This window comes from Bradyrhizobium sp. CCBAU 11357 (assembly GCF_028128865.1).
Taxonomy (GTDB): domain Bacteria; phylum Pseudomonadota; class Alphaproteobacteria; order Rhizobiales; family Xanthobacteraceae; genus Bradyrhizobium.
Genome location: NZ_LBJW01000091.1, coordinates 1 through 57,671, shown reverse-complemented (window position 1 = coordinate 57,671; position 57,671 = coordinate 1). Strand labels below are relative to the sequence as shown.

General features: G+C 58.7%; 37 protein-coding genes and 10 pseudogenes (1 of these 47 running past the window's edge). 30 read left to right on the top strand and 17 right to left on the bottom strand.

Translation table 11 applies throughout. The annotated features are described in order from the left end of the window. Window positions 1-62, bottom strand: partial view of an HNH endonuclease signature motif containing protein gene (locus XI05_RS12565; RefSeq protein WP_271501914.1) — the start only. Its footprint begins 253 nt before the window's first position; only the first 62 of its 315 coding nucleotides appear in the window; the start codon lies at window positions 60-62; its stop codon lies beyond the left edge, outside the window. 22 nt (window positions 63-84) lie between these two features. Here XI05_RS12565 and XI05_RS12560 point away from each other — a divergent pair, with 22 nt between their 5' ends. Both XI05_RS12560 and XI05_RS12555 read left to right on the top strand, forming a co-directional pair. Next, window positions 85-351 (top strand): hypothetical protein, encoded by a 267-nt coding sequence (locus XI05_RS12560; protein WP_271501912.1) that lies wholly within the window; start codon window positions 85-87, stop codon window positions 349-351. A gap of 38 nt (window positions 352-389) precedes the next feature. After that, a complete protein-coding gene (locus tag XI05_RS12555) occupies window positions 390-596 on the top strand; it encodes a hypothetical protein (protein WP_271501910.1) in 207 nt (68 codons plus the stop codon). An 11-nt stretch (window positions 597-607) separates the two neighbouring features. Here XI05_RS12555 and XI05_RS12550 read toward each other — a convergent pair whose 3' ends face one another. Next, on the bottom strand, window positions 608-898 hold the full coding sequence (locus XI05_RS12550) for a hypothetical protein (RefSeq protein WP_271501908.1): 291 nt from the start codon (window positions 896-898) through the stop codon (window positions 608-610). A gap of 741 nt (window positions 899-1,639) precedes the next feature. Here XI05_RS12550 and XI05_RS12545 point away from each other — a divergent pair. Beyond that, window positions 1,640-2,197 carry a DUF3892 domain-containing protein gene (locus XI05_RS12545; RefSeq protein WP_271501950.1) on the top strand — a complete coding sequence of 186 codons (558 nt, stop codon included), beginning with the start codon at window positions 1,640-1,642 and terminating at the stop codon, window positions 2,195-2,197. A 103-nt stretch (window positions 2,198-2,300) separates the two neighbouring features. Here the strand turns inward: XI05_RS12545 and XI05_RS12540 are convergent, their stop codons facing one another. Next, the gene (locus XI05_RS12540; protein ID WP_271501906.1) at window positions 2,301-2,546 is read right to left on the bottom strand and encodes a hypothetical protein; all 246 of its coding nucleotides are present in this window, start codon (window positions 2,544-2,546) and stop codon (window positions 2,301-2,303) included. Window positions 2,547-2,983: 437 nt separating this feature from the next. On the opposite strand from XI05_RS12540, the gene XI05_RS12535 reads away from it, so the two are divergent. Continuing rightward, window positions 2,984-3,910: a hypothetical protein gene (locus XI05_RS12535; protein ID WP_271501904.1), complete on the top strand. Its 927-nt coding sequence runs from the start codon at window positions 2,984-2,986 to the stop codon at window positions 3,908-3,910. An 893-nt stretch (window positions 3,911-4,803) separates the two neighbouring features. Here XI05_RS12535 and XI05_RS39765 read toward each other — a convergent pair. From XI05_RS39765 to XI05_RS12525, 3 genes and pseudogenes are all read right to left on the bottom strand, one after another. Beyond that, on the bottom strand, window positions 4,804-4,950 hold the full coding sequence (locus XI05_RS39765; protein WP_442869265.1) for an IS3 family transposase: 147 nt from the start codon (window positions 4,948-4,950) through the stop codon (window positions 4,804-4,806). Next, window positions 4,922-5,197 (bottom strand): hypothetical protein, encoded by a 276-nt coding sequence (locus tag XI05_RS12530; protein ID WP_271501902.1) that lies wholly within the window; start codon window positions 5,195-5,197, stop codon window positions 4,922-4,924. Before XI05_RS12530 ends, XI05_RS39765 begins: the two co-directional genes overlap by 29 nt. A 252-nt stretch (window positions 5,198-5,449) precedes the next feature. Continuing rightward, a pseudogene (locus tag XI05_RS12525) lies at window positions 5,450-6,540 on the bottom strand (IS3 family transposase). Between the two features lie 626 nt (window positions 6,541-7,166). On the opposite strand from XI05_RS12525, the gene XI05_RS12520 reads away from it, so the two are divergent. Next, on the top strand, window positions 7,167-7,424 hold the full coding sequence (locus XI05_RS12520; protein WP_246708969.1) for a hypothetical protein: 258 nt from the start codon (window positions 7,167-7,169) through the stop codon (window positions 7,422-7,424). A gap of 1,855 nt (window positions 7,425-9,279) precedes the next feature. On the opposite strand, the pseudogene XI05_RS12515 reads toward XI05_RS12520, so the two are convergent. Further along, window positions 9,280-10,007: pseudogene (locus XI05_RS12515) on the bottom strand (IS3 family transposase); the annotation flags it as partial. Window positions 10,008-10,370: 363 nt separating this feature from the next. Between XI05_RS12515 and XI05_RS12510 the strand changes: the two are divergent. The 4 genes and pseudogenes from XI05_RS12510 to XI05_RS12495 form a co-directional block, all read left to right on the top strand. Further along, window positions 10,371-10,532: pseudogene (locus XI05_RS12510) on the top strand (carbamoyltransferase C-terminal domain-containing protein); the annotation flags it as partial. A gap of 987 nt (window positions 10,533-11,519) precedes the next feature. Next, window positions 11,520-12,557 carry a cytochrome-c peroxidase gene (locus XI05_RS12505; RefSeq protein WP_271501900.1) on the top strand — a complete coding sequence of 346 codons (1,038 nt, stop codon included), beginning with the start codon at window positions 11,520-11,522 and terminating at the stop codon, window positions 12,555-12,557. Window positions 12,558-12,760: 203 nt separating this feature from the next. After that, window positions 12,761-12,952, top strand: a pseudogene (locus XI05_RS12500) (helix-turn-helix domain-containing protein); the annotation flags it as partial. Window positions 12,953-13,275: 323 nt separating this feature from the next. After that, window positions 13,276-13,452 carry a hypothetical protein gene (locus tag XI05_RS12495; protein ID WP_271501899.1) on the top strand — a complete coding sequence of 59 codons (177 nt, stop codon included), beginning with the start codon at window positions 13,276-13,278 and terminating at the stop codon, window positions 13,450-13,452. A gap of 1,842 nt (window positions 13,453-15,294) precedes the next feature. Here XI05_RS12495 and XI05_RS12490 read toward each other — a convergent pair. Continuing rightward, window positions 15,295-15,658: pseudogene (locus XI05_RS12490) on the bottom strand (transposase); the annotation flags it as partial. Between the two features lie 486 nt (window positions 15,659-16,144). Between XI05_RS12490 and XI05_RS12485 the strand changes: the two are divergent. Further along, the gene (locus XI05_RS12485) at window positions 16,145-16,546 is read left to right on the top strand and encodes a hypothetical protein (RefSeq protein ID WP_172788337.1); all 402 of its coding nucleotides are present in this window, start codon (window positions 16,145-16,147) and stop codon (window positions 16,544-16,546) included. Between the two features lie 2,863 nt (window positions 16,547-19,409). On the opposite strand, the gene XI05_RS12480 is transcribed toward XI05_RS12485, so the two are convergent. From XI05_RS12480 to XI05_RS12470, 3 genes are all read right to left on the bottom strand, one after another. Continuing rightward, complete coding sequence (locus XI05_RS12480; protein ID WP_271501898.1) at window positions 19,410-19,727, bottom strand: GNAT family N-acetyltransferase; 318 nt, start codon at window positions 19,725-19,727, stop codon at window positions 19,410-19,412. 1,361 nt (window positions 19,728-21,088) lie between these two features. Further along, a complete protein-coding gene (locus tag XI05_RS12475; protein ID WP_271501897.1) occupies window positions 21,089-21,298 on the bottom strand; it encodes an oleate hydratase in 210 nt (69 codons plus the stop codon). 152 nt (window positions 21,299-21,450) lie between these two features. Next, the gene (locus tag XI05_RS12470; RefSeq protein ID WP_172788334.1) at window positions 21,451-22,209 is read right to left on the bottom strand and encodes a glucose 1-dehydrogenase; all 759 of its coding nucleotides are present in this window, start codon (window positions 22,207-22,209) and stop codon (window positions 21,451-21,453) included. Window positions 22,210-24,900: 2,691 nt separating this feature from the next. On the opposite strand from XI05_RS12470, the pseudogene XI05_RS12465 reads away from it, so the two are divergent. Beyond that, window positions 24,901-25,156, top strand: a pseudogene (locus XI05_RS12465) (IS3 family transposase); the annotation flags it as partial. Window positions 25,157-25,244: 88 nt separating this feature from the next. Here the strand turns inward: XI05_RS12465 and XI05_RS12460 are convergent. Continuing rightward, window positions 25,245-25,733, bottom strand: a pseudogene (locus XI05_RS12460) (ATP-binding protein); the annotation flags it as partial. 136 nt (window positions 25,734-25,869) lie between these two features. After that, entirely contained in the window at window positions 25,870-26,472 is a 603-nt protein-coding gene (locus XI05_RS12455; RefSeq protein ID WP_271501895.1) for a Mu transposase domain-containing protein, read from the bottom strand. A 933-nt stretch (window positions 26,473-27,405) separates the two neighbouring features. On the opposite strand from XI05_RS12455, the gene XI05_RS12450 reads away from it, so the two are divergent. From XI05_RS12450 to XI05_RS12425, 6 genes are all read left to right on the top strand, one after another. Next, on the top strand, window positions 27,406-28,809 hold the full coding sequence (locus XI05_RS12450; RefSeq protein ID WP_271501894.1) for a GGDEF domain-containing protein: 1,404 nt from the start codon (window positions 27,406-27,408) through the stop codon (window positions 28,807-28,809). 468 nt (window positions 28,810-29,277) lie between these two features. Beyond that, window positions 29,278-31,083, top strand: a complete 1,806-nt coding sequence (locus XI05_RS12445; protein WP_271501893.1) for a putative bifunctional diguanylate cyclase/phosphodiesterase — start codon at window positions 29,278-29,280, stop codon at window positions 31,081-31,083. Between the two features lie 1,165 nt (window positions 31,084-32,248). Then, entirely contained in the window at window positions 32,249-33,454 is a 1,206-nt protein-coding gene (locus tag XI05_RS12440; RefSeq protein ID WP_271501891.1) for an HlyD family secretion protein, read from the top strand. Beyond that, complete coding sequence (locus XI05_RS12435) at window positions 33,454-35,424, top strand: glycosyltransferase family 2 protein (RefSeq protein WP_271501888.1); 1,971 nt, start codon at window positions 33,454-33,456, stop codon at window positions 35,422-35,424. The genes XI05_RS12440 and XI05_RS12435 overlap by 1 nt, the downstream gene beginning before the upstream one ends. A 79-nt stretch (window positions 35,425-35,503) precedes the next feature. Further along, entirely contained in the window at window positions 35,504-36,547 is a 1,044-nt protein-coding gene (locus tag XI05_RS12430; RefSeq protein WP_271501887.1) for a cache domain-containing protein, read from the top strand. A gap of 368 nt (window positions 36,548-36,915) precedes the next feature. After that, a complete protein-coding gene (locus tag XI05_RS12425) occupies window positions 36,916-38,190 on the top strand; it encodes an IS4 family transposase (RefSeq protein WP_271501886.1) in 1,275 nt (424 codons plus the stop codon). Between the two features lie 386 nt (window positions 38,191-38,576). Here XI05_RS12425 and XI05_RS12420 read toward each other — a convergent pair whose 3' ends face one another. Next, entirely contained in the window at window positions 38,577-38,768 is a 192-nt protein-coding gene (locus tag XI05_RS12420; protein WP_271501885.1) for a hypothetical protein, read from the bottom strand. Between the two features lie 493 nt (window positions 38,769-39,261). On the opposite strand from XI05_RS12420, the pseudogene XI05_RS12415 reads away from it, so the two are divergent. Next, window positions 39,262-40,129 (top strand): annotated as a pseudogene (locus tag XI05_RS12415) (IS3 family transposase); the annotation flags it as partial. A gap of 749 nt (window positions 40,130-40,878) precedes the next feature. Here the strand turns inward: XI05_RS12415 and XI05_RS12410 are convergent. Then, window positions 40,879-41,162 (bottom strand): annotated as a pseudogene (locus tag XI05_RS12410) (integrase core domain-containing protein); the annotation flags it as partial. A 797-nt stretch (window positions 41,163-41,959) separates the two neighbouring features. Between XI05_RS12410 and XI05_RS12405 the strand changes: the two are divergent. Next, a complete protein-coding gene (locus XI05_RS12405) occupies window positions 41,960-43,606 on the top strand; it encodes an extracellular catalytic domain type 2 short-chain-length polyhydroxyalkanoate depolymerase (protein ID WP_271501884.1) in 1,647 nt (548 codons plus the stop codon). A 553-nt stretch (window positions 43,607-44,159) separates the two neighbouring features. Continuing rightward, window positions 44,160-44,651, top strand: coding sequence for a hypothetical protein (locus tag XI05_RS12400; RefSeq protein ID WP_271501883.1), 492 nt, complete (start codon window positions 44,160-44,162; stop codon window positions 44,649-44,651). 1,297 nt (window positions 44,652-45,948) lie between these two features. Here the strand turns inward: XI05_RS12400 and XI05_RS39760 are convergent. Then, complete coding sequence (locus tag XI05_RS39760; RefSeq protein ID WP_442869264.1) at window positions 45,949-46,203, bottom strand: transposase; 255 nt, start codon at window positions 46,201-46,203, stop codon at window positions 45,949-45,951. Between the two features lie 62 nt (window positions 46,204-46,265). Between XI05_RS39760 and XI05_RS12395 the strand changes: the two genes are divergently transcribed. The 5 genes and pseudogenes from XI05_RS12395 (at window position 46,266) to XI05_RS12375 (ending at window position 51,608) form a co-directional block, all read left to right on the top strand. After that, the gene (locus XI05_RS12395; protein ID WP_271501882.1) at window positions 46,266-47,825 is read left to right on the top strand and encodes an oleate hydratase; all 1,560 of its coding nucleotides are present in this window, start codon (window positions 46,266-46,268) and stop codon (window positions 47,823-47,825) included. A 53-nt stretch (window positions 47,826-47,878) separates the two neighbouring features. Beyond that, the gene (locus XI05_RS12390; RefSeq protein ID WP_271501881.1) at window positions 47,879-48,037 is read left to right on the top strand and encodes a hypothetical protein; all 159 of its coding nucleotides are present in this window, start codon (window positions 47,879-47,881) and stop codon (window positions 48,035-48,037) included. Window positions 48,038-48,310: 273 nt separating this feature from the next. Next, window positions 48,311-48,654: pseudogene (locus XI05_RS12385) on the top strand (IS701 family transposase); the annotation flags it as partial. A 1,325-nt stretch (window positions 48,655-49,979) separates the two neighbouring features. Continuing rightward, window positions 49,980-50,756: an acetoacetate decarboxylase family protein gene (locus XI05_RS12380; RefSeq protein WP_271501880.1), complete on the top strand. Its 777-nt coding sequence runs from the start codon at window positions 49,980-49,982 to the stop codon at window positions 50,754-50,756. A 489-nt stretch (window positions 50,757-51,245) separates the two neighbouring features. Then, window positions 51,246-51,608 carry a hypothetical protein gene (locus XI05_RS12375; protein ID WP_172788213.1) on the top strand — a complete coding sequence of 121 codons (363 nt, stop codon included), beginning with the start codon at window positions 51,246-51,248 and terminating at the stop codon, window positions 51,606-51,608. 116 nt (window positions 51,609-51,724) lie between these two features. Here the strand turns inward: XI05_RS12375 and XI05_RS12370 are convergent, their stop codons facing one another. After that, complete coding sequence (locus tag XI05_RS12370) at window positions 51,725-52,396, bottom strand: cytochrome P450 (RefSeq protein ID WP_271501879.1); 672 nt, start codon at window positions 52,394-52,396, stop codon at window positions 51,725-51,727. A 999-nt stretch (window positions 52,397-53,395) separates the two neighbouring features. On the opposite strand from XI05_RS12370, the gene XI05_RS12365 reads away from it, so the two are divergent. From XI05_RS12365 to XI05_RS12345, 5 genes are all read left to right on the top strand, one after another. Next, the gene (locus XI05_RS12365) at window positions 53,396-54,064 is read left to right on the top strand and encodes a nucleotide-binding protein (protein ID WP_271501878.1); all 669 of its coding nucleotides are present in this window, start codon (window positions 53,396-53,398) and stop codon (window positions 54,062-54,064) included. Between the two features lie 13 nt (window positions 54,065-54,077). Continuing rightward, complete coding sequence (locus XI05_RS12360) at window positions 54,078-55,064, top strand: hypothetical protein (RefSeq protein WP_271501877.1); 987 nt, start codon at window positions 54,078-54,080, stop codon at window positions 55,062-55,064. Between the two features lie 256 nt (window positions 55,065-55,320). Then, the gene (locus tag XI05_RS12355; protein ID WP_271501876.1) at window positions 55,321-55,926 is read left to right on the top strand and encodes a hypothetical protein; all 606 of its coding nucleotides are present in this window, start codon (window positions 55,321-55,323) and stop codon (window positions 55,924-55,926) included. A 134-nt stretch (window positions 55,927-56,060) separates the two neighbouring features. Then, window positions 56,061-56,222, top strand: a complete 162-nt coding sequence (locus XI05_RS12350; RefSeq protein WP_271501875.1) for a hypothetical protein — start codon at window positions 56,061-56,063, stop codon at window positions 56,220-56,222. Window positions 56,223-57,025: 803 nt separating this feature from the next. Further along, window positions 57,026-57,160 (top strand): transposase DNA-binding-containing protein, encoded by a 135-nt coding sequence (locus tag XI05_RS12345; protein WP_271501874.1) that lies wholly within the window; start codon window positions 57,026-57,028, stop codon window positions 57,158-57,160. The last annotated feature ends 511 nt before the right edge of the window (window positions 57,161-57,671 follow it).

The following is a 57,671-nucleotide window of genomic DNA, read 5'->3' as shown; positions in this document are numbered from 1 at the left end:
ATGACGGCGTCCGCCTTGGTGCGCCATTGCTCTGATCGCAGATAGGCGTCGTAATCCGTCATTCGCCGCGTCAAACATTATAGCTTGCTGTTGCTGCTTTGCGAGCGTTCTCTTCGCGAGGTTGCAGTCGGCAAACCGCTCGGTGTCGCTCTGAAACTCGAGTCCGAACTTGGTTGCGTACCCAAGCTCTTCGAACCGAGATTTCTTGTGATGCAGCTCGGTGTAGAACTCGCGCTCGCCCTTGTCGTTGAACAGCCGACGCCGATGCACCACAAACCCCGGTCGACCATGTTGTCCCAGTGCTTCGATCCGTGGATGTGCTCCAGCTCCGGCGGATCGCTGCGCCTGTAGCCATCTCCTGCCTTGGCCGGATGCGCGAGGATCTGCACATGGCAGTCGAGGTCGACGGCGAAATTGTACAGCTCGCGCAGGCACCGGCCGATATAGTCGGTCTCGCTTTCGCGCGGCTCGCGGCTCGCTTCGAGCCGATTCCAGGGATCGATCTGCAGGAATCCGGACGCTGTGGCGATGCACAGCAGCCTCCGCCTGCGACAACAGCCATTGGAGATCAGGCCACCGGTCGGGATGGGCCATAAACAGATAGTGCTCATTGATCCAGCGGTCCGCATCGGCTGTCGGTCATCACCCACAAGGTGCCAGCCGCGAGCTTGCAGCGGTGTCCCCAACTGTTGAACCCCGGGGGCCAGATCGTCATCGGCGGCGGATCCGACAGCTCGCTCATCCGGTACAGGCCGCTCGTCGGCCACGGCAACGGGCCATAGAGCACCAACTCGCGCACCGCCTGCGCGCCATCGCTGCGCAGATGATCGTTGGCGTCCTTTGAACTTGCGGGCCAGTTGACGAAATAGAACCGCGCGATGCCGAACAGTTGGGCCATGGCCGCGCGCAGCTTCAAACCGGCGCTGTCTTGATCGCCGCACCAGATGATCCGCTTAGGCCCACGAGCCCGGGTGCGGGTTCGCCCAAACGGCGTCGGAAGCGATGGTGGCCAGCCCGTCCTCGAAGTCCGAGGCTGGCCGCCTCTACTCCCGAGAGAGTCGGGCGACACTCACCTCGTCCCCTCTAGAAGCGCGCGTATGCGTGCAGCGATCCGCCGCGCGTCCTTCGGCCTAAGATTGGGCGTCACGCTATCGAGTATGCCCAACACTGCCTGAGCCTCCTCGGCATCAAATGTCGCGACTTGGCGATCTGCCAGGCTCAAAAACCGATCGGCGACCCGGGCCTGATTGGCTGCAAGCACCTCAAGCGCTTGCGACCGTAGGGCCGTGATCTGCCGCTCGAATATATACATCGGTTGGCCCCCGGCTGAAGTTTAGCGGCCACGTGGCTCGGCGCCCGTCTGGAGAAAAAAGCGTTGTCCCGATCCCGCGCCGCTAACTCCACCGCCAGCCTCAAAACAGCGGACGAAGCTGACGGTGGGATACATTCATCGAAAAAAGCCGTGCCACAACTACCAGAACCGGTTGTCGCATCATAGCCGCGCGTCGCTGGGAGTGCGGGCGGGACTCGGCGCGGAGAAGGATGCGAGACACCTACTAGGATTGGTCGGCCACTAACCAACGCCCGAGGTCTAAACTGAGGCTCTTTTTTCTTGCAGTGAGGCTCTTTTTTCTTGCAGATGGGAGAGACCCCAGTGACCAGCCGCATACGAATTCAATGCATCAACAAGACTGACAGGCAGAACCCTCACGAGCGAATCAAAAACGTTGTCGGAGTAAATTCGGACGGGTCCAGGTGGAAGCAATCCGTCGATGCCACGATCAAAGAAATCGAAAACGGTGTATGGGAGTTCTATGTCGAAGAAGAACACAAGGCCAATGTGATCGTGGCCGTCCACAACGGGCACAAGTACATCAAGACGAGGGGGGCAGGCGGCGGCGGACAGAACGACGTAGGCGGGCGGCAGCTTCTTGCCTATGGCCTTGGCCCCGGCCGCCGTGACAACGAAGACGCGCATCGAGCCGAAATCGTGTTTGGGGTTGCGGACCATGTAGCCCTTGCCGACAAGGCGCTGTGCGACACCGATGTCTTCGCCGTTATCATCAGCGGCGACGAAGTTGCGGCTGATCGAGTTGCCGTGTTCGAGCCCGAGCACGCGGCGCGTGATCATCTTTTCCTGATGCGTGAGCAGGTATTCGGTCACGGCGCTCCCCTTCAGCTGAACAAGGCGTTCTGATCCGAGTGCATTGCCTGCGGCGCGGAGCGAAGCGGTTTTGCGGGGGTGGGCTGCGGGAGATCGACGGCGGTCAGGCTGTCCTTGTGGCGAAGGACGTGAGCCGTCATGCCGCTGACGTTCTTCCGGCGGTCGTGCCGATCTTGACGAGTTCCGAGACGCGCGGACGGATCGCCAGGACGCTTTCCTTCAGTTGCTTGGCGATCTCGTCAGCCGTCAGGCGGTAGCCGTTGAGCATCAGTTCGATGATCGCGATGCGGAGCATCGCTGCCCGGCTGACAATCTTCTTGGCGGCGTCACTCGAAGCGCCACCGCCCTTCGATCCCGGCGTGTTGAGATACTTTTGAGACATACACAAAGCTCTCCCGTTCGCCCTGAAAGGGCGTTGTTCAGATCAGCGATGTGCGCTGTGGATTTCTCGTCCCCGTCCGGCATGAATCACGCTGGTCCCGCCGGAATCAATGGATAGTCGACGGATTATCCGTCACGCAAGAGTTTTGATAGGCATCTTGACGGACGGCCGCTGGCCCATCGTTAGCGAGCCGGAAAGAGCACGCCGATCTCGCGCATGGAAATCGCCAACTCCATATTATCCTTTGGGGCCGGTTTGGGTTATGCGCGCAAACGTCCGCAAAACTAAACCCCTGCTTTCGATAGGGCCTGCGAGACCATTGGAGGGTATCTCCTATATATAAGATAGAAATATATAGTCGTAATATATTCTGATGAAGATATGTGTGTAGGGGATTACGTCTATGTATAGGAGCGAAACCCCGGAATCGTCAGTTGATGTTTTGCTGGATGATGGATGAGTCTGTCACTTCGACGGATGGAAGTGGATATTATCCGATGCGCAGGAAGGTCATGTCGGAGTGGGACGCCAAGGCGGCGTTCCTCAAGGTGCCGGACGATGGTTGGTCCTTCGTTGGCTTCGCCAGCGCCTTGCCGTGCCATCCTAGTGAGGCAGAGGCCATCGCGCGGTATCTGCACCGGAAGAAGCTGATCTGGCTCTCGATGCGCGCTGGATACGGCAGAGTGTTCCCGGCGGCGATGCGTTCCGGTCGAGGTCGCCCGAGGGCAAGGGGAGTCGAGCAGCCGCCGTTGATTGATCCGGAACTGGCTGGCTTCCTCACTCAGGCGCATCCCACGTTCCTGAAGATCAGGCTCTTGCTCGGCCGCGATCCCGGCGGGGCATGGAACGAGCATCAGGCGCTCAAGGCCGAGATCAAGTTCGCCATCGCGGTCGAGGCGACGAACCTGATGAACCTCTGCCGGACGTTCGCCAAGGAACACCCCGCCATTCCCGTTGCGGCGCTCCGTGATGCACTCTGGCTCGATAGGCCGCACACCATGCCCATCGTCGCGCAGACGCAGCCCGATCTTGCCCCGGCTGGCTCAGAGCAGTTCGCCGAGCAGCCGAAGGGGAAGCGGCGGCTCTCGAAGAACCTGACCGACGAAGAGCGGATGATCTCATACATCGAAGCCGCCGGCGCATCCGGCATTGCCGCCTACGAGATCGCCAACAAGGGCAAGATCGCTCGCGACCGGGTCGCCATCATCGGCGAGCTGTTCGAGAACATGGGCACCATTCGGTCGGCTGTGGTCCGCACGTCGGATCGTGGACGCAAGGGGACGCGATACTTCATGCGGAAGTACGGCCAGCCGGTGATCGGCGAGGGCGGCAGGCTACTTTACTGTCGCGACTTGGCGATCTGACAGGCGCAGAGCCTGATCGGCCGCGCGCGCCTGATTGGTTGCAAGCACCGCACGCGCTTGCGACCGCAGGGATGTGATGTGCCGATCAAAGCTCAACGAGCGAAGGTTTGAAGGGTTGATTGTCACCGCCCATGCGGACCCATAGTAGAAGTTAGCGGCACGTGACTCGGCGCTTTGTCGGAAGCGCTGTCCCTGCCACGCACCGCTAACTTCACCACGGTCAGCCTCAAGCAGCGGAAGAAGCTGACGGGGTGTGGTATCATTCGGCGAACGCCCTAGCACAACTACCAGGACTGATCGTTATCCCTTGTTCATCAGTATCGGTCCTGAAGTCGCGCGAGCGCGGCTCGTCACTTTGACGGCAGGCGATGTCCTACCGCGCTCACACGGCGGGGGAAATTAGCGGAGACGTGACCCTGAACGCCTTCCGCTGAGCAAGGAAAGCGCTGTCCCTATCACGTGCCGCTAACTTCAGTAGTCAGCCTCGGCGTCAAGAGGCCAACCACCCGGCTTTCCCGTGAGGGCTGTCACACCACGGGATAAAGCGGATTATAGCGGGAGAGGGGTCGTGGGGGGACCTACCAAGGTTAGTGCTTGCCGGTGCCCACGTGAAATCTCACAGTCTTCATCGCTCTAGGCGGCGCAGAGTCGGCGCTCTAGGGCCGAGCGGAAATCTCACGATCAGACCCGACATTACCGCGTATGACCCCGGAGCAGAAGTCGCAAAGTACGAGGCCGAAACTCTTCTACTAAGAGGATCGAGGAAACAATGCCTTTGTACCACTACACGTCCGCCGCAGGTTTACATGGCATCATGGCCAGTAGATCGCTGTGGACCTCGCACTACCGATATGTGATGTCGGCCGCCCACACCTGGTTTGGCCGGTCGATCGTCAAGTTGCGCGACAAATAGGATAGATCTTGTGGCCCGGCGCCGGCATCGTCGTGTTCGGCCTTGGTCCCAGCGCCGCGATGCCCATCTTGCGCATCAACCGCTGCACGCGCTTGCGATTAACGGCATGGCCCCGGGCGCGCAGCATTGCGATCACCCGCCGAGCCGAGGAACGGCCAATTCATGAACAGTTCATCGCCCCGCAGCATCAGCGCCGAATCGTCATCGTCGCTGGGGGCAGAGCGCGGCCGATAAACGCTTGAGCGCGCGACGCCGAGCAGCTGGAACTGCTGACGCACCGACAGCTCTCCATGATTGCGGTCGACGAGCACGCGGTGATCCGGGGCGCTCATGGTCCGGGGCTCTTCGCTAAACACCCCCGCCGGAATGATCAACTGGCCGATCCTGGCGTGCAGCTTCTCAATCTCGCGCTCGCGCGGCTGCGTCGTCGCCGTTGCTCTCGAACGCCCCGCGCTGCCTAATCCAGACGCTGCTTCTTCCAGGCGTAACTCTGGTTCGGGTGCAGCTGATATCGCTGCGCCAGATCCGCCACCGTCGCGTGCTCCCGCCAGGCAACTTGTGGGCTAGACTCAACTCGCTGAGGCGAGGGCAGTCAGTGAGCTGCTGCCGGTTTGATGGACACCAGGTTAAGCTAATCCCACCTTCTCGAACTCAACCGGGCTAAGACAGCCGATGGTCGAGTGCCTGCGGATCGTGTTGTAAAAACTTTCGATGTAGTCGAACACATCGGCTCGTGCCTCGTCTCTGGTTCGGTAGATCTTGTCGGCGGTCCGTTCGATCTTGAGCGACGAGAAGAAGCTCTCCATCGCTGCGTTGTCCCAGACGTTGCCGGAACGGCTCATGCTGCAGAGAATGCCGTGGTCGGCCATCAAACGCTGGAACTGCTCGCTGGTGTACTGACTGCCCTGGTCGGAGTGGTGCAACAGGGCGTCCGGCTAGCCGCGTCGCCAGACGGCCATCAGCAGGGCATCGGTTACCAACTGAGCTGTCATGGCGGCGCTCATCGACCAACCCACCACCCGGCGTGAGAACAGGTCGATCACCGCTGCGACGTAGAGCCAGCCCTCGGCCGTCCAGAGATACCTAAAGTCGGCGATCCACTTCTGGTTCGACCGCGAACTGCCGGTCAAGGAGGTTCGCCGGCACGGTCTCGAGCTGTCGAACGCCGCTGTCCTTCGGCAAGCGCCGGCGGCGCGGCGCCCGCAAGCCTTGCAGGCGCATCAGCCGTTCGATTTGGTGCAGGCCACAGTCCGCCCCATCGGCGAGCAGATCACGCCACACCCGGCGCGCACCATAGGTGCGGTCGCTCGCCATGAAGCTGGCCTTCACCTTGCCGCCGAGCTCTTCGTCGCTGCGGGATCTGGCGCTGGGCGAACGATTCAGCCAGGCATGGAAGCCCGACCGCGACACCCCCAGCGCATCGCATAGCCATGCCACCGGCCAGATCGCCCGGTGCTTCACGATGAAGACGAACTTCATGTCGCTTCCTTCGCGAGAAGGCTGCGGCCTTTTTTAGGATATCCCGCTCGGCCTTCAACTTGGCGACCTCACGGCGCAACCGCTCGATCTCCTGCTGCTCCGGCTTCATCTGCCCGTGGCCGGGAAAGGCCTGCACCTGATCGGAGCCGAACTCTTTCACCCATTTGCGCAGAAAGTTCTCATGAACATCCAGGTCGCGTCCGGCCTGCGCCACCGACACCCCACGCTCCCTAACCAGTTAGACCGCCTCGATCTTGAACTCGCGACTGAACTTCCGTCTCTTCATCGCCCACCTCCGGCTTCATGAAACACCTAATCTCGGTGTCCATCAAACCGGCAGCAGCTCACAGCTTTGCACTCCCGGGTAGGCTGGCCACCAAATTAGTGGGGAGTGATAGGGACAGCTGCTCTTCTGCAATGGGCGCGCCGAGTCGCATCGCTTCTAACTCCACTGGCACAGCGGGCGCGGTAGGGACAGCGTAGGTAAGCATTGTCGACGCCGGGCCGCGCCCGCGCTCCTTCCTGTTGTTGTCGCACTTGCGACGGCAAACAATAACTGTTGAGCTGGGGAGTCACTACAGCTGTGATCTGGCTATCTCCCAGGTGCTCGGGACATCGGCAGAGATCCCTGCTATGATCACATCAGCGGCGCGGTCGTATTGGTAGTGTTTAGCGCCGGTGCAAAGATCGCGCGGCACGTGGTTGTGTCTTGCTTTCGACCTTAATCCCCACAGCGACTGACTTCGTGACGCGCGCCTTACCTACATACTCTTGTAGTTGACCAGTTCGTGCTCTCTTGGCTGAATCGCTGTCGGGACGCACCGTATGCCAGTCGCGAGCCCAATCTCCGGATGGAGTGTAGCCATGACGAATGAGCCGGATGTCGGACGTATTGCTCAGATCGAACTGAATGAAACGGCCGCGATCTGTATTGAGCAGATGGATGACGAAATCACGCTCGTCATTGCAAGCATTGTCGGCGTTCACTTCCAAGTGACAGTGGAGCAGGCGCTTGAGCTATCTCGGGCTCTCGCTGTTTCCGCGGAGAAAGCGCGTCAGTCGCTGCTTTCAACGAGGTATCATTGCGCGTTGCCACCCCACGGCGTTGATCGATCCTGTTGAAAGATCCGCTCGACCTGGTTGCGAGCTCTCAGGAGACGATCTCCAAGGGGGCCATGGAGCGGAAAACGGGGTAGTTCTTTGAATGAAGACGTCAAACGTGTCGTAATTAACGACTTCGATAACGCGCTATTCGACTGAGTTGACTTATGGCATTCACCGCATGTTGGCGACCGTCGACGAAATTAGGCGGCATCAGCTTCGATGACCTGAAGCCCGAAACTAACACCTCGTGCAGCAACCCCGCTTCGGGCTCAAGTGACCAAGAACGTCCATTGGTCATGTCCTTTGTCGCAGGAGCAAAGATACCGAGTCAACAACAACAGTTCGTTCTTGACGCTCGTCAAGCAAGGCAGTGCGAAGGTCGTGAAGCTCGTCAAGGTACTCGGCAATCGAACGCTGCGTCTCCTGCCATTCGAGATGGCGGCAGTGGTGAAACGACCATTAGCGCCATCAACCGCGCGGGGGAAATGGGGCCTCTGGCGTTATGTCATCACTGAATCTCCGTCTTGACCAACCAAATCAGGTAGGCTCGCGACGAGCGGCTTTGGCGCTATAGTTCTTGCCGGTCCCTGGAGCTTGACGGCACCCCAGGGAAGGAGCGGTGGTCAGGCGGCAAGTCTGGCCATCAAGCTTAGCCGCGCGTGGCATGGACAGCGCTTCGTTATGCGACGTCCAAGGCGCCGAGTCATGTCGCGGCCAGCTCTCCGGCAGCGCGGGCGGGGTAGGGACAGCGTCGGCGCGGGAGTTATCTCGATCCTTAGCTGTGGCCGCGGAGAATGCGGAACACTTCCGTGCGTCAGCCAAGACGTAGCGGCCGATGTCCTTCAGCGTAGCCTGATAGTGTTCGTCGTCTCCGATTGCCATTTTTCGCCCACTGCCAGGATTATGTGGATTGTCGCCTATCTGGGCAACGTCCTTGCCTCCGACCTGGACGAGCAGGTGTTCGGTGACGGGATGGCCACCGTTGGCGGTGCCGTGTCCCGCAGGCTTTAGGACGACTGAACTGGACGTGCCAACCGAGGCGACAAAATAGAAGCGCCGTCGGGCGGCACCCAATGGGACTTCACAGTCGCGGGGGTGGGCGGCAACAGGCCGAGCGGCTATCGGGCAGCCGGCGTCACGGGTGCTGTCCTAATTAGGACACCCGCAGAGGGAATTAGGACAGCGCAGTCGCTTCCCAGTTTCCTTGAAGGTGCATGTGACCCACGCACTTTCATTTGAAGCGCTATCTGCATACCGGAAAGCTCTTCCTCGAACCTATCAGACCCAAACAGGTGAGCGCCTTCCCCCCTCTAGAAGCTGGCTTATGCGTGCAGCGATCGTCCGCGCCTCCTTCGGGCCGGGGTTGAGTGTCACGCAATCAAGTTATGCCTAATACTGCCTGAGCCTCCTCGGAATTAAATGTCGCGGTTTGGCGATCTGCCGGGCTCAGAGACCGATCGGCCGCGCGGACCTGATTGGCTGCAAGCACCTCAAGCGCTTGCGACCGTAGGGCTGTGATGTGCCGCTCGAATACGTGCACTGTTCGTCCCTGTGGTTGAAGTTAGCGGGCAAGTGACTCGGCACCTGATTGCAGACAAGCGCTGTCCCTACCACGTGCCGCCAACTTCAACCTTGCCAGCCTCGCCGGGAGAAGCTGTGAGCGAATATTCGCTCTGACGAATGCCTAGCGCAACTATCAAGACAAGTGGCGGCGACTTTGGTGATCAGCCTTGGATTTCAGGCGGTGCGGGCACGACTCGGCGTCGATCGGTTGCCCTGGAGCGGACGCTGTCCCTGCCACGCGCCGCTAACCCCCAAACGGCCAGCCCCAAAGCATCGGAAGAAGTGATCTTTCCCCGAAAAAGTGGACGGGTTAAGCGGCTTTTAGCTCCACTTCGATCGGGGCGACATATCCGATGGCGGAGTGGAGTCTTGTTCGGTTGTAGAAACCCTCGATCAAGGCGAAGATATCGCGCTGGGCCTCGGCACGGGTGTTGTAGTCGCGATGATGGACCAGCTCGGTTTTCAAGGTATGGAAGAAGCTCTCCATCGGGGGCATTGTCGTAGCAATCGGCCTTGCGGCTCAATGATGCCATGATGCCGACGCCGGTGAGGACGTTGCGATAGGCGTGTGAGGCATACTGCAACGATCGGAGTGGTGGATCAATCCGCTCTGCGGCCGTTGCTGCTGGATGGTGATAGTCAGTGCCGCGGATGCGAGTTCGACCTGCAATGATCCCGCATCGCCCAGCCGACGATCTTTCGGCTGAACAGATCCATGACGGCCGCCAAGTATAGCCAGCCCTCCGCGGTTGGACTGTAGGTGATATCGACGAGCCAGACCCGGTTCGGGGCGGGAGCGGTGAGGTCAGGCGCGATCAGGTTCGGTGCGATCGGGAGGTCGTGACGACTGTCGGTGGTGCGCCGGCGCGGCGGTACCATGATGGCTCGAATGCAGTGCCGGCGCATCATCCGCTCGATCCGGCCACGGCTGGCGCCACGTCCCTGGTTGCGCAGGACGGCATGGACGCGAGGACTGCCGTAACGCCCGCTGCTGTCTTGATGGACTTGCCGGATCGCGACCAGGAGACTGGCATTGGATCGAGCGCCCACTCAAAGCCAACTCAACGGCCTGGCGCTTGTACTCTTCGGTAAATGACCGACGTTGACGTTCCATTCGACACCTCCGGGCTCAATGAGCCTACTAAAGGTGTCCACTCATTCGGAGGAGGTTCAAAGCTGACCGGGAAGGTCATCCCCCGCAGAGTGAGCGTATCTACGGGCATTTTCCCGTGATTTATAAGTGGTGCGAGCCCGAGGGGGAGTCTACCGGCCGGGGAGGGAGGCTGAATCACGTGTCGCGTCTCGATTGCTTGCTCCCGTTCCAAAGTGGCGATGATTGCAGTGAGACGGTCATAATCGCCAGAGCGGAACGGCTCGTTTCGCGCCAAGACGTGCGACCAGCGATCAAAATGGGCGCCGCGGATGTCGCGACAAAATCCCGCCGTTGTACACCTAGACGGACCGGCTCGATTGCAGACTATCTCCCGAACGTCTCTGCAGAAAGTGGCGGCGCTTCTTGCCAAATATGAAAAGCTCACCGGCATTCCGCTTCTTTGCAACACGCTTTTTTGGATGTCGCCGCAGCGTGCCACCGGCGGCAAGGACGGAGGCCGCGCCTATTCGTGTCATGAGTACCAACGCCTCGTCAACTGAACGGCCCCATATTCCCATTCGAACTTCTGCTTCGCGCCCGAGTACAGCCGAATCGTCTCTCAAGCAGCGATGCTGCGCCTTCGAAGAGCGCAGTGGACCAGTGCCGAAAAATGTACCTCGTGGTTCTCCCCGCAATCTTGGTCTGGCCATCGAAGAAGGACCGCCAGGTCGACGCAGGCGTTTTGCTACCGTGGTGGTCACCAACAACCGGCTGCCTAGTGGCGCTCGCGTGCAGCTCCCTCTCTCCCGCCAGTACCAGCTTGCTTCGCTGACTCGTCGTATGGCGGCCAGTTGAGCTCTACGGCGGCAGCGGGTTGATCATTTCAATTCGCTTTGCTTTAGATATGAAAAACCTCTTTCCGCTCTTCGGATAAGGCACGCAGTCGGATGCTGCTAGTCACATAAAATGGTGCACGGCGCCCTCGACGCGCCGCCCATCCGGCAGACAGTCAGCTAAGTTCATCGAGCTCAGCGCCGGGCCTCATCTCGGCGCGACAGCCTGGCAGCCCCTTTCAGGCCCCATGGGACCAAAGCCGGTTGGGGAGGGACTGACGGCGCACGCCTGTGGCATCGATTCGAATCCAATTGGAGCGGGTTTTTACCTGAGCTCCCGGGACAGGTGCCCTGCGACGTCAACTGCACCCCTGCGTTCGTCGGAGAGACGCGTTGTGCCTCCTCGAAGAGCGGCAAAACGCTTGCTTCGTGAGAAGTCGAAGTGTTCGTGTCGGGCTAACGACCACTGTCGGTGAAACCAACATCGAACACAGAAACCCTAGACCAATTCACTCGGGCGCGCTGGCTCAGTTCCTGCATGGCAGCAGCCATCCATGCAGTGCGCGCCTTTTCTGAAGAACTGTTCTTCGGTAGCGGCGCCGCAACATCTGGAAGTCTCACGTCATGCGCAAGGTATCGATTACTACCGTTCTGATGCTCGTCTCATGCAATGCTATCGCAAACGACGATTTGATGATGACAGCCAGACAGATCTTCAAACCGATCCCTTCTGCTATCCCCGCCCTAAAGGACAATCCCGTGACGACCGAGAAAGCGGAGCTCGGGAAGATGCTCTTCTTCGACCCTCGTCTGTCGGCGAGTGGGATCATTAGCTGCAATACGTGCCACAATCTTGGAACCGGCGGCGTCGACGCGGGTCCAACGTCAGTTGGTCACGGTTGGCAACGGGGAGCGCGGCGGGCGCCAACCGTCTACAATTCCGTGTTCAATGTCGCGCAATTCTGGGACGGACGCGCGCCGGATCTTAAGGCGCAAGCCAAGGGGCCCGTTCAGGCGAGCGCCGAAATGAATGCGACTGCGGATCACGTAACGACCACACTGAATTCGATGGAAGATTATGTTGGCAGGTTCAAGCAAGCATTCCCGCTTGATACACCGCCGGTCACCTTCGACAATTTCGCGAAAGCGCTCGAGGCTTTCGAAGCGACGCTCACGACACCAGCAGCTCCGTTCGACCAATACCTGAACGGCGATGGCAACGCGCTGGATGGCAACCAAAAGGCGGGATTGCGGCTGTTCATGGACAAAGGCTGCGCCTCCTGCCACAACGGAATCAATATTGGTGGGCAGGAGTTTTTCCCGTTCGGCGTGATTGAAAGACCAGACAGCAAACTGCTTCCCGCAGCCGACCAGGGGCGTTTCGCGGTCACGAAGGCCTTCCGCGACCGATACGTGTTCCGCGCCGCCCCTTTGCGCAACGTAGCCTTGCGAGCTCCCTACTTCCATTCGGGTCAGGTTTGGACGCTCCAGGAAGCCGTCGGCATTATGAGTGAGGTCCAGCTCGGCGCCGAGCTCACCGAGAAGGAGACGAACGATATCGTTGCGTTTCTTAATTCACTGAGCGGCCGTTTACCCAAGATCGAATATCCGATACTGCCAACGCGCACAAAGGAGACGCCGCCACCGTCCTTAGACAGATAGTGCCCTTGTTCACTATCCTGGGTGTTCTACGGTTTAGTTGCGGCGACGCAGCTCCGCTTTGTAGCTGCCGCAAGCCGGAGCGCGTTCAGGCTCATCGAACCGATCTCTGAGGATCGCACTGCTCCTGTCGCGGAGCACTGGATCAAGTGAAGAGCGGCTTCGGTTCACGATGCAAGTGCAACACCTGCTAAGGTGTTGTTGCGATGGGACGATGTTATGGCCAGCTCAGCCTTGAGCAGCGCGTGAGATATACCGCAGGCGGTATATCTCAAAACCAAATTGCGGCGGCCCTGGGCCGGTCGCCACCCATGATCAGTCGGGAACTTAGGCGCAATTCCAAGCGAAGGAAAGCTTTGGCTGGCGGCTACGAACCGATCCGCGCCCACCAGTTGGCCGGCGACGGCGGTTCCAAGGGGATGGCAGAACCTGCTTGGCAGCACAGTGGAGGGTTTCCCCAGAGCATCGTGTCCGGATTACAACTAAACAATTCGCCTGACATAGCGACAGCGAGCCCTTGTTTTTGGCACCGACAGAACCACCAGCGCCGAGCTCTCCAGCGTGCCGCGTCGACGCAGCGTGCCTGTAGGTCATCGGGAAGACGACATTTTTCTCGTGCTGCCCAGCAAAGCGATGACGATCTGCTCGAAAGCGACCGCGCGAGAGTGCACTGTGCGTGGTCGCGAATTGAGGATGATCTCGAATAGCACGGACGCACCTGATGCGCAATTCAGACGACCAGCTCTACTTGGTCGAAGCGCACGAGCCAGGAGAGCGTGAGGTCGTCAGGGCGGTCAGTCTTAAGCGTGCAGTGGTGCTGATCGCCAATCCGGCCTGTTGTCGTGGGGCGGCTGCCGCTGATCGTAAGCAGGCCGAACGCCTTTTGTCTGCGGCCTGAACGTCTTCATTGTTCTTGACGACAGGTGGCCCACGCGGGCCGCGTTTCGTTGGGTGAATTGCACGCGGTCTCGTCAGCTTTCAGTCAGCTGGCCCCGGTACAAAACCGTTGGGTTTAGCGAGGCGCGGCAGCCCGCTAAACTCATCGGCAGCGTGGGTGTGGCAGGATACGGGCCTTGATGCCTCCCTGGCTAACCGGCTCCGAGCCGCGCCCGCGCTGCTTCCGACTGGTGGGCAGGGATCAAGTAGTTAGGCTCGTCCTGATGACCTCGCGGCCAGCTTCCTCCGCTGCTATGAGGCTGGCCGTGTGGGAGTTGGCGGCTCGTGGCAGGGACAGCGCTTCCTCCGTGTATGCGTGGGGGATAAGCGCCGAGTCACGTTGCCGCAAACTTCAAAGGGTGGTGCGGGCGGGGATAGGGACAGTGTCTGATCCAACGCAACCGAACAGCGCCGAGTCTCGCCCGCACTGCCTGCGACAGTCACCCTTACCTGTCTTGGTAGTTGAACGAGAAGCATGATGCTGCGCCCCCATGCCTTCGGAGCGGCGCGGCGAGGCTCTCGTCGGCTGCCCCGCTGACGTTCAGCCGTGATGAGTAATTGAAGTCGTTCAGCTGCGGCTAGCAGCTCCGGGTCGAGGTGGATCGTTTCGCTCGGCTTAGGCTCGGTCGCGATGGCGCGCTCGCAAGCCCTCAGCCAGGCCGGCAAAGACCGGGCCACGGTTGGTAGTTCATTGTGGCAGGTCTCTCTTGACGGGATTGGCGATCGGCCAGTGAGGCTCCGGACCTCTCAGCACAGAGCCTCACCACGGAAAGGAGGACGACGCACTGCCCGCAACAGCGCGATCCCACCCCTAGGCAGACTCGCCGCCACTAATTCTGCGATGTCCCGGTAAACCGTTTAGGCTGAACGACTGCCCGGCCGAACGACTGAACAACTGGGCGCCTTAAAGCTCCGAGAGCGACTCGCCCGCCCGACTAAACGCGTTTGTTGGGCCTAGAAGGCTCCTAGTTTGATCGCGGTTGCTTGAGAGAAGGGCCGAGGCATGCGAGAGGCGGACTGCAGCCTCTAAAGCCCGTTCGGGCTATGCTCTGGTCAGTAAAAACGCGCTGCCCGCTCACCAGCTCGCGCGTAAGCCATTCCAAACGAAGCTCGGCTTCTAAAGCGCCGTTGCCTTCGCAGATGGCCGCCGCGACGACTTCAATTTGATCTCAATAAGCTCCCGGAGGATTTGGATGCGAGGTTCCATTGTGCTGCTCTCCGGGTGATAGAAAGTCGCCGACCATCTTACGCTCTAAGTTTCCGGCTGGCACCCTGCCAGAAATGGTCGGCTGCCATCACGTTGAAGGTCGCGGCGCACGCCCTGACCTCCGCTCCCACCTTGCTCATTCAAGCGGAGGGCCAGGGCTACCTGCTTTCAAGTCGATCAGGGGCTTTTAAGTCGGACAGGCAGTAATTTTCTTCTCTCGACCATGCGGGTAAGGACACCACAGCCGGTCGCGCGGCAGCTACGTTATCTATGTGGACGTCGCCTTCGAACTTGAGCTTATGACGCACGAAACGGCCCAAAAAGAAGAAGCTCAGAATTGAGATGAAGCCCGGCTCAATCGCGGTCCTCTCGGACAAAATGCGCGAGGGCGCAAAGGCGGCGTGCATTTGTTCGAGCTGGAACTTGTTGAGCTAGGGCTCAACAAACCGTGTTGCCACTTCAGTCGTGGCGCGGTCCCTGTAGAGCCGTCTTCGGCCGGTGAGGCGTTCGGTGATGTGTCGTCGGATGCTGGACGCGACGATGTTCGGCTCCGCGCGGGAGTTCGCGGCCTAGCTTGGCCTGACGTCTATCGCGTCTGCCGATGGTTTTAGACGCCTGCCGTTCGCTCATCCCGAAGGCGTCTCGGAGATGGACGACAGCTTTCCGCTGGGCCGCGGGCATCACCATTTCTTTCCCACGAGTTCTTTCCCAGGAGGCCCTTCAAGGCTGCGTTGTCCAGCATGGCGTCGGCGAGGAGCCGCTTCAGCTTCGTGTCTCGTCCTCCAGCGTCCTCAGCCGCTTGGCCTCGGAGACATCCATCCCGCCGAACTTGGCCCTCCATTTGTAGATGCTGGCGTCGCTGACGCCATACTTGCGGCACAGACCCGGCGACCGAAACGCCGGCCTCGTGCTCCTTCAAAATCCCGATGATCTGCTCTTCCGAAAGGCGGCTGCGCTTCATGCTCTGTCCTTGTCGTGGGCCAGAGCGAACTTCACACTGGATTAAGCCCGTGGGGCAAGGTCACTTAGCTCAATATTCCGTCTTCAGACCGGATTAACACGCGCCGCTTGTCACTACACAACCGCAGAGAATTTCAAGCTCAGCGATGGACTCCTGAAAGAGCAGAATTGGGAACGCACAGAGGGTTCATGCGGCGCCTAGCGGCGGCAGCCCGCTAAGCAGTTCGATATTGGTCTCTCCAACGTATATGCGCCGGAAAGTGCCCAAGTCCGCCTGGGCACACAACGTGATCACACCACATTAGCGCTGTTGGATCACCGTTCCAATGTTCTGAGGACGGAAGCCCCAATGGATGTCGCGCTTCTTCCTCGCAGCCAACGCTACCAGATAAGACAGGTACAACGTGTTGATGGTTGTGGTACCTCTGGTGCTCGAAAACCTGCAGCGAACCACTCAGCTCCTAGTAATCTTTTCGGGAGATATGCAATGCCAGAGACCTTAGGCGAAGACGGAAAACGCGAACGGCGACCACGTGGAGGCCCCGAACTGGCCGAGGCATCGCGCCCTGGAGCAGGTGGCCCCACGGATGAAACTGGAGAAAGCGCCGCAGCTGCATCGCGCATTTCATTTACGGTTCCGGAATGGCAAAAATCCATCGAAGCGACAACAAACCTGTTCGCAGCGTCGCTCCGCGACGCGCTAAAGCTGGCTGCTTCCTCTTTGCACGATCAGGCCACCTTCATGAAGACTCTTGCGGACTCCAAAACTCCTTCTGAGCTACTGAAGTGCCACCTGGATTTCGCGGAGCAATCCTGCTCGAAATTGTTTGGCGAAGGCTGGAAGATGTTGGATCGTCTCAGGCACAGCCATCGGTCTTCGGTAAGTTAAGAGACGCAAGGCGTGAAATAGGCTGACGGCGGGCAAATCATCCGGCGTGCGGCACGTACACGCCGTTTAGAATTAAGCGGGAAAAAGAAGAACGATTCCGCCCTTGCTCCGTCTGCCTTTCCCCAGCGACCAGGCTGATCAGTGAGGCTGGTCGAACTTTCGCCGAAAGTAGTGCGAAAGAGAAAGTGACAGTTCGACGCCTTCAATAATTGTGGACCCGCTGGGCCTACATTTTCATGCTTCGAGGCGGGTCACTTCTGCCAATGGCAGATGCTGCCGCTTGGCGCAAACCGTCCGGACGTATCAGTGCCCCCGGTATCGGACAACGCCAGCGTCATCCTGCATTGGTCCGAAGTTCGGCGGGACCACCAGGGACGGACAGTGCCGAGCATCTGTTTTCAGACCAACGCGAACAAATTTGACGCACACGAAGCGCCTGCAGACCCTCCAATTCTCGATTCAGCACGACCCTTGCTCGGTTCTGGGCAGCATCACCGAATGTTCCAGATGCGGTGAGTTAGGGGCGGGCTCGTTGCAGCTAGCGCCTGGTGCGCCCCGCCGGTTTGCTGTGAGGCGAGGTGAATCAGATCAGGATATTCAACTGGTGGCGCTCGTTCGCTCACGCTCGTCGCCGTCATGTCGGACGACGGGACCAAGAGGCAGGTAAGTAACACAGCATCAGCCTCACCTAAGCGGGAGAGCAGATGGCCAATCCACGAGTTCCGCGTTCGAGACGGGTTAACGGCGGAAAGTGCACCCGCAGCTCCGGAGCAGCAGCCCGCGATCTCAACTCACAAGATAATGGAAGCAGAGATGCGCACTGGAACGGTGGCTGGTACAACGCTGAAGAGGGCTGGGGGTTCATTCGCCCTGACGTGGCGACCAAAGGATTTGTTCGTGCACATATCGGACCTTCGCGACTGCGCAGGGTCTGATCTGGTGTCGGGCACGCGCGTGACTTTCGAAATTCGCTTCAATAAACACCGCCCGAAGTACAGAGCCGTCCAGGTCAGGCTGATCGATTGAAAGATCGCGTATCCCTACTGCGGGCGTGCGCATTACATATCATTCATAGCGCAAAGGCAATAATGGACGATTTCATAGGCCTCATCTGATCAGAAACAAGTCGTGGACGTTTACGACGGACATCGCGCTCGGAAGCGCGACGCTAAGCTGATCGATATGGATGGTCGTCTGCCATCTTTCTGGCCATCGCGACCTTTGCACGCTTGCTTCCTTGCCGGTGGGCAACACGCACCGCCCAGGCCTTCATCGGAGACCATCGGGTTGATAGCCTGAGAACAACGTTGGCAGCTTCGAACAGGGCGTAAGCATCCGGTGAGGCCTTTGAATTACCCATAACTTTGACTACTCGGGATGATCCGCCGATCGGCGAAATCTTGAGTCGAAAGAATCACTTGTGATTCCTTGCTGAGCACCTGATTCGCGAGGGGGTGCTCTATGGGGCTGACGTTAAGGGATCGATCGGCAGAAGGCCCGTTTGCGGTCCTTGGAAGGTGAATGTTGGATTGATCGAGAGAGTAGTGGATGCGAGTTTAGGGAAGCGGCTTGGCGACATATTCCGCAAATTGCTCACGCCGATTGGAGGCCCCATGGGCAATTGCGGCTCGTGCCGACATAATTTCATCACAGCTTACTTCTTGCGCCTTGGCCGACTTCGGCTTGGTTTCGCAAGAGGCTGTCATGGCGCTCTTGAACAAAGCACCTTGGCTCGCTTTTTATGGACGGAACGTTTCGTTCGGCAACTCTGTTGATTGCGCCATTATCAGCTATGGGACTTCCCGGGCAAAGCACGGATCATTGCAGCTACCGCTTAAGACCACTTTTTCAAGGGCAGCTATGTTGATCTCTGGGTCCAGACCGGCGGCGCCTTGCGCGAAATCTACGAGGTGAAGTCGAGTTGCGCCCGCACGGCGCTCTACAAGGCAATCGGGCAAGTCGCAGATGCGGCAATGTGGCACGTGCTCTCACCCGTGCGGACATACCCTTCATTTGGTTTCGGGCTTCCGGGGAGAAGGTGCGCCTGTCGCAGCCGAAGCCTTAAATTTAGCATCGAACTACGCGAGATCACCGCTTTGCGTCAGGCTACGGCCGCTAGGGACGGGCTGCTTCGACGGTCTCCCGTGAATTCCGGCGGAACGCGGCTACGCGGGCGGCGACCGGTTGAGGGCGCGCGAATCGGATGCACGCGCTGGCGCGGAACTGCAGTAACCAGTCGCTCCGATCAAAAGGGAGAAGCACAAGCGGAGAAGACCGCGAGGCGAGATTACCCACGCGGAGCACACTGCCCTCGAGAGCGTGCAGAGGGGGAACCGGTTTGGTGTCGTAACGATATTCGCTGACGGCCGGGTCACGTAAGCCAGTCGTGCTTCGGACTTCGCAAGCTCCCAGTTATCCTAGTCCGTCCGCGTCAACCGGAATCGAGATCGCGAGCGCTCCGAGAAGACGTTAAGCATCAGCAGGTAAGCCGGGATCTTCCACAAACCCATTGCCGCAGTCGAGCAGGAGGCGCCGCGCAGGTAGAGCACCTGCTAGACGATTACCCATGAAAAAGCGGCCGTGCGCCAAAAACGTCTCAAGCACCGGCGTCGCGGGTCGCCTACCGATCGTCACGGGACATGACACGGTGTTGGGGCGGAGCCATGGCGACTCCAAGGCACGCCTCCTCGTACGCCGAGATGCCTTCGTTGTTACAGCTGCCAGTCATAGCATTTTGGCGCTGCTCGCGTCTCGGCGTTTTTCAACTGTTCGCGGCATGCGGATTACGGCGGTCAGTCGAAACGGCCGCTCAAAGATAAGGTGGGCTGGAGCGTACGAAACTTCCTACGCCGGATCACGCTCCTCAATGGGCTGTCCGCAACATTGGAGTTAGCCGCGGCGAACCACCATGCTGTATCTCTCCGATGACCTCGAAACCATGATGCTGGTAGAAGGCAACATTGTCCGGATTTGAGCTTTCGAGATAGGCGTCGCCGCCCTCCGAATCACATCGTTTGAGGGCATGTTTCATCAGCAATGTGCCAAGTCCCCGTCCAACCCAGTTCGGATCGCCGGCAATGAATGGCAAATACCAATGTGGCTTGGGAGGATGATGTGCGGCCATTTGCAGCCGTAGCTGCACCATATCGTCGGTAATCTCCGGGCGCAGGGGGTCAGCCATGATTGCGTCGAGCGCCTCCTCATCTTGCTCTACGCCGGGGGGCAGCCAGAGGGTCGCAGCGCGAATTCCTTCCGTCACGTATGCCGTGCCATGCTCGAATGCTCGCGCGCCACAGGCCGTAAACGTACTGAGGCATGCTCCTCAGATATTGAGTTGCGTCAGGCCAACTCCATCAAAGCCGAGCACAACTGTCCAGACGGTGGTCAATCGCATTTCTGCGCGCGCAGTGTTTATTTCTGTCTCCACTGTCATGATGTCTTTCCAAGTTCACTGTTTTCGTGCCCTAGCGAGAAAGCTAGGGGCGCGGGGTATTTCTGAACGAGCTCGGAAGGAATGAACCAAAGGAGATTTGTCGGCTGCATCTGTTTTCGTAGCGAACTCTTGCCTTCCCTCGGACTGTTTGAGCGCGCCCGTCCCAAAGCAGGTGTCGGAATGTGTGATGTTTGATAACAACTCGATTCCGACTTAGCTGTTCTGGTTGAGGTCTCTCATTCAAAACATGTGCCAACTGTGATCGTCGATCGGGCCAGCCTTTGAATGTTCGATTCCTGACGTTTTCTACATAAGTGGCGCTTGAAGTCATTCGGCATCTTTAATTCTGGTTTGATATCAACTGCTATCTCCTTTCTTCAAGGGGCAGCGCTCCACATGTCGGAGCCCGCGCCTATGTCATCGTCGGAAATTCGGCGGATCGACGCCAGCGATTGGGATGACGAGATGCTGCGGATCGTCCCCGTCGGGCAGCAGGAGAATTGTCGGTGCTCGATCCAGCTGGTTCTTGCCGGAGGCGTCGCGGATGTGATGCCGGGCTGCCGAGGCACGAGCGCCACTCCAGCGCCGTAGGCTCGACCTGGCTTTAACAGGCCCAATCTCCGGGCAGATCGGCCAGGCGCTTGTTACTGATGCGGTGCTTGTCCGATCGTCCCGCAGATCAATAGCGTCTACGTTGATATTCTCCTGCCTGGCGCGCAGATCGCCTCGATCCACGAGGCTGCCCAATCTAGGCAGCTTCGATTGTGCGTCTAAGGTGCCCGTTGACATCAGCGGCAGGAGTGGAAAGCCCCATCTGGTCACCGGGCGCGGGCTATTCTCGGGACATCAACGTCGATGGTAGTGGCGCCGCGCGGGAGAAGCACGGCACAGCCCGTTGCTCGATGTCCGACTACGTCAGACAGCGTCCCACCTCAACTCAGGTACTTATTCATCAGTTCACCAAGCTCGGTTGGGCTAATCTTTTTCAGAATATGTTGGGGTAGGAACGCCGGCTGGGATCTCAATTTCCTTGCCGTCACGCAGTCTACCCCTGGCGCTAGCGATTGCGGATATCATAGGTCGAACTGAATACCTCGGGCACGCCGCGTTCAATCTGAGGAGGATATAGACGGCTTCCATCGCCGTCCGACCGAGTATTTCAGCCAGTAGAACGAACGGAACAGATCCCAGAGGCACTCGAAATGTTCCTCCATCTCTGGATCACCTCGGATGACGAACCCTCTTTCCGGGTCCCAACTACCGTCCAACGCCCCACCTGGAAGGTTCAGCCACTCGAGAATGGTAATCCGATCGGCCACGCATATGCCCGTCGGGGATCATGAACGCCGCGCCGGAGAGCGCCGCCAAGCCCGAAGCAACGAACCACGGCGTCTTGCTGTCCACACCAGCGGGCTTGCCCGGGCGAGCAAAGGATCAGATCTCGCTTATGTGACAATTGGTCAACTGATAGTCAGAAGATGCTTTCGGGCGCCTGACACTTGTACGGGATGCCGATCGTCAGACCGCCATCGACGACGATTTCGGAGCCCGTAAGATAAGAGGACTCGTCACTGAGCAGGAACAAAACTGCTTGCGACACTTCCGGCGGCTCGGCTGCCCGCCCAAGCGGAATTGGAAAACTGGAAGAATCGAAGTCCTTTGTCATCCAAGTGTTGATTAACCCCGGATGGACTGAGTTTATCCGAACCCCAGACGCAGCGGCCTCCAAAGCAGCGGACTTGGTTATGCCCCGCACACCGAACTTGGAAGCAACGTAGGCGTGAAGCCCTGCACTACCCCTCAGCCCCTCGACCGACGAGATGTTGACGATCGAGCCTCCGCCCGCGCGGCGCATGGCGGGCAGGGCAGTCTGCATTCCCAAAAATACACCGGTGAGATTGACAGCAAGGGTCTTCGTCCACTGCTCGAGTGGAAACTGCTCGATAGGAGCAATACTGGCTATGCCAGCATTGTTGACGAGGCCATGCAGCGCGCCAAACTTGCTCTCCGCAGCCGCGATCGCTCGGCACCATTCCTCTGGCTGAGCGACGTCTTGACGCACATAGATCGCGGATGTGCCAAGGCCGGCCGCGAAAGCCTCTCCTTCTTTACGAAGAATATCGGTGATCACGACTTTAGCTCCCTCCGCTACCAGCAGGCGCGCATGAGCGGCCCCCATCCCTCGAGCCCCGCCGGTGACCAGAATGACTCTTTCGCTGAGACGTCCCATAATTTTGCTTCCTCGATCAGTGTGGTGGCGCAAGGTCTTGCGACATCCACTATGTCAATTAGCCCTGTTCGATCTGCTGGGTCCCGTTGCGATGCCCAACGGCTGCGCGTAATGGCCGTGCAACTCGCCGCGAAAACCAACTCGATAACGATTTCACGTCGTGGACACGCGTCCGCCGCTCAGGCGTTATCGTCGGAGTGTTGAATTGGCATCGCGACATTGGGCCACCTTGTTGAGCCCGACAATTCACGACGGAGTTTCCTCCGGAAGATGGGCGTGGATTGCAGGGCGATGCAATGCCGGTTCCGCACAGGCGCACATACTGAGCTGTTCGAGGCTGGCCGCGGGAGTAGGGCGCAGAACGCATGAAGCTCTCCGAGCCTTGCGAATTGGAGTATCCACTCTGTGCAATCGGCGCGCCGAGAATCTGATACGAACGCAAACTCACGCGACTCTTGCAGAGTTGCTGGAGCTGTTACGACCTTTTCGCGCGACCTGGGTATCCGCTAGCATGCTTTTCGGGCCATGCACAGCGATAGCGTTTCGACTTATCAAGGCTTATCGAGCCACACACAGCTTTGATAGCCATGCGAGCTCCTCATCCGTTTATCTCCCGCTTGATCATGTCGGACTCTCGACATTCCGCGTCGCCAAGCAAACAAGCGGGAAGGCAACAGAAGAAGAGGCGAAAGTTGTCGGCGGCCTTCTCGTACTCCAACTCGACATCTGCAGCCGAGCGAGTCCTATAACACCCAATGAGGCGCTTGGCATCGACGTCGCAGACGACAGATAGAGAGGCCTGTCGAGTTATCGTCATCCTCGGTGAGCACGCTTCGCCGGAATGAACGCACAATCGTCAAGCTCATTCTGCAGCACAGAATCGAAGTGCAACGCGCAGAACTGGATGCGTCGTCGGCAAGACAATCGCGATCACCGGATCTATGAGCCGACGGCTACCGAGCCGCACTGGAAGTTGCACATCACAGTCTCTTCAGGATGCTCGACAACCGAGTAGTCTTGGTGAGATGAGTTAGCTGAATGTTCGATTGCGCCCAAACACTCCAAAAGCGAGGAGGAATGCGATGCCCGACGTGACAGGTATTTCGGTTGATGCGCATCTCTATCCTGGGAGCAAAGACCGTGGCAGCGCGTTTGTCGGGTACCGAGCTATAAGCCTTGTATTCAGCGTGGCGCACGAGGTGTCCTCTCTATTACCGAAGGGATAAGTACCGTAGCAAACCCTGCAATCGCCCTTGTGGCGGTCGCGAGCTATCCCTCAAGCACTGTGAGGCCGTACTTGGAGTGCTCTTCAGGAATTCAAGTTCGTGATCCCGGCGGTGAGACCGGCTTTTTAATTCTTACATTTACGTGACAACGAATGATGCAGCGCTCGCCTCGGGACGAGAGCTTCTTGGTGCTCCAAAAAAGTTGGCGTACACTAGTGGACGGTGGTCAAGCTCGAGGCCATTGATATCCTTTCGGAAGCCGCAAATCCAAGTAAACAGTGGTCCATAAAGCTTCAGGAGTTCATCCAATCCTGAGTTCTGCCCCGGGCTCTCGGCGCGCCCACTGAACCTCCTCCGAATGAGTGGGCACCTCCGGGCTCCTCTACTCCGAGCACGAGGTTTGAGTTGCTCGTAGAAAGCTCGGGCATCCTTCGCTCCTTTTCGCGCTTTGGTGAAGGCAATCCCGCCTTGGTCCTGATGCACCTCAGGCCATTTGAGCCTCGCGGTATCGCAGCAATAAGGGTGCCAACAGAAAAACGCGGTGCACTCGTTCGTTGATGCGAAAACGGTCGCATGCCTTGCATGTTGGCGACTGCACGCGGGTTGGGTTCACCGTCTTAAGGCGGACGGGCCGAACGCGGCTGATTAGGCCGCTACAGCGCGCTTAGCCTACTACTTCTAGCAATAGCCTATCGCGGCGATAGCTGTTGACTCGTGCTTCAAGTTCCTGGCGTAGCTGACGACATAATTCGTTGCGGCCGGCCGCTCATCGCGGGGCGAGTATCGGTCTAACAGGGGGTAACGTAATTCCTGCCCGCATTGCCATCTCACACAGGTCGTGCGCCACGGCCGGGTGAATTTCGATGGCGCGAATCTCTCGTTGGCAGAGGACCCGGAGCTTCGGCTATGCCAACCTTATCTTTCCAAGGAACGCCTCGCCTACCATTCCTTTTTTGAGGCCGACGCGATGACTGGGACAATCAAACGTCCGGTATCGTGTTATGACGGGCGAACCGTCAACTTTATTGGCTTCATCCATCTCGCGGCCGCGATGATCTGCAGTTCCGCGCCTTTCTCCATAGCTGCAAGGATTGTCAACTTGTTGAAAATGGTGTTCTCCTGGCGGAACATTGGCGGGGAATTCGGTACTTAAACTGTCTTTTGGCTATATCCGGTGGCGGGGCCGCGGGATTGCATCGTCTCGCGGCCTCATTCATTTCCGTAGCCTGCTGATAATCCCTTCCGGTCGAATTCGGGCCACCTTTCTCCGGGGTAAGGGCGAACACCTCCATCGAGGCAGGACATTCAGCGCGCGTGATACTCGGCTGGCTATCGAGGTGGGGCGCTTCTGCCGATGGCGCATGCCGCTTTTTGTCGTAAGCCGCCCCGGACAAACCGGTGCCCCGGGATTAGACAACGCGAGCGTGATCCTGCATTGGTCCGATGTTCGGCTGGACCAGGCACTCGCTCCAGCCGTCCGCCGGACGCGGCTCTCCGCGGCCTGCTGCGCGACGTCGCCGACGACGTTTCGGCTATCGCCGGGTGGTCGTCCTGCTGCGACGGAAGGCGAGCCGTCGGGGATCAATCGGATTTACCGCCTTTATTAGCAAGGAAGGGCTCACCGTCCGCAAGCGGTGGGCTCGCCGGAAGGCTATGGGGCCCGTGCCCCGATCCTGGCGCGTCGGAAGGCGTTAGCCGCCCATTTCCACAACGATTTTGCCTAGGGCGCGGCGCGAATTTAGGAATTCGAATGCATCTAGGAAGCGCACAAATGGGAATGACATCGTTGGGTTCGGTGTCCGTGATGAGTAGATCGACGCGCTCCAGCGCCGCGATCAGGCGTGCGAGACGACCTTCGCCAGGCGCCTGGGCGAGATCGGCGAACAAGCGGGGCGCGCGCTCGTAGAGGAGCGAGAAGCCATCGCGGCAGGCCCTGTTGCCGAGCGCGCAAGCCAGCCAAGATTTGCCGGTACCGGTCGGACCGACGAGGACGAGATGGTTGTGCTCCCCGATCCATTGGCATGTGGCGAGGCTTTGAAGGAGGGAGCGGTCGAGACCACGAGCGGTGCGATAGTCGACATTCTCGATGATGGCAGCATGGCGGAGCTTGGCATTGCTCAAGCGCCGTACGAGGCGGCGGTTGTCGCGGGCGGTGACCTCGGGATCGACGACGAGACCAAGCCAATCGGGGTGTGGCATGTCGGTGGCCTCGGGATTGTTCTGCAGTTCGATGAGGGTATCAGCCGTGGCAGTGAGGCCGAGCGCGCGCAGGCGGTCGACGGTCGGATGAATGAGCACAATGATCTTCTGATTAGTTTTAGTAGCTGCGGCTGTGGATGTTGGCGTGTAAGAGGACGACGCCTCCTGGGCGGGAGGAGCGGTTTTGTCGGCGGCGTTCTTGAGGATGGCGGCGACCGACTTGTAGGAACGGGCGTTAAGCAGCAGCGCACGGGCTCAGGCGGCGTCGACACGTTCCTCGCCGTAGCGCCTGACCGGCCCGAGAATGCCGATGGCCGAGCGGAAGCCTTGTTCCGGATGCGGTCGCGACCAGGATGACGTCGATCAGCGTCTCGGCGTCGGCGCGCACCTTGGCGGCTTCAGAACGAATCCGCTCATGAGCCCAGTCGCGGTAGCGGCGATGCGAGCTTGGCATATGCTCGTCGTTCGTCGTTGGCCGATGCGGCAGAGTGCTGCGCAGATGCGAGGCGACGCGCTTGCCGCGCAGGAAGCTCTCGATGGTTTTCAGCGTGATCCGTGCCTCGACCTCTTCATGCACGAGGTTGTGAGACACGCTGTAGTCATGCTTGTCAAGCTCGACATGATATTCGAGGTTCACCCGACAGCGCTTCCACTCAGCGTACTCGTAGGGTTCGTCGGGCAATGGGGTCAGTGCCGGTCGGTCAAGCTCCTCGAACAGCTCGCGCCGGCTTCGCCCCCAGCTCCATAGCGGTCGGCTGTTGAGATCGACGAGCAGTGCGTGGATCGCCTCGTTGAAGGCGGCGAGCGACAAGAACCGGCGGTTGCGCAGGCGCGCCAAAATCCGTCGCCCGACGATTTGGACGCCGACTTCGACCTTGGCTTAGTCGCGCGGCCGATACGGCCCTGCGGGAACGATGGCAGTGGCCCAGCTTATCTAGAATCCGATAACCCTGAGCGGGCCAGCCGGGGACGGTGACGGCGTCGGACCACGCGCAGCAGCGTAGCCTTACTTACCGCGAACATCAGCCGTTTTGCGAAGCGTGCCGGGCATGGGTAGTCCAGCATGTAGCGAAGCTGAACTGGGGTGATTGTCACCACGCCGTCCGCCGACGACGGCCACAAAAAGCAGCCGCGCTCCAGCCGCTTGGCAAAAAGTCACATGCCCAGCCCTTGCAGGCTCGAATTTTCGCCCGCCTACAAGATGTGGCAGGGGGTTAGCTTAGCCAGCTCATGTATATAGTGGAACTTCTGGCTCGCATTTTGCCCGGGGACACGCCCAGAACGGAGGTCACAGATGGCATACAAGAAACTCATCAATCAAAGCGGCCTGACACTTAAGGTTTGCTCATCACGCGCGTTGGCTCCGAGCCGAACCAGTCCGCGCCGATCGTCACAGCGGCCCTACCGACTCGGGGCGGAGGCTGGGATACTGTATTGAACACGCACGATACGAACGTGGTGGGCTCGAACACCTAACCCGCAACGTCGCCGACGATCCCGCAGTGGCGAACTTGGCCTTGGATGGCAAGTCAATGCTGGCGGCGTCGCAGCCCCGCCCGGATGAGTGCAGCCGATGGACGGAAAGGTAACTCTTGTGACTTCCGCGCCCGTGCAGCTTGATCACCCGTGCCGGCGTGTTGATAACCTACTGCGGAGGCGAACCATGATGCCTTCTACTTTGGTTGTCCAGCAGGACTCCAAGGTGCTTGAATAGGGGCCCACGAGTTCATGAAAGGACGCGTGGGATCATCATGGAATGACGGTATAGCATATGAGTACCAATCTTATGTTGCACGAGCCGCCCAGCGCGCTGCGGCTGATCACACAAGCGTATACGAGCCTTCTCATCATCGGCTTGGCCCTGCTGCCCACTCAGTTGATCGCTTACCTCTATTTCCAGCAAGATCCCGCGCTGAAGTTTGAAGACCACCTGTTCCACGAATTCGCCATCGCCGTCGCCACCCTGGAGGGGCTATTCGTCACATATGTGACGTGGCGTTGTTATCGGTCTTCAGGCGAGCCTCTCTTGCGATGGTTGACCCTTGGTTTTCTGGCGTTCGTGCTGATCTATACGCTGCACGGCGCCTTCACCGGCATGGCACATCGCAACATTTGGCTGTTTCTGCTCTATGGGCCAGCGTCGCGTCTGGCGATGTCTATTCTGCTCTTCGTCGGGCTACTCAGCTACAACCTGCCGTCAGACGGACTTGAGAAGCGCTCGGACACGCGCGCATGGCTGACGTGGATTGGCCTGTTCCTTACGATGGACTTAGCCGTCGCGCTGATCGCCTATTCACCCTATGCTGGGCACCCGGTCGTCCGCCTGTCCATGGAGGGCGGCGCATTGCTATTCAGTGCGCTGAACGTCGCCGTCTTGCTGATGCGACGGATTCACTCGCCGCTCATGCTTGTTTTCGGCGTTTCTGTCGCGTGGTTTGCGCTATCGTCGCTCGCATTCATTTTGGCGACGCCGTGGAATCATATGTGGTGGCTGGCTCACGCGATCTTTGCTGGCGGTTTTTTTCTGCTCAGCTATGGCGTCGTCCGGGCGTTCCGAACAACGCAATCGTTCGCCACCATCTATAGCCAGGAAGAAATGACCGCCCGCCTTGCCAAATCGATGGCCGACACTCAAAAGGCGCTTCAGCAAGTACAATTGAGCAACCAACGGCTGGAGCGGCTCGCCGCAACCGATCCACTAACCGGTGCCGGGAATCGGCGCCACTTCATCGAGCATATCGGCGCGGAGATCGCACGGGCCAGGCGGACCGGAGCTCCGTTGTCCCTGCTGTCGCTCGATCTCGACCATTTCAAGGACATAAACGACTCACGTGGTCACAGCGTCGGCGACGAGGTCCTGCGCGTATTCGTGCGAAAGTGTCTGGAGGCAATCCGGCCTTACGACTCTGTCGCGCGCGTGGGCGGTGAAGAATTCATGGTACTGCTTCCGGGGGCGACGCTCGACGCGGCTAGAGCGGTCGCCGAGCGCCTTCGATCGGCCATCGAACGCACTGCATTCGATGTCGGGGCCGAACCATCGGTCGGCGTCACCATCAGTGTTGGAGTGTCGGAGTTCGGGCGCGATGGAGACACGCTCGACGGGTTCTTGACCGTCGCCGACCAGCGACTCTATCGCGCAAAATTTGAAGGCCGCAACCGTGTGGTTTTCGTCTAGGATAACGTTCATCGTTCACTCCGTCTCCCGTGCTCTGGGGCGGACGCCCGTCCGCTCTTCTCCGAGCCAAAGCCGCAACTCTACTAACAACTATTCGGTCATGGTCCATCCATTGCAACATTTGCAGGCCGGTTCTCACCGCAATAAGCTGCGGCCACTAGCAGCCGGGAGCTCTTATGTCGGTTCTTGCTACAACGGCGTCGCGTGACAGCCGTCGTTCCATCGAGCGCTCAGCTGGCGGTCACCTCGCCAAGGCGGCCGCCTCTTGGCCCGCGCCGCGATCGTCGATGTGCTCGCCAGGCAATTGGCAGAAGCTCCGGATCACGAGGCGCGACTTGTAGGAGGCTGGTCGCGCTGATTGCTATCGCACGTGAACTAGCGCCTTCGCTCGGCGCTTGCGCTCCAGAGTGTCCAACGTCTTGAATCGGCATATTCAGCATATAGCTCGCTGCTTCGGCCGCACTAACGATGCGCAATCCTGCCGGTCGCTCGAACGCCACTTTCGCCGGAAGCACCTTATCGCGACCCGACGGCTCATTGCGGCTTGCGAAGCCGTTACTGACGTTCCGCAATCAGCGCAACATCTGGCTTTCTCAACAATCATGCTGCGGGCAAGACCCCCGCACCCTGCGTTGCGACGGTTCGACTGAGATGGGAATTTCAACTCCACGATTGCGCATATTGCGCGTCGATTGGCGCAGTTCTGCCACGAGGGACTTCATTGCTCTCTTCGGCGGCGTCGTTCTCACTTCACTCTTAGCGCATTTTTATGGGCTTGGCCCTCGTTTAGCGCAGCTGGGAAAACGCTATGTGGATCCGATTCTCGACGACACTATATTCATCGTGTTCGTTGCATTCTTGCTGAGCATTGGGCTCACAATCTTTAGTGTTCGGCGCTATCGAGAACTTGCCCGCGGCACTGACGCACAAACCATCACAGAAGGAGAAGTCCGCGATTCGGCGCGGCACGATCCATTGACTGCCTTTCCAAACCGCCGCCTGTTTGATGACACACTTGATGTGTACGTTGGCCTCGCCACCGACACGCATCAAGTCGCTATTCTGATGCTCGGCCTCGACGGCTTGAAGCGGATCAAGGATACGCACGGCCATGCAGCGGTAGACAAGGCACTCTGCGAGTTTGCCACAAGGCTTGCGGACATCTTGCCCAAGGACGGTCTCCTGGCGAGGATCGAAGGCGACGAATTCGGGATCGTCCTGCCCAACATTAGCTCCCTCGAGGAGCCCGCCGATCTGGCGCGCCGTGTCGTGGTGTCTGCCGCCGACAGTTTGGTGATTGAGACTGGCGCAGCCGAGCTTAGTCTTGGAATTGGCATCGCCATCGCTCCGCTTGATGGCGTCACTCCCCACGAGTTGGTCAGGCGCGCAGAACGCGCGCTTTATCGCGCGCAAGGCGACGGCGGGTCGCGCGTTCGCTTTTTTGAACCGGACATGGACATGCATGTCGAGCGGCGCATCAATATTGAGCGTGAGCTTCGGAGCGCTATCGCAACGAATATTATCGAGCCCCATTACCAGCCGGTGGTTTCACTCGCAAGTAATCGCATCGTGGGGTTCGAGGCGTTGGCGCGTTGGGAGAACAAGACAACTGGGCATATCCCGCCTGACGTGTTTATTCCAATTGCAGAAGAAACCGGCCTCATCAACGCTCTTGGAGATCAGCTTTTTCGGCGCGCGTGTCTTGATGCCACTGCGTGGCCAAAGACCGTTTCGCTTGCCTTCAACATTTCGCCTGTCCAATTGCGGGATTCCGCGCTTGGAGAGCGCATTATATCGGTCCTTGAGCAAACCGGGTTTAGTCCGCGCCGCCTGGAGATCGAAATTACAGAGAGCGCGTTTGTGGAAAGAAGCGGGGCTGCGAAGAGCGTGATTGACGCACTTCGTCTAGCCGGCGTCCGCATCGCGCTCGATGATTTCGGAACAGGTTATGCTACACTTAGCCAGCTGCTTTCGTTTCGTCTTGACAAGATCAAGATCGATCGCAGCTTCGTGTCACATCTCCACGACAGCACTGACTGCCGGGTGATCGTTCGTGCTATAATCGGCCTCGCTGAAGGGCTTGGTTTGATGACCGCGGCCGAGGGAGTCGAATGCGAACGCCAGCTCGCCTATCTGGTGTCCAATGGTTGCACAGAAGGACAAGGCTACCTGTTCAGCGGTCCGGTTCCAGCCACTAGTATTCCCGCGCTGCTCAATCGCGAAGCCAGCCGCGGGCCGGTTACTGAAGACGGAGCAAGAAACCCAAATGCGTGAGCCGACGGTTCAAGCCTGCTCGAGAGGCGCTTGATTAGAAGAATGCGTCTAGATTTGCTGCGATACCTTCGACGCATCACCTGCATTGTTGCTCAGGGCGGGCCCATTCACTTGGACAGGACGCAGACTCTTAAGAGATCACCATGGATCGATGACGCGATTACGGGCGGGGGCCTGCCGTGCATCACCGTTTGACACTCCAACGTCAACGCACAGGGCTCGCGCTGATCTTCGACTACTCCTCTTGGCTGTAGCGGCGTGCAGATACGCGATGAGCTGAATCAACGGCGATCAGACATCCGAACTCTGGATATCGTCTCGAACATCCGCCATTTGAATCCCCTGATGCCCCTCCGACTGAAGCGCCGGAGCTCACCGTTCTGGTCTCCTAGTCTAGCGGCTCCTGATTGCTCCGGGGAGCGCCGGACGCACACGATCCAACTCAGGCATCCGCTGGTTCCCTTCAGGTGGGAGCCCTCCTGATCAGGCCGTTTATGGTCAGCCAAGCCTCCCAGGCCGCATTGCTCAGCACCAAACAATCCCCCCAGGCTTCCATAACGAGACTTAATCCGATTTGCGACCTTACGTTAGAACATGAACTAGACTGTCCGATTTCTGACATGCAGTCGGTCTGGTAAACTTCCTTGAAGCAATATTCCTTGTTGATCAAGCTTGTCGCAGTTGGCACAGGGTTTGAACAGAGAGGTGCATCCACCGCAGCCGCCCACGAAGCGGCAGCTACACTAACGCTTCTTCGGCTGTGGCCCTTTGGTGCAATGACACGAGCTGTCACATGGAGTCGGTCTCAATAGCACGTCACATAAACTGCCCTCAATGTGGCTCTGCATTTGTTCACCTCGAGTGGCATGAACGCATGGGTGCGCGGGAGGTCCAAGATCTCTGGCGCTGCTGGAACTGCAGGAAAGAATTCATGACTGTTTTCACTTCCGACGATATGGATCCTCTTGCCGCTGAGATCACGAAGCTATTCTTTACCAGTCTGTTAGTCTGATCATGACGCCTGAGTCGCTAACGCTCGCATCCGAGCGGCATTGGACCTGGCAATCCAAAGCCGCGGGGGCCCCTTAGGCGAAAACGATTGGTACCGTAGGCTGCTCAGTAACACGCCGCGCACCCTCCCGTTATAAACAGTTGGAATGTCCTTATGAGGCTCGTACGTGCAATCGTCGGCTTGGCCCTGTTGGCAGTGGGATTGTACATTATTATCGGTGAGCACTTCGCTGGAACATCGACGGATGCTACACTCAATGCGCGGCTCTACATCGTTCGCGCCCCGATCGAAGGAAAGGTAACGCTTGCCGTGAAGAGCATCGGCGCGCGCATTAGTCCCGGCGCGCTGATAGCGGAACTCACCGACCAACGCTTCGATAACGCGAGGCTTCTTGAGCTTGATCGCGATCGCACAAACCAACAGATCGAGCTCAACCGTCTCGTTGGCCAGCGAGAGGCCTTGTCCGCATCCAGGTCGCGCTTCGATGTTCAATCAACTGATTACCAGCGCGGAAGGGTTCGGCAGATTGAGGCTCGAATTGCCGAAACGAAAGCAGCTCAAGACGCTGCGGCCACACGCCTTCGTCAAGCGGACGCAGAATTTAGGCGAGCAAACGAACTAAGCACGCGTGGTGTGCAGACGGCGGCGAATTTGGATCGGGCTCGCGCCACTTACGACGTGGCGCAGCAAGAACTGGAGAGTGCGCAGCAGCGAGTGAAATACTTAGAGACGGAACTTACGTCCGCTCGCGACGGCATCTTCATCGGGGAGTCCTATAACGACGCTCCTTCCTCGGCTCAACGCATCCGAGAGCTCGAGCAGCGGCTGGCCGAGCTGAATGTCGACAAGGAGCAGGTGAAAGCACGTATTGTACAGCTCGACCGGCAAATCGGTGCCGAGCGTCTTCGTGTCAACAACTTGAGCTTCGCTGGCCTTAATGCCAGCGTGATTGGTCTAGTCTGGGACATACTAATAGACGATGGCCAATACGCGCGGCGCGGCCAGGATCTCGTCAAGATCGTAGACTGCAGTACACTGATCGTCACCGCCGGCGTCAGCGAATCTCTCTACGACGGTCTCTCGGTGGGAACGGCCGTGCAATTTCGGTTGTTTCGAGATGATCGTATTTTCAATGGAACCATAACTCGCCTTGGCGGATCCGGTGCGGCCTTACTCTACACCAATCTTGCTGTGGGGCCAAGCGCTCAACATCTGCAGCGCTTTGACGTCACAGTGACAGTTCCAGATCTTGCAGGAGAGGCAGATCTCGATTGCGCGATTGGACGCACTGGACGCGTCATCTTCACAGCTGGCCCAATCGCACAGTTCCGCCGCTTTATAACGCGGTACGGACTCTGATGCTCCAGCTGTCGCCGCTCGTTGCTGCCTTCGCAGGCGCCGCCTTCATAATTGGGCTTCGCCTTACTGTCTTTCCATTTCTCAATCCGATGAAGTGCTATTGGCGCGCTCTTCTCCTCGGGGCTGCTGCCGTACTGTCTTGGCGTTATATGGCTTGGCGCTTCACCGAAACGCTGGCACCGCTCGACTGGACTGCGGACGCGCTGTTCAGTTGGGGATTCGCCACCCTCGAGGCAGTGACGATGCTTTCCTCTACCATCGCGTTTTTCATACTGTCCCGAGTGAACGACCGGTCGGCAGAAGCAGACCAGTATTCCGAATGGTGGCTGCCTGGAGAAGCGCCGCGTGTGGACGTTTTTATCACGACTTACAACGAGCCGTCGGAAGTGCTCGAGCGCACGATCATTGGCGCGACGCAAATCCGCTATTCACAGCTTCGGATTTTTATCCTCGACGACGGCGCCAGGAATTGGGTACGGCAACTTTGCGAGCTGCACGAAATCGGATATCTCGCACGTTCGGACAAGGAGCATGCTAAAGCGGGGAACATTAACCATGCACTTCGCGCGCGCGCCCGCGATCCAGCCCCCCCGATCTTTGTCGCTGTACTTGACGCAGATTTCGTTCCCCATGCGGACTTCATCGAGCGGACGCTAGCGTTATTTCACGAGCCAAGCGTCGCGCTCGTGCAAACCCCGCAGCACTTCTTCAATCCTGATCCGATCCAACATAACCTCGGAATAAGCACCGCATATCCGGATGAACAGCGTCATTTCTTTGACAACGTCGAGCCATCGCGGGACGCTTGGGGGATTGCCATCTGCTGTGGGACATCATCCGTAATGCGGGTCCAGGCCGTCGAGCAGATTGGCTGGATTCCAACACAAAGCGTAACCGAGGACTTCCTGCTCACCCTTAAGCTTGCGGAAAACGGCTGGCAAACTGTATACCTAAACGAGCCGTTGACTGAAGGTTTGGCTCCCGAAGGACTGAAAGAGTATATTACTCAGCGTGGACGGTGGTGCCTGGGCTTGATCCAAATCGTCCGCAACTCATACAGCCCCTTTGCCATGCGCGGCCTTGGTCTGATGCATCGAATCGGGATCCTGGATTCATTGCTCTACTGGGTCAGCACCTTTCCCTTCAGGCTTGCCAGCCTGATTTGCCCGCTGTTGTACTGGTGGTTCGGCATCACCATCGTGAACGCGTCGCTGGTGGAAATTATCAGTTATTATGTACCTTATTACCTAATGGTTCTTGTGTCCCTGAACTGGCTTTCAAAAGGGTTGTTTGTCCCGCTTCTCAACGATACGGCTCAACTGATCGCGGCCTGGCCCATCAGCCAGGCAGCTGCTCTCGGGCTTCTGACCAGCGGATCGCATAAATTCTCGGTGACGGCCAAAGGCGGCGACCGCACCAAGGTCATAGTTCAATGGGCGTTGATGCGCCCGTTTGTACTCCTGCTCGCTCTGACGATCGGCGGCTTGATCGTGCCGTTGAACTCCGATTTTGTCTTCGATACGTCCGCAACAGCGGGGGACGGCACGACTGTCGTGATGTTCTGGACAGTTTACAACATTCTGGTGCTTTTCGTGGCAGTCGTGGTGTGCATTGAGCGACCGCGATACGATCGACCTCAGCGCCAGATTCCAGAACCCATCACGTTGGTGATCCAAGGTGAGAAGCATCGCGGATGGCTTCTCAATCTGGGCCGAGGGGGCGCGCGAATCAGCGGTCCATCCGGACTTTCCGCCGGAGCAGCAGGGCAGCTCGACCTGCCCGGGATTAGCGGCGTAGACGCGCATGTTGCTGCGACTACCCGTGACGGCTATCGAATCAAGTTCTCTCCAACTCCCGAGCAAAGGGCGAAAATTATCAAGAAGCTTCACACTGAATCCGCCATGCCAGGGACCGATCGAGGGAACATCTTGCAAATGATTTGCGAGTTGGGGCGAGCTCTAACGAGTTGAGGAGCGCGAGATGCCGAGAAGACCGAGCCTACTCTCCTTGGTGTTCTGTGGAGGCGCCTTGCTCATATTGGTGCCGGCCATGGTGACCGCGACGATCTACACGGCCCTGCTACAGCAAGGGGGAGAGCAGCTGCAGTTCGGCGCGTTAAGAATTCGCGGGGAAATGAGTTCCGCGCTGTTGGCCCGCCGGCTCTATGGAGTTTGGATGGATGTAGCTCGGTCCGCTGAGCTCATTGACCTAACTGATCTTAAGAATGCGCGAGAACACATCGACTTCTTGAGCCGCCTTGATCGACGCTACACTTGGCTTGGCGTCGCGGATCTCGAAGGGACGATTCTCGCGGCTAAAGACGGCATGCTCGAAGGAGTAAGCGTTGCACAGCGACCTTGGTTTAGGCGGGGCCTTGTCTCGCCGGCGGCTATCGATGTGCATGCCGCTCAACTACTGGCCACCCAGTTGCCGGCACCTCGTGAGCCCTATCGCTTTATCGACCTGGCAGCGCCGCTGCGCCACGCCGGCTCCGTTGCTGGGGTCATCGGCGCTCACCTTGACTGGAAATGGGTCGCAGAAAGCATGGACTCGTTACAAGTACCCGGCATTGATGTGCTGCTGCTTTCGGGGGATCGAACCGTCCTGTTTGGTCCGCCGGATCTTATCAACAAGCCGCTCAACATCGGCTCCGCACTTGCGGCTAGTCGCGTCACGACTGCGTCTCTGCGCGAACGTTGGCCTGACGGCAGGGACTACTTCACGGTGATCGTTCCGACGGTCGGCTTCGCGAACCTTCCAAGCTTCGGTTGGTCTCTTCTGGTTCGGCAGAGTGCCGACGAGGCGCTTGCGTCCACCCGTAATCTCATCCGATCATTCTGGAGTAGTTTCGGTGCTTGTGCCATTGCCACACTAGCACTGCTCTTTTGTGCGGCGCAGTGGCTGAGGGCGCCCCTTCGCCGGCTCTCGAATACAGCCGAGGCCCTCTTGCACGATCCATCCGCGCACCCGCCATATTCCGAGACACGCTTCAATGAAGCGGCGAGGCTCAGTGACGCGCTAGCTCGCATCCAGTCGAAGCTGATGGGGCATTCTGTTAGCAATTCGATCCAAGGATCCGGTGGGGACAACTAGCTAGTGTCCTGAACCAGAAGTTCGCAACATTGCTCCATTTTGTGCCGGGGCATTGTATCGCCAGAAGCGCTCGATGGAACCAAGGCTGCCGTCAGCGGACTTGGTCCATCGGAATGGTTTCTTATCGGCATTGTGTCGTGCAACGAACGAGGTGATGTCCGCCTAAGGGCAGCGAGACTGCGCGCCTGATCTTCTTATCGGTAAGGAGCGCGAAGAAGCGCTCGACCTGATGTATCCGTGCGGTGAAGCTTTCAATTACCCACAAATGCTTGATTCGATTGCGATAGTCCTAATCGAAAAATCTTGAATCGGATGAATCGCTTGTGATTCATTGTCGGGCACCTGAATCGCGACGGCGAGGTGCCTTGATGTGTTCAAGCGGAACGACGTGTCGTTGGTCGGCCGGCCCGGATGATGGTGATGAAAGTGCCGTCGAACATTGGACGGAGCGCGAGATCGACAAGACAGCGTTCAAGGATGCCCGTCTCGGTCAACGATTTAGCGAGCTGTTGAAGCAAATTGGTGACGGCATGGGCGGGAGCATACCGTTCGCGTGCCAGGACTGGGCGAACACGAAAGCGGCCTACCGCTTCTTCGCCAATGATCGCGTGGAGGAAGCCGACATCCTCAGCGGTCACTTCGCCGCCACCCGCGCGCGTTACGATGACTGTAGAGGCCCGATCCTCCTTATTCAGGACACTACGGAATTCTCCTACCAGCGCGCGAACACGAGCGCTATTGGCCTGACCAAGAGCGTCAACAGCGGCCGGGACAAGGACGGCCGTTGGCGCCATCACACGGTCGGTGGAATGCTGATGCATTCCAGTCTCGCCGTGACTGTCGAGGGCCTACCGCTGGGATTGGCGGCGGTGAAGTTCTGGACACGGAAAAAGTTCAAAGGCACGGCGCAGCTCAAGAAGAAGATCAACCCGACCCGCGTTCCGATTGAGAAGAAGGAAAGCGTTCGCTGGCTCGACAATCTCAGGCAGTCGATCGAGCGGCTCGGACAGCCGGCGCGTTGCATTCATATGGGCGACCGCGAAAGCGACATCTACGAAGTATATTGCCTGACGCAAGAGCTTGGCGCCCACTTCCTTGTCCGCGCCTGCGTCGATCGGCTGGCAGGCGATGGCGGTCATACGATCGCAACCGAGATGGAAGAGACCAGCGTCAAAGGCTTGCATTACATCGACGTGCGCAACGACAAGGGAGAGGCGACGAAGGCCGCGCTGGAAATCAAGTTCAAGCGGATCGTGGTCTTACCGCCCATCGGGAAGCAGAAGCGCTATCCGGCCCTCGACCTGACGATAATCCATGCCACCGAGCGCGGTACGCCAAAGGGCCGTAAACCAATTGAGTGGAAGCTCATCACTGACCTAGCCGTCCGCAGTCGCTCCGAAGCAATCGAGAAGATCAACTGGTACGCCATGCGGTGGAAGATCGAGGTATTCCACAAAATCCTGAAATCGGGCTGCAAGGCGGAAGACTCAAAACTCCGGACCGCGGAGCGACTTGCCAATCTAATGGCGGTCTTCTGCATTCTCAGCTGGCGCGTCCTCTGGCTCACCATGCTCAATCGCATCGCCCCGGACGCGCCACCGAAGCTCGCACTGACGAATACCGAGATCGCATTGCGCGATTGACTCATCAGCGGCGCCAGCCATCGACGATGTCGCCCTGGAACCCTTGCATTTTATCTCACCAAGCTTGCACGATTGGGTGGCTACCTGGCCAGGCCGGCGAAATTCCCCGTCGATGCATCGAGCGTTTGGATCGACAGAAGAGAGCCTCGCTGATTTACCCATTTAGAGGGACTGGCAACCGCGCGTGAGCAGGCACCGACGTAACGGCAAAGAGCAGGAGCACAATCAAGCGTGTCATGGTATTCCCCTAGCAACAGGCAACTGCGCAGACGCTGCCGGAGATGCGCTCTCATACCGACGCCTATTTCGCTCCCGCAGCCTCCACTAAGAGTTCTCGCGTTGTCGTATCGCCTGCTTGTTCAGAGGCCGACTTGCCGACGGCCTCATCATTCTCGAGCGACATTGATTACCGCCTCTTGAACATGCTCAAGGAGCAAATGACGCAACGGGTCATCTTGAGGTATTCGAGCAATGCCTTTTTTGTCTTGTTTCGTTCCGAGGCAATACTCTTTTCCTTCAGCTTCGATCTGCCAGCCGATGGTTCTAAACTCCGCCTTCCTACAGAGTTTGCGGATCACGTAGTGCATTCCGTAGTTGTAGTTCCAGTGAACGGGCGACCCTCCGAGCCTCGGAACACGTACCCAGTGTCCTTCTTACGCCGGTACAGCATCGTGTACACATCAATGTCGAGCGGTATATGCCGCGTGCGGTTACTCTTCGGCGCGACTAGCGTCTTCCCACGATCATCGTATGAATGTCTCACCGCAACGTTGGGCGTGAGCCAATCGAGAGACGTCCAATGAAAGGCCGCTGAGCTCTCCTTGCCGCATACCCGTCCGCCGCGCCGTCAGAACTAGTTCGTGCACTAGGCCATTTGCCTGGGAAAGGAGCAACTCACACTCTTCTGGCGAAAGATAATCAATTTCGGGCAACGCCCTTTTTTGGCCATTTGATCTTCGGTGGTGACCTTGCCCTCAGGCTTAATCCAGGTTGAAGTTCGCTCTGGCCCACGACAAGGACCAGAGCATGAAGCGCAGCCGGTTTTCGGAAGAGTAGATCATCGGGATTTTGAACACCCGGCTGAAGCGGTTGCTGGCTGATGCCATGGTGAACAATGCAGCGCTGAAGGACTTGTTGGGAATAAAGTGGTGACGCCCGCGGGGAACGCGCATCTCGTGGATGCCCACGGGATGAGCGAACGGCGGGCGTGTAAAGCCATCGGCTGCTGCCGCATGACCATGAGATACCAAATGACTTGGGCGGACGAAGCCGGCCTTCGCCAGCGCATGCGGGCAACCGCCCAGGAGCGCCGCCGCTTCGGCTATCGACGCCTGCATGTGCTGCTCAAGCGGGAGGGTCAACCAAAAGAAGCTGTTCCGGCTCTACCTGGAAGAGAGGCTGGCGGTGCGGCGGCGTGGCGGCCGCAAACGGGCGATCGGGACCCGGGCGCCAATGACGGTGCCGATGGCGCCGAACGACCGCCGGTCGCTCGATTTCGTGTCGGGTCAGCTGACCTGCGGCCGCCGCTTCCGTATCCTCACCGTCGTGGATGACTGCACCCGCGAGTGCCTGGCGCTGGTCGCCGATACCTCGCTCTCCGGCATCCGCGTGGCGCGGGAACTGGACCGGCTGGTGATCGAAGCGCGGCAAGCCCAAGACGGTGGTCAGCGATACCGGCACCGAACTGACCAGCAACGCCATCCTGACCGGGGCGGGGCAGAGGCGCGTCGCATGGCACTACATTGGGCCGGGCAAGCCCATGCAGAATGCCTTTGTCGAGAGCTTCAGGCTGCGGGATGAACTGCTGAACGAGACGCTGTTCACGTCGCTGGCCCAGGCTCGCGTCGCACGCGGATGCTGGCGGGCCCGATTACAACGATGCGCGACCACACTCCCAGGATGGAAAACGCCCTCCGAGTTCGCCTTCAGCTGTCACCCACCGTTCAACCGGACAAATTCAACAGCCGGGGCGAACTCAGAACTGGATAATACTTGGAGGCAAGGTCACATTTCACCGCGAACTCGGCAAAGGTCTTCGGCCGTGTCGCTCCGGTATCTATCGATATCGCCACGCTAGCTGTTGTCGCAAGGTCGCTTCATACGCATGCGCACCGGCCTTCGTGTTCTCGAGACTACGTTTTCCATATCGAGTGGAGTTGACCGTGAAATCGACCCACCACGAGGTTTTATCATTCGCACTGTCATATCCGTTCGATTGTTTTGGTCCGCTGCCTCGCCCAATACGAAATGACGCCGTAGTTGGTGAAACGAATGCTGCCGCCCACTTTGAGGAAGGGAATGCGTCGCCGCTGTTGCAGGCGTCGCACGCTAGAAGTCGAAATTCACAGTAGTTTGGCCACTTCAGCTTCAATAACTCAGCATCGGCTCTGAAGCAGTCGGGAATTTTCGAAGAACCATGCGCGCCGGCGAATTATCATCTCCGGCTGGCATCTCGACTCTACCATTGTTAGGAGGTTTGAGCACGTGTACATGTTGCGCGCCGGCTGGAGCGATCGCCAGGCGCGGAGCCGTGACCACAGGAGACGCCCCTGAAGTCTTGGACGGACCTGCGACCGCTCTATCAGCCAAAAACTGCCTAAAACCGGAGCCGTCGCCTGGCCATCGTCAGATAATTTGCGACTGGTCAGGCTCTTTGACAAGGGAGGCTCTGTCTCATCCGCGTTAGAGTTAAGCGGCCTGCAGTTGATGCTGCAAGCGGCGGTTTGCGATGTGTCGCGCTTGATGCGGTTTCGTTCGGGGAGGATCGCCTCAGGCCCTGCCGCAGTAGACATCGGCTGGCGTGAGGTTGTCGATGCTCTCATGATAGCGGACGTGATCATAGCCTCGACGAAGGCCCCTACTTGATCTTCGAGATCATCGGGTCGGTCGCAGTTGTCGAGCAGAATACGGTTCTTCAGCGTCTGATGCCAGCGCTCGAGTTTTCACTGGGTCTGAGGATGGTTCGGACCGCCCGTGCCCAACGACAACTGCTCCGAGCAGAATCGTCCCTCGTGCGATCACTAGGTCACCGCTGCTCGGTGGCTATGATTTCCGCCTTTATTCTTTCGCGCTCGGCTTCACTCTCACGAACAAGCTCATTGGAAGCTGAATATTCTACCTTACCCACGACCCAAGCCTATCACCTTCTCCAAAGTGCTCTCGGCCGGAGCGAAGCGGCTCGTAGAGCCTCGCAACAAGGATTGCGATTCTGAAAAGCGTGCATGAAGGTCGCTTGCAAATCCCGCAATCAGACGACGGTCTTATGAATAACTGTGCAGTTGACCAGCATACCAATGTCGACTTTTGACGGCATTTCGTCCAGCGACTTGAATTGACACACGCAGGCGCGCTGAACTCAACAGGGTAGGTTGAACCTACAAGTTTTGGCGGGTGGAACGTTCAACGAATCAACACTAGGGTTGGTTAGAAGGATCGAACATCTTGCATTAGGGAACTGTTGATAAGGAGTGCCAAGCGAAGCGACCGCTGACGTCGGCATCGGTTTCGGCTGCGTAGTATGCCACCATGTCCAAACGCATAGCAGTTCATTGGCGCAGAAGCCAGCCATTAGCTGGGATTCTACTCGTATCATAATCGAGTTAGTGGTTTTCGGCTGGCGAAAACCTAGAAACCAGCTTCGGTATCCTCGCTTCAACATGCGAATTCCTCGTGCGCATTGATCGCCTGTCAAGAATTTCTTCCACCAGCACCTATCCCCCGCTTTCCCGGCGGCGTCCGGGAACGTTTGACCAGATGAAGGAGATCAGAGATGGCCTACCAGAAACTGATCGATCAAAGCGGACGGATGCTCAAGGGGGCGCTCGTCACGCCTGTTGCCTCGGAGCCGAACCAGCCCGACACGATCATCACGTCGGCGCTGCCGCGGGACGGCAGGCAGAGGGTCGACTGTGGTAATCCGCAGAATCCTTTTCCGAACTGGCGAGTGATTTCTTGTTCCGATGGCGCGTTTTCACATGAACACCGGAGACTGCCCGTCGGTTCGATTAGCGCGTTTTTCGAGGGCTTGGCCATCTTGCGGCAACACGCTATCGGCGCCATTTGCGCCGCGGTCGTTGGAATGTCGCCTCTCTCTGCCGAGCCCTTGCCATTACGCAGCTATCACGCGCCGATCGGCGAGAGCTCGATCTCCGGCATTTCATCAGGCGCCTTCATGGCAGTCCAGTTCGGCGCAGCCTGGTCCTCGATCGTCAAGGGAGTGGGGGTGGTCGCTGGCGGTCCCTATTGGTGCGCTGAGGCCAAGATGTGGCGTGCGACGGGTCCCTGCATGAAAGGGCCTGCATCGGGCCTGAACATCACGGCGTTCACGACGAAGGCTGATGCGAACGCGTCAGCAGGCAAAATAGATCCGGATAGTAACCTTGCCGGGCAGAAGATCTATCTCTTTCACGGCTACAACGACGCGGTCGTCGATAGGGCCGTCACCGATGCGGCTGCCGACTTCTACCGTCGCTATCTAGGTGGCTCCAATCGAGGCAATCTCTTCTATCAGACCGCCCTCGGCGCCGGGCACTCCTTCGTGGTGGCCAAGCAGGGCGACACCGGACTGAATAGCTGCAGTGCTAACAAGGAACCGTATATTGACCAATGCGGCTACGATCAGGCCGGAATCATCCTGCAGCATATTTATGGCCGCCTCAATCCACCTAATCGCGGGCAGCTCGCGGGCGTCGTGAAGAGCTTCGATCAGTCACTCTATACTAGGCCGCAGGCGCCCGCCGCGTTGAGCCTGAGCGATACCGGCTATCTCTTCGTGCCTCAGGACTGCGAGCAAGGTGCTCTCTGCCGTGTCCACGTGGCGCTGCACGGATGCCGCCAGAATGCCCGCGAGATCGGGCTCAAGTTCGTCAATGATACTGGCTATAATGCCTGGGCGGATACGAACCGTTTGATCATTCTCTATCCACAGACTAGGACCAGCTTATATCGGCCCACCAATCCGCAGGCCTGCTGGGACTGGTGGGGCTACGTCAATCACACGAGCAGCTACGTGACCAAGTCTGGGGCGCAGATCCAAGCGGTCAAGGCTATGCTCGACGCGCTCGCGGCCGATGGCGCGACGCCCGTCAGCGCGACGCGGCAATTGACATCAGCACCTCAGGGGCTCACGGTGATCGATGCTTCGGATACTAGCGTTGATCTGGTCTGGTCGCCGCTTGCAGGAGCAACGGCATACCGCGTGCTGCGTGCAGGCCCTGATGACACATTTCAGAGGATCGGCGAGGTTGCAGGAGCCAGCTTCGGCGATTCCGATCTTGGGCCGCAAACAACATATCGCTGGCGCGTCTCGGCCGTTCTCAATGGAGTAGAAGGACCGGCGTCCGAGGAGGTTAGCGCGACCACGCGATCGACGCCTCCACGCTGCAACCATCCGGGGACTTGCCCGGTGACCAAATAGAAGACTCTTGGCCTCTACCGTCTGCGACGAGAGGCCGGTTCGCATCGGCGCCTTGCCAATCCTGGCAATCTCATCTTCCAGACGTGGAGACGCTGCACGGGACGTTTACCAATGTCCGATTTTGCCCAGGTGTCTGCTTGTTCGCGGGATAATCGAAGCTGGCGGTACAGCGAAGAAACCGACCGGAGGCGTTGAGCGACCGCGCCAATGAGCCGCATAAAAATGAACAGGTGACGAAACAAAAGATCGACCTCGCTTCGGCATGAAAGCTCCTCGGAAAATCGCCGGACCGGAGGCTATCTCGATGGCAAGCATGGCTCCGCGTTTGTGTCCGGGGATACGCCATCGGGGATCCTAGTGACGACCCTGTCGTTAGCGCCGCAATGTCGTGCGCATCAACCGCTAGCGCGCTGTGATTGATCTGAAGCCCCTGGCCAAGGTTGTCTCCTCCTAACGAGGCCCGGCAGCTTGCATGAGGAATTCAATTGTCGCGAAGACCTGCTTGATACATTCGAAGTCCGCTGTACGACAGCCATCTTCCAGGAGCGAATGGATGCAACTAGTTTTCGTAGTTGCCGCGCAGGTCTTTCTGAGCGCTACTATCCAACGCAAGCGTAGGGCTACGCAATCAGTGTGTTTGCCCAGAGCTGTCCCGGGCTCCTCCGCGCCGCCCAACTGTGCGCCAGCGCAGGTCGCGAAGCTGACGGCAGCACTGCCGCAGCAACCGGCGGTGACGCCCTTCGCAAGTCCGAAAGTTCTGAACGTGCTGGCGCTGGTCGCGCTGGCTCCGCGACAGCCGGGACTGCAGCCGCACGTCGTCCCCGGCGCTACGGATGACGAGCCAAGCGAGGAAACCCGTCGCAACCGGGCAACTTTTGATTTTATCCCCTGTAACAAACTGCAAACGAAAGCTGGATTGCGAGTGGCCTTTGCCAGCGGGCAGCCGATCTCGTTTCCAATCGAATCGATGGAGGTGAAGGCCAACTGGGTTCCCGTCGGCAAATCGAAATCCGGCCGAGTATCATATAAAGACGGCCTCAGATAGCAAGCGTTACGCGCTCGTCTCGATGCACATCATCTCCAAGTTGATCTTTGTGCCGGTCTTCTACGTCGTAGTCGTGAGATATTTCGGGCGTGGCAAAGAACGCGCATCCGTGCGAGCGCACTAGCGACGCCTTCCAGCAGACCCCGACACCGCTTTCAAGATTGAGACACTTGTCCTAAATAGCACTTTCGAGCAATGCTATGCAGTAACGTAGGGGGTGACTGCTTGAGATGGGCTGCGTAGGAGGCGGATGCCGAATACCACAGAATTTCTCAAAGAGAGCGATACGCCATGACCGAGCGTCGCGAAGAGATGTGCGATTTGCAGGCACGTCGGGCGCACGCGCCCGGATAGCCTCTTCTACAGGCCCGCAGGGAAGAGCACGGCTAGTGCAAGCTGGTGCTGATTGGCGCGACGCGGCAGGGCAAGAAGGAACTGATCAGCTTCAGATCGGCGTGCGGAAAGGCGCAGAGCTGGGCAGAATTCCCGGTCCTTCGAGGAAGCCCCGGCTGGCGCTCTCCATCAAATGCCAGCGATCTGCGACCTGAACCGTGTGCGGCGGGGCCTTTTGCCTCGGCGTCGCCCTAAGCCTCCGCGCCGGTCGCTGGCGAGGATCGCGATTGAGTGATGCGCAGCGAGCCGTCCCCGGGCGACTGCAGGGCTCCTCGTCCAGCAACAGGATCACGATCCGAGATGTACATTGCAGACGAGGCTGACGTATCGCAGACCGCGTGGCTAGGGCCAATAATCAATGCTGCTAACCCTGAGTGCGCCAGCCGGCTGATGGTGACCGCGTCGGACCAGGCGCGGGAGGCTATCGAGCTAATAGCAGTAGTACCCGCTTTGCACCTGCTGCTACCAAGAAGATTGCAAACAGGACGATTCTGCGCGCCTGTCGTATCAGGTTGCGATCTGTCGGACGTCTGCGAGACGGCGGATCATCGCTAATGACATTGCGCCCTCTGTAGGCCCTATCGCAGCGATGCGGATGCTTGCGGCGCGGATTCGGCCGGATGACAGCCTTGATGCGGCGTGCGGCCAACCCGTCGCGCAAGCTTCTGACGGCGTAGGCTCGATCAGCCGACGACGCGGGCTGCGTGAGTGTTGCCAGGAGTAACCAGGAAAGAAGCGGGCGGCCAATATTGTCGATCAACACTTGGATTTTGGTGGTCGTTCGCCGCGCGAGCAGCCGATCGCCTTGTTAAAGGTCCCTCTTTTTTTGGGCCGGTCGCGGGGCCATGGCCTTTGATTTAGCTGCAATCCACCGAGATCGAGCCGGACACGCCGCTTGATTGAGTCAGAGCGTAAAAACGTTTGTCCAAATCCCCTCTCGGCTCCAGCGACTGACGCGGTTGTACACCGTTGTGTACGGACCGTAGACTTCCGGGCAATCATGCCAGCGCGAACCTGCTTTTGGCAACTGGACAATGCCGTTAATCACGCATCGAGCATCGACCCGATGCGCTCCCTTGCGTCCTCGCGGCAACAACGGCTCAATCGGTCGCCTTTCCGCGTAGCTGAGCCAGTCCTCACCCCGCTTGATCCAGCGCAACCTTGGATGCGTCCGGCCATGCTATGTTGCTTTGCATTGTCGAATTGCAATCGAGGCAAGTCATGAAGGCGTATTTTATCGGCGGCGGCATTGGATCGCTCGCGGGCGCGGCGTTCCTCGTCCGCGATGCGCAGCTGCCGGGGCGCGACATCGTGATCTACGAGGCGCAGCCGCTGGTCGGTGGGAGCCTCGACGGCGCGCAGCTCGCGAACGGCGCCTACTCGCTTCGCGGCGGGCGCATGCTTACCACGGATCACTACGAATGCACCTGGGATTTGCTCTCCAGCATTCCCTCGCTCGAGCATCCCGGCCGCAGCGTGCGCGAGGAGACGGTCGCATTCAACGTGGAAAATCCTGCGCACTCCAGGGCACGTCTGGTCGACCGTAACCGCTTCAAGGTCGATGTCTGGCATATGGGCTTCTCCGCACGCGACCGGCTCGAGCTGCTTCGGCTCACCGAGGCTTCGGAGGAGACGCTCGGCAACAGCCGCATCACCGACTGGCTGTCGCCCGGATTCTTCGAATCGAATTTCTGGTACATGTGGCAGACCACCTTCGCCTTCCAGCCCTGGCACAGCGCGGTCGAGCTGAAGCGCTATCTGCATCGTTTCGTGAACGAGTTTCCGCGCATCGAGACGCTCGGCGGCGTCAAGCGTACCGTCTACAACCAGTATGACGCGATCGTGCGGCCGCTCGCGGACTGGCTCAAGCGCCAGGGCGTGCAGTTTGTGCGCGGCACGCGCGTCGTCGACATGGCGTTCGAGGCCGACTGCGGGCGCTTGCGGGTGCGCCAGCTCACGCTCGACCGCGACAGCCACACCGCCAACGTCCGGCTTGAGGGCGACGACATCGTCTTCTTCCAGAACGGCTCGATGACGGATGCCTCGAGCCTGGGCTTGATGACCGAGCCGCCGCCGCGCCTGACCAAGGCCGACAGTCAGGGCTGGGCGCTCTGGGAGACGATCGCGCAAGGACGTCCCGAATTCGGCAATCCGTCGGCGTTCAATAATTCGATTCCCGAATCATATTGGCTGTCCTTCACCGTCACCTGCGGCGATCCACGCTTCTTCGACCAGATGGAAGCGTTCTCCGGCAACAGGGCCGGCACCGGCGGGCTGGTCACGTTCAAGGATTCCAACTGGCTGATGTCGGTCGTGCTCTATCACCAGCCACATTTCACGGGGCAGCCGAACAACGTTCAGGTGTTCTGGGGCTATGCGCTGCATCCCGACCGCGTCGGCAATTTCGTGGCAAAGCCGATGTCCAATTGCGGCGGCGCAGAGATCCTGAAGGAGCTCTGCGGTCACCTCAACTTCGACGCGAACGTGTTCGAGGATGCGATCTGCATTCCCTGCCGCATGCCCTACATCACCAGCATGTTCATGCCGCGCAACCTGGCCGACCGGCCGCTGCCGGTGCCCAGGAATTCCGTCAACCTCGCCTTCGTCAGCCAGTTCGTCGAAGTTCCCGACGACGTCGTGTTCACAGTCGAATATTCGGTGCGTGCGGCGCAGATGGCGGTCTATCAGCTCATGAAGATCGATCGCCCGGTGCCGCCGGTGACGCGCCACGACAAGTCGTTCGCCGTGATCTTCGCGACGCTGGAGAAAGCGTTCGCGTGAGGCGTTCGCCGGGAAGGGCGTCGCCATCGCGCCACAGTAAGCGGCAGGCTGACGTGAAAGACGCGCCCCCTGACGGGACGTTCTCGCCCGATGCGGCCGCCATACGCTTCGACGATAGTATGCGCAATCGAGAGGCCTATGCCCATGCATTGCGCCTCATCGTGAAAAACGGCTTGAAGATCCTGGCCACTTTCCCCGCAAGAATGCCGTGACCTGCGTTGGTACTAGAGAAGGACGAGGTTGCCCTGAGCGAGACTGGTTCGCCGAGCTGGACCATGTCGCCACGCGAGTGTCTGCGGGCCGGCTCGGTGACCAGTTCGACATCGTTGAGCAGGGGGCCTGCACGGAAAGGAATCGGGTCGCGCTCGCGCCGTTAGGAGCGGGGGAACGCTTGAATCCTAAAGTAGCTCCAGCAGAGCGGCAAGGCTCACACGGTCAAACGGTCGCGTGACCGCGGGAGAGATGTCCGTTTCGCCCGCACACGAGAATACTATCTCGCCAATCTTCCGGCGGCGACGGATCTGCGCACGCTGGCCGCAACTATCAAGGGCACGGTGGATTTGTGAGCAGGCGCATCAGCAGAAGGAGGCGCTTGGACTTGATCACTTTGAAGGGCGATCATGGTAGGGGACTTCATCGCCACGCCCCTGAACACAACGATCGCCTACGCCCCCTGCAACTCGTCGCCTCGCACACGCGGGGCGGAAACAACAGAATCAACCGGCCTCCGCCTCAACCAACCATGCCCACCGCACGTCACGCCATCATCGATCTCTCCCTTTCGGCCACCCTCTTAGCAGTGTCCATATTGCCGAAATTAAACCCTTGAAAAACAGTGGCGAAAACAGTTTCTGCCAACGTAGCGCCAGACCGAGTTGATGAACGACGGCATCTAGCTCGCCGCGCGCCGCGCAACAGTGCCCCTTCGGCGACGCGCTGACGCTTTGACGTTCGCAAAGAACAGGGTCGCAGCGGAAGCGGCCCGCGAACCCCAGGATCTCTATGATCCGCCGCGCGTCTCGGATGCCGGCGCACTGCTGTCGCTGATGCTTAGCTTTCTGGCTTTCCACTTCTGTAGTATCGCGATTCATACTCTCGTTTTGATGAGACGGTCCCTCAGCTGATAGTCAGAAGATGTTTTCGGGGCCTGACACGTGGGGGACGCCGATCGTCAGACCGCGCATCGACAACGAATTTTCAGAGCCGGCAAGATAAGAGGACTCGCGCGCTTACAGGACCAAGAAATGCTTGTGACACTTCCGGCGCGGTTCCTCGGTCACTGGCGGGCAAGGTCTTCCCGCATCACGCATGAGACTCATGCTGACGATCCTGAGGTCGCGGACATGCGCTCGCCGCTCAGGCACGACTAATCGTCGGCTGGGTTGCCTCCAATAATGTCGTATCCCAATGGGCAGATGGTAGCGAGCTCTTTGTGAGCGGCAGCGCGAGGAGCTGGAATATAACGATGCATGTTCTCCGAATGTGCGAACTGGAGTATCCATTCAGTGCAAGCGCCGCGCCAGACACTGACAAGAACGCAAACTCACCAGAATTTATAGGGTTCTGGAGCTCTACCGACGTGCCTCGCAGGACGTCGGTATCCGCGAGGATGTATTTCGGCCATGCACCGAGATAGCTGTCGCGGCCGATCTAGTTTAGTCAAGCTAGCCACGAATTCGACCGCTTTGCGAACCTCCTCATCATTGCCTCCGCGTTTAGTCATGTCGGACTTTTAACATTCTGTGCCATCAAACAAACAAGCGCGGAAGGCAACAAGACAGAAAGCGAAGTTGTCGGTGGGCTCTCGTACTCCAGTTCGTCATCTGCAGCCGAGCAATCCGTCTAGCCCCCCATAACAAGACGATGGCATTGACGTTGCATAACCATAAATTGCGAGTCGCATTGACTCAATGTCATCCCCAGTACGCTTCTCCGGAATGTATGCACAACGTCAAGCCCATTCAGCAATACAAAACTAAGGTGCAAGGCGGCCTCGTAAGGACAATTCCGATCTTCACTATAAGCCGACGGACGCGTAAGCCGCATACGAGGGCGCACATTGCACTCTCTTCATGATGCTTCCACAACCAGAAAGTCTTGACATGAGTCAGTTGGCTCTCCGATTGTAAACCCTCAAGAGCGAGGAGGGATGCCATGCCCGACGTTAAAGGTATTCCGTTTGATGCGCCCCTCTACCATGGGAGCAAAGACCTTGGCAGCACGTTTCTCCGCTGCCGAGCCTTAAACCATATATTCAGCGTGGGGAACGAGGTTCGCCATCTATTGCCGAAGGGGTTAGTACCGTCGGCGAACCCAGCAATCGCCATTGTTGGCGTCGCGAGCTATCCCTCAAGCACAGTGGGGTCATACTTGGAGTGCTATTCAGGAATTCAAGTTCGTGATTCTGGCGGTGAGATTGGCTTTTACATTCCTTACATGTACGTGACAACAAACGATGCCGCGCTCGCCTCGGGACGAGAGGTTCTTGGTGCTCCAAAAAAGCTGGCGCACATTACTCTGATTAGAGAGGGCGGTCTATTTCAGGGAGCGCTCGAGCGTCCGGCCGGCAAGCGCCTACTCACCCTCACCGCGCAACCAGACCAGCGCAAGAGTTCGGACTCCCAGCAGACGCACTCTGCGCGAACGTATTTCTATTCGGTTCGACATCTTCCGCCCATCAATGAGAGCGGAAAAGGAGCAGTAACGCAACTCATCAAGTGGTGCACCGCCAGAACGTTGCGACGCGACGAGTTTGGTGAGGAAGTTCACTTTACCGGACCCACCTCCCTAACCTACGACTCCCCCTCAATAGTGGACCCCGTGCACAATTTGTCAGTTGGCCAAGCCGTGCTCGGCTCATACGAGGAGTATGACGCCAGGCTCAAGGTGATTGACATCCTATCGGAAGACACAAATCCAGGTAAACAGTGAGCGATGGGCTTGTGGCCTCGTTCAATTCTGAGGTATGCTCAGATAAGCTGCTACCAGCTTTGCTAGATACTGAGATTGGGTGTTCAAGAAGACGGAATTGAGCGACCAAGAGACGGAAGTTCAGTCAGGAGTTCGTTTAGGGCGCGCCTGAACCGGCATATTGATCGTCTTGGTCGCTTAAATAGGGAAAGACCGGGAGCGAGCGACTCTTGAGGCTCCACTGCAGACATCGGCGGCCGAGACATCGCGCGACCGTGGACCGAGCAGCATCTGCTTGTCGAGACAGAACAGAGGCCCGGACAGTACCGGACCAAATGCTGCTGCCGTGAGAGGTCCCCGAAGCAAGCTCCTGTATCAATGTTGACGCGATTGGCTTGAACGTCAGGGGTACGCGTTGCTTGTCGGCGTATAGCCGTGCACCACGAGTGCACCGTGCCACAGCCTTGAGGATAGGAACGGTTCACGTATCCACAACATATCACCCTTGGATTGAGCCTCCAAGTCAACGCCTGGTCTTACTTCGGCATGAACAAACAACCTGTGCTCGTCGCGAAATTGAAGTGGCAGCGCCCTCATCCACGCGAGGTGCTCCGCCGGAAGATCGGAGGGGCCATCTATGCCGTAAGCATCCAGCGTTTCTTCGCCGCCGTTCGCCCACCGGCGAGGCGGCGATCTCCCCGCGACGTCGACCTCATGCTGATGGACGGGTCGACCCTCGGCCGTCTTGCCGACGACGCGACGTTTCCGTCCGAGGAGGACCTCGAGGAGACATTCGCCAAGCGCTTCGAGCAGACCGAAGGCTTCGCCTGGTCGCCTGCGCGCCCAGAACATCGCGCCAGCGATCTAGGTTAGTGGGGCACTGGGCGACTATGCTCTGACCATTCACGAAGTGCTAACAGCCAATCGCCTCGCCGCTGGATATTGCAGACCATTCCCTAGTCTCGGCTCGTTGTTGGGAAGTCTGCCCTTCAGGCGGCTGTGTCGTAGGTGATCGGATAACGCTCTGGAAACGGCCCTCCTGCGTAGTCAATCTCCGCGGCGGGACGCACCCCGCGGATTTGCAGGATCCGGCGAACGATTTCCGGAACCTGGATGTGGCTGATCTCGTCGCCGAGGCAGGTGTGCATCCCGTAGCCCAAATGCATATAGACCGACTGCTGCCGGTCGATGGCGAAGCTGGACGGCGCCGGCAATTTCAAGCCGTCCCGCATCGCCGACCGGGTCGAGATCAGCAGCGTGCTGCCGGCCTTCATTGTTGCCGCGCGCAACGAGCCCTTGGCTATCCGGTAATCGGTCCGGGACTGGCGCACCACGAACGGATTGATTGAGTTGAAGCGCAGCGCTTCCCAGCAATAGCGATACATCAGATGATCGTCGTTGCTGTAGGCGGCGTCGATCGGCTCCTTCAGGATCTTCGGACGTTTGAACAACTGCTCGTGGAGCTGCACGATTGCCGCCCAAGTCGTCTCGATTCCGCCGACCAGCGTGCCCATCATGTTGGTAATAATGCGTTCGTCAGCGAAGCCGATCGAATCGTCAAAATGACTTTTCAGCAAGCGGCTGAACACGTCGTCGAGCGGCGCGCCGGTGTTCAGCTGCTCGCGCCGTTGTGCTAGCAGCTGTGTCAGGTAGGCGCGCATCTCCTGCCCAGCGTCAGTGTTGTCCTGGTGCAACTGGCGCGCGACCAGCGGAATACGACGCCAGATCGGGGCCGGGAAAGCCGAAATATTCTCCGGTCAGCTGAATGGGCACCAGGCGCGACAACGTGCTGACCACGTCGATCTGGTTCTGGGTATAGAGCTGCTTTCGACGGACGCGTTGGCGAGGCTGCGCACTTTCTGGCGAATTGCCGGCAGATCCTCCATGCGCATGAAGGCGCGCATGAAACCCTTGTCGCGCTGGTCAATTTCGGTGCAGTCGCGGCCGAGCATGAAGGGGCCGACGGAAGGGTCCATCATCGGCGCATAGGTTGCGTTGAAGATGTCAGCGCTTCCTGCACGTCGGGGAAGCGGGTGATGAACACCGGCCCGCGACGCCGAACGCCAAGTTGGGCCTGACGCGCTGGATTAGTGCGAACAACGCATCCGGATGTTTGGCGATCATCCATTTCAGGAACTTCGCCGCCAGCCAGGCGGCTCGAGAGCTTCGATTGTCGCACCAAGCTGGGGGCCGGTCAGGACCGCGATCAAAGCAGTGACCGCGATGATCACCAGAAGAGCAAGAAAGCTTCGGCACCAAAGGCGCCGAATTGCGCTGGCAACTGTCGACATGGCTTCCCCGGTGTCAGCGACGGGCTTCAGGAGAGAGCCTTGTAAACAGCGGTACTACAACTACATGATCTTGTAGGCTTACTCCGGCTGTTGAGCCGCGATTACTATTCTCTGCGTCTTTGAAGTGGGCGAACTTGGTCGCAGAATAAGGATATCTCGACAGCGTCGGAGGCCGATCGATTTTATGAGGTACGAGCGGACGTTGCACCATCTCGCGGTATATCGTTGGTGGTGGGCTTGATTTGGCTGTGAGTTCCACGCTCGCTCTTGATGCGATTCACGATGGGGAATGATAGGTCACCGATCCGTGGGCTAAGTGTTTTCGACGACTCGTGCGTTTCATGTCGTTGTTGTCTGGAGGCGCAGGCAATGTATGTCCTTGCTCTGGTCACCCAAAAAGGCGGAAGCGGCAAGAGCACGCTGGCGGTCGGAATTGCAGTCGCAGCGGCGGGGAACGGGGAGCGCGTCGCAATTGTCGACGCGGATCTACAAGGCACGATTTCAAAATGGGTAGAGCGGCGCGGCCATCCTCATCCGCGCGTCGTTCGGGTCGCCGATCCCGCCGAAATAGAAGGGGCGCTCGTCAGCCTTGAAGCTGAGGGGATCTGGCTCACGGTCATCGATACCGCCGCCACAAAGAATGCACTGGCCATGCGCGCCATCGCGAAGGCCGATCTTTGCCTGATCCCGGTGCGTCCGAGTCCAGCCGACATCGAAGCTGCGATACCGACGGTGAGTGCTATTCTTAGGCTCAACCGCCGATTTGCTTTCGTCCTCAATCAGACGCCACCGCGGGGCTGTCGCCTGAGCGAAGCTGCAACGTCGCTCAATTCGCTCGGGGTGCTTGCGCTTCCCTATGTCGGACAGCGCAATGACCACCAGGACGCACTTGGGGCAGGATTAGGCGTGACCGAGTTTGCACAACAGGGAAGAGCCTCGGAGGAAGTTCGTGAGCTGTGGCGCTGGGTCTTAAAAAAGCTTGTCGAGGGGTCGTCAGATCATGAGCCATACGCAAGAAACGAAAAAGCGGCGCGCTAGGCAGAGGCGATGCGTGCGGCGCTCGCTGGTGGATCTTACCGCGGCGGCGAGCCGAGCCGTTGACGATGGCCTGTTTGTATTGTCCGGCGAGATTGCTGCTTCCAATCCGCGATCGGAGCACACAGGCGCGAATACGTCTGATCAAACGATCCTAGCAAAGCAAGCGACGGCTCCGAGCCCCTTTGCGGAGCTTGAATCTCGGAATGCGGCGGCGCCGCTTAAGGACGAACTCATAGAATCCGACAGTACCGCGGAGATGATGGTAAAGGCTGTCGAGGACTCTCAAGAAAGAGCTTCTGAAAACCTCAAAGCCAGCCTGAACGTTGCGTTGGACCACGCAAAGAATCTTGTGGAGACACGGGTAGGAGGCGACGCGGCGTCGAAAGACGTCGGCGATTCCTGCGTTGAAAGCGATTTTTTGCCCGTTCTCAAAGATGCCGCAACGGAGTTCCGCGCGGATGCGGTCGAATTGATTATACAGGAGGAACCAAACGACGACGCAAAGCAGCCCCAACCGCGATACATGCGGCGGCTCACTGACGAGGCGGTCAGATTACTGGACGATCTTCGGAGCGGAAAGCTGGAGAATGAGGCGAACTTCATCCTGAGCGAATGCTTCAGAGAAGCCGCCAGCGCGTTCTCTATCATCAATCAGCAGCTCAAGCGCGACGGCTATGCCGCGAGCATTGATCCATCAATTTTCATCTGGCTTGCCAATATCACGGAACCGCAGACGCGTGACGCTGGGACCATGCGACTTGAGATCGTACCCAACCACCAAGGTCCTCCGAGCACATACGCACGCCAGGTCGCTCAATTCATCTGGCAGCTTGTGGAGGGGCAGGGCTGCCGGCGACAGGCCGCATATCGGGGCGCGCTCACGAAGTTCACCGTAACCGAGAGTTTCGTCGAGGACGCCTATGCCTTTTGGGAGCCGATCTTCAAACGGGCGGGACCGCACGTGAGAATGCTGACCCGCATTTCAGATCCAGAAGTGTAAAGCTAAGCAGCGCGGGCATGCGTCCGATTTGACGGAGGCCGAGGCCCGCCCGGCAACTTCGTCCGCGTTTTGGAGGAAGAGGAGGTTGACGTCTGGGCCGCTTAAGATGGCCCTGCTAAGGGTGCCGGTGCGAAGCCGGCTGATCTGCCCGTGCAGACGCCGACCAAGTACGAGCTGAGGGCCAATTTTGAGTGGGCGCGGGGGTCCGACGCCGATCGGCGGCCCAGGGAGACCAGCGCCTTGTGAGCGTGGACCCATGACACCGCGCCAGCTAAGTATTGCTGGCGGGGCAGTGGCTGCGCGGCTGTCGGTATTGACACAATGTCAGCAACTTGACGCCGCACGCCGCGACGAAGTGCCTGCAGAGCCCGCGAATTCCCTACGGCACGCGACTTGCTCTCTTTGCGGCGGCGGCTACGGCCGCACCTCCCTCAGCAATCCTACGGTTCGTCAATCCATGGCGATGTCGTCGATACCCCAGTGTTCCTCGCCGGTGGCCAGATCGGCTACAATTGGCAGAAGAACGGCTGAGTGGTGTGTCGAACTCGAGGCCAGCGGTGCCGTCTCCGACGGCACCAATACCTGCCTCGCGGCGTGCGGCTTTGTCGTGAGCGCAAAGTGCAAGGCAGGCCGCAACGTCTTTGCCACCGGGACCGGCCGCATCGGCTACGCGTTTGGCGCGCTGGGCCACACGCCGGCCTATCTCGAGGGAGGCGCGTCGCTTGGCAAAACAATCGAGGCGAGGTCTTCAATAACCACGAGTTTGATTGGCCACAGGAGAAAACCCATGTTGACTATGGTCGCTTCGGTGCCCCCATGGGGCTGGGCGTCGAGCAAGCGCTTACGCCTGCATGGTCGGTGAAAGCTGAGCATAACTATCTGCATTCGGGGCACCGAGCGTCGCAACGCCTCCCACGGAGCAGAATCCAGCCGTTCGCAGTTCTTCCGGCGAACACAACCAGCCTGTCCAGCAACTATCACATAGGAAAGATCGGGTTGAACTACCATTTTGGCGCCGACCCGCGGATGGCGCAATGGTCCGATGCGCCGCTGTACGCGAAAGCACTCGCCGGCGCACCGATTGCTTACACGGCTGGTTGGTCGTTCGGAGGCGGATCACGGCTCTGGCTCAGCGGGACGATTCCAATTGAACAATAGCGCAGTGCCGGATGGCAGCATCGCCGAGCGATGCCCTTCCACCGGTGCTGTGCATTAAGCCATGTGACGCCTCTGTGTTGAACCAAGAAATTGATCGTCGAGACGACCTCGTCCGATGCCCGCGACTCGCTAGATGCGAATATATAACATGAAAAGCGTGTGATGATCGTCGTCAGAGGTGCCTGCGTTGTGGATGGCTGGGGAAACGCAGCGTGCCAAGAACTGCGCATTCACCCGGCCGCTCCAACGAGCTTCGAAGGTTAGGTGGAAGGTTTTGGTCGCTTGGGAATGTGAAGCCGCAAACGAGATTGCGGAGATACTTCAAGCTCCGACCTGATCGCGGCGATGTGAACGCGGCGATTCGCTTACAAGCACCCTCTCACGTTGGAAAAACCTGGGAGGCTTCAAAAAAGCCCCTAAAATGGTGAGCGCACAAGGGATCGAACCTTGGACCTCTCCTGTGTGAAGGCCAGCCGTCATTCTTGAATTTATTGGCAGGGTGAAATTCCCCGTTTTCCCCGGATCAATTGGCCGCGTTGATGCCCCTCCGTATCTGCCACATCTTCTTGGGAGGGAGCTCTGGGCGAGGGGGTTCTGTGCAGTCGGCCGCCTTTGGGGTGAGCATCCGGTGAGGCTTTCAATTACCCATAAGTTTGACCACTCGGCCTGGTTTGCTGATCGGCGAAATCTTGAGTCGAAAGAATCACTTGTGATTCCTTGCTGAGCACCTGATTCGCGAGGGGTGCTCTATGGGCTGACATTAAGGGCTCGATCGGCAAGAGGCCGGTTGCGATCCTTGGAGGGTGAATGTTGGAGTTGGTCGAGAGACTAGTGGAAGCGAGCTTAGGGACGCGCGGCTCGGCGACAGATTCCGTAAACTGCTCATGCAGATTGGAAGCGCCATGGGACAAGGCATTCCGCTCGCCTGCCCGGATTAGGCGAATACCAAGGCAGCCTACCGCTTCCTCTCTAATGACCGGTCAGCGAAGCGGACATTCTGGCCGGCCATTTCCAATTGACAAGTGATCGCGCCGCAGCCACTGAAGGCGCACGCCCGACGAGGTTTACTTCGGCACGCAAGCTATAGTGATGGCGGCATGACTGTCGCCGACGATATTGTCGTCGCTCTGGTCGGGCTACGCCCAACGCAACAACAATATCGTAAAGCCCCGCGTTCAGCATAACCCGGCAGGAATCCACTTAAATCCAACGGGCGCTGTCCAAACCAACGGGCCAGCTCTAGGTAAGCCGGCGGGTTCTCGTCCAAAGTTTCGCCATCCAGGCCGCTGCAGCACTTTTCCGCGACGTCGGCCGCAGCCTTTGAAGAAAGAGCCGAGAAGTCCCTTAGACTCGCTTGCATACGACTGCGGGGTCTTGTCGAGATGGTACTGTCCAGAATCTTTCGCACTTTTGATCAGGCGACGGCTCCGGTTTCAGAGAGTTGTGGCT

Bases quoted from the DNA above. Each gene is read 5' to 3' on its own strand.
- XI05_RS12555 (WP_271501910.1), top strand. From the start codon at position 390: ATGGCAGTCGAGGTCGACGGCGAAATTGTACAGCTCGCGCAGGCACCG.
- XI05_RS12550 (WP_271501908.1), bottom strand. From the start codon at position 898: ATGGCCCAACTGTTCGGCATCGCGCGGTTCTATTTCGTCAACTGGCCC.
- XI05_RS12545 (WP_271501950.1), top strand. From the start codon at position 1,640: ATGGGAGAGACCCCAGTGACCAGCCGCATACGAATTCAATGCATCAAC.
- XI05_RS12540 (WP_271501906.1), bottom strand. From the start codon at position 2,546: ATGTCTCAAAAGTATCTCAACACGCCGGGATCGAAGGGCGGTGGCGCT.
- XI05_RS12535 (WP_271501904.1), top strand. From the start codon at position 2,984: ATGTTTTGCTGGATGATGGATGAGTCTGTCACTTCGACGGATGGAAGT.
- XI05_RS39765 (WP_442869265.1), bottom strand. From the start codon at position 4,950: ATGCTGCGCGCCCGGGGCCATGCCGTTAATCGCAAGCGCGTGCAGCGG.
- XI05_RS12520 (WP_246708969.1), top strand. From the start codon at position 7,167: ATGACGAATGAGCCGGATGTCGGACGTATTGCTCAGATCGAACTGAAT.
- XI05_RS12505 (WP_271501900.1), top strand. From the start codon at position 11,520: ATGCGCAAGGTATCGATTACTACCGTTCTGATGCTCGTCTCATGCAAT.
- XI05_RS12495 (WP_271501899.1), top strand. From the start codon at position 13,276: ATGCGCAATTCAGACGACCAGCTCTACTTGGTCGAAGCGCACGAGCCA.
- XI05_RS12485 (WP_172788337.1), top strand. From the start codon at position 16,145: ATGCCAGAGACCTTAGGCGAAGACGGAAAACGCGAACGGCGACCACGT.
- XI05_RS12480 (WP_271501898.1), bottom strand. From the start codon at position 19,727: ATGGCTGACCCCCTGCGCCCGGAGATTACCGACGATATGGTGCAGCTA.
- XI05_RS12470 (WP_172788334.1), bottom strand. From the start codon at position 22,209: ATGGGACGTCTCAGCGAAAGAGTCATTCTGGTCACCGGCGGGGCTCGA.
- XI05_RS12450 (WP_271501894.1), top strand. From the start codon at position 27,406: ATGAGTACCAATCTTATGTTGCACGAGCCGCCCAGCGCGCTGCGGCTG.
- XI05_RS12445 (WP_271501893.1), top strand. From the start codon at position 29,278: ATGCGCAATCCTGCCGGTCGCTCGAACGCCACTTTCGCCGGAAGCACC.
- XI05_RS12440 (WP_271501891.1), top strand. From the start codon at position 32,249: ATGAGGCTCGTACGTGCAATCGTCGGCTTGGCCCTGTTGGCAGTGGGA.
- XI05_RS12435 (WP_271501888.1), top strand. From the start codon at position 33,454: ATGCTCCAGCTGTCGCCGCTCGTTGCTGCCTTCGCAGGCGCCGCCTTC.
- XI05_RS12430 (WP_271501887.1), top strand. From the start codon at position 35,504: ATGGTGACCGCGACGATCTACACGGCCCTGCTACAGCAAGGGGGAGAG.
- XI05_RS12425 (WP_271501886.1), top strand. From the start codon at position 36,916: ATGTGTTCAAGCGGAACGACGTGTCGTTGGTCGGCCGGCCCGGATGAT.
- XI05_RS12405 (WP_271501884.1), top strand. From the start codon at position 41,960: ATGGCCTACCAGAAACTGATCGATCAAAGCGGACGGATGCTCAAGGGG.
- XI05_RS12400 (WP_271501883.1), top strand. From the start codon at position 44,160: ATGCAACTAGTTTTCGTAGTTGCCGCGCAGGTCTTTCTGAGCGCTACT.
- XI05_RS12395 (WP_271501882.1), top strand. From the start codon at position 46,266: ATGAAGGCGTATTTTATCGGCGGCGGCATTGGATCGCTCGCGGGCGCG.
- XI05_RS12380 (WP_271501880.1), top strand. From the start codon at position 49,980: ATGCCCGACGTTAAAGGTATTCCGTTTGATGCGCCCCTCTACCATGGG.
- XI05_RS12370 (WP_271501879.1), bottom strand. From the start codon at position 52,396: ATGCGCGCCTACCTGACACAGCTGCTAGCACAACGGCGCGAGCAGCTG.
- XI05_RS12365 (WP_271501878.1), top strand. From the start codon at position 53,396: ATGTATGTCCTTGCTCTGGTCACCCAAAAAGGCGGAAGCGGCAAGAGC.
- XI05_RS12355 (WP_271501876.1), top strand. From the start codon at position 55,321: ATGACACCGCGCCAGCTAAGTATTGCTGGCGGGGCAGTGGCTGCGCGG.